The sequence below is a fragment of the Streptomyces sp. NRRL F-4489 genome (genome assembly GCF_001509485.1).
Classification (GTDB): domain Bacteria; phylum Actinomycetota; class Actinomycetes; order Streptomycetales; family Streptomycetaceae; genus Streptomyces.
The window spans coordinates 1-55,224 of sequence record NZ_LLZI01000221.1 but is presented as its reverse complement, the minus strand read 5'-3'; the positions used below and the strand labels follow the sequence as shown (position 1 = coordinate 55,224).

Sequence of the window (55,224 nt, the reverse complement as noted above, 5' to 3'; positions counted from 1 at the left end):
GGCGACCGCGTCGGCGAAGGCGTCGCCGAGGGCGCGGGCGGCGGCGTCCGGGCGGCCGAGCATGGGGCTGCCCCGGAAGGCGTCGAACGTGCCGAAGAGGAAGGGGAGTTCGGCGCAGTGGCAGGCGCCGAGGGGGTTGTCCGCGCCGGGCGCCGCGTAGTCGAACTCGTAGACGTACGCGGGGTGGCCGGCGGTGGCGTGGCGGTCGGCGATCTCCAGGGCGCCGGCGCGGAACTGCTCGTCGGTCTGGACGGCGATGACGATCCGGCCCGGAGTGGCGTCCGGGAGGCGGTCGGCGTAGCGCGCGTAGAGCCGCTCGGCCTCGCCGTCGCCGGGCGCCTGCCGGGCGAGGAGGTCCACGGCGCCGTCCCGGGTGAGGGACCGGATCGCCGGGTCGAGCCCCAGGAACGCGGTCATCTCGTCGCGGGTGGTGCCGATGAGCAGCGGTTTTCCGTCCAGGGCGCCCGCGGCGAGCGCGTCCGGAAAGGCCAGGGCGGTGCCGGCGCCGCCGAGGACGGGGTACATCGGCGGGGCGACACCGCCGGCGAGCTGGCGTGCCAACGTGCCGTAGGCGTCGATGAGTTGGCCGGCGGGCAGGGCGCGCAGGGCCGCGCCGGGGTCGGTGTGGTCCTCCGGTACGCCGAGGAGGCCGAGGTAGGCGCGGGCGTGCTCGGTGGCGCGCGCGGGGTCCTGCGGCGGCAGGCTCCAGGGACCGCTCTGCAGCAGGACGCGGTGGACGAGTCCGGCGGTCGCCGGGTCGGTGGCCAGGGCCAGGGCGGAGAAGGCGCCGGCGGACTGGCCGCCGACCGTGACGGTGCCCGGGTCGCCGCCGAACGCGGCGATGTTGTCCCGCACCCAGCGCAGCGCGGCGGCCTGGTCCCGGCAGCCGAGGTTGTCGGCGCCGATCTCCGGGAGGTGGAGATAACCGAGCGGTCCCAGGCGGTAGTTGGCGGTGACCACGACGAGATCGCCGCGGGCGGCGAGCCGGCCGCCGTCGTACCAGTCCCAGCCGCCGGAGCCGCTGCTGAAGCCGCCGCCGTGGAACCACACCAGGACCGGGCGGGGCCGGCCGTCCTCGCGGGCCGCCGCCGGGGCCCAGACGTTCAGCGTCAGGCAGCCGTCCTCGTCCCAGTCGGGGGTGCGGGTGCCCATGACGGCTTCGAGCCGGGACGGCGCCTGGGGCGCGGCGGGGCCGGCCTGCACCGCCTCCCGTATGCCCGGCCAGGGCGGGCAGGGCCGCGGCGGGGCGAAGCGGAGGGCGCCGACCGGGGACGCGGCATAGGGGATCCCGCGGTACGCCGCCGCCTCCCCTTCGAGCCGGCCCCGGACCCGGCCCGAGTCCGTCGCCACGACCTGGTCGCCGTGCTGCCCCATCTGCCCGCCGTCCTCGCTGGTCATCCGCCCTGCCCGCCTTCCGTGGCTCGCCTTCGCGGCGCGCCGTTCGCACCCATATGTCGCCTCTGGTGCTGCCGTTGTTCCTCGTTCCGTTCTATCCCGGCGGACACGATCAGGGCCAGCGGGACGGCGGGCGGGGCGTGGTGCGGGGTGGGCGGTGCCCCTCCGGGCCGGGCGGAGGGGCACCGCGCCACCGGGCGGTCAGCCGCCCAGGTACTCCTCGATCAGGTCGGCGCCGCGCACGGCACCGCCGCTCGACCGGACCACCTCGCGCATCCGGTCGAGGTTGGCGCGCACCTCGGCGCCGGAGGCGACCCGGTCGACCGCGGCGCGCAGCGACTCGGCGGTGAGGGTACGGGCGTCCAGCCGCTCGCCGAGGCCCAGCTCCCGCGCCCGCTCGGCGTTGGCGGCCTGTTCGGGCATCTGCGGGACGGCGACCAGGCCGACGCCGTAGTACAGCGCCTCCATCGTGGAGTTCATGCCGGTGTGCGAGACGAAGGCGGCGGCCCGCCGGAGCACGGCCGGCTGCGGGAAGCGGGAGCGGATGTCGAAGCACTCCGGGATCGGCCCGAGGGCGTCCGGGTCGACCCCGCCCACGGTCATCGCCACGTGGTACGCCCCGTCGCCGAAGGCTTCGAGGCAGGTGCGGTAGAACTCCGGCCGGTCGTTGAACACCGTCCCCAGCGAGATGAACAGCACCGGCTTGTCCGCGTCCGGCGGCGACCACTCCTCGTCCGCGCGGCTGCCGACCGAGGGCCCGATGAAGTGGTACCGCTCGTCGAACGTGTCACCGGCCGGCTGGAACTCCCGGGGTATGAAGACCAGATTGAGCTTCTCGGTGACGTCCATCTGCGCCGGGTCGAGCTCGACGCCGAACTCCGCCGCGAACTCCGCGCAGTCGGGGCCGAGCGCCTTCGCGAAGACGTTCTCGCCGCCGGGGCCGTGCGTGAACTCGGCGAACAGCGAGAAGTGCTCGTTCCCGGCGAAGTGCGGGAGGCACTGCACGGCCGGGATGCCCAGCTGCTCGGCGACGACCCGGGCCGACCAGTTCATCGCGTCGTAGCAGACCGCGTCCACCCGCTCGGTGGCGCAGTGGTCGCGCAGCACCGGGTAGGCGGCGCGCATACCGGCGAAGACATGGCGCAGGAAGGTGCCGAAGACCTCGGGTCCGAATTCGGTGGGCGGATCGATCGGCGCGATCGGCGGGAGTTCCACCCAGCGGGCGCCGGCCCGGGTGACGGCCTCGGCGTGTTCCGCGCTGGTGGCGTAGTCCACGCGGTGGCCGCGCCGGATGAGTTCTTCGACCAGCGGCAGCGTGGGGTTGACGTGCCCGTGGCCGAAGAGGGCTACGAATAACAGGTGTTTCGCCATGCGAAAATCCTACCGATCGCGGTTTTCGCCCGGGTCCCGGGCCCTGCCGCCCGCACAACCGCCGCCCGCCGGCGCCCCGTTCAGCCCTCGGTCGGCAGCCGGCGTACGAGATTGCGCGCCAAGTGGCGTGCGGCGTACGAGCCTTCGCCGCTGCCGGCGGCCAGCAGCCGCAGCAGTTCGACCGCCGCCCGGGCCTCGCGCAGCGTCAGCAGCGGCAGCCGCTCCTCGTCCAGATCCACCACACCGTCCACCAGGCTCAGCAGCCGGTCGTTCATGTCGCCCATGGCCGGGTTAACGGTCATTCACCTGCGCGGTTACGCAACCGGGGCGGGCGCGGCCGGGCCCGGCTCAGCGCAGGCCCAGGCACGGCAGCCAGGCGCGGTCGCCGCCGGTGGCGGTGAGCACCGCGCTCAGAGTGCCGGCCGCGCCGCCGAGCAGGGCCATCCGCTCCGCGCCGAGCGCCCGGATCTCCGCCCGCCCGCGGTCAAGATGGCCGAGGAGCCGGGCCCGCAGTACCCCGGCCGCCGGCAGCCCGGCGTGGCGGAACAGCGCGTCGGCGACGGCCAGCACGCCGGCGGCGCCGTGGCACAGGCCCAGGCGGTCGCCGGGGTGGTCGCCGAAGAGGTGGAACTCCTCGTGGTAGCCGGCGGCCAGACCGGCGAAGGCGTCGATGGCGAACTCGCGCGCCGCCGCGTCCGGTTGGGCGTCCGCCGCCTCCCACAGCGCCCAGCTGACGCCCGGGGCGCCGTAGCACCACGCCTGGCGGCGGCGGGCCCCCTCCGGCGGGGCGGCGGCCGGTCCCGCGCCGTCCCAGGAGCGGATGGAGCGGGCGTCGGTGAACGACTGGCGCCGCAGCCAGCCGCTCGCCCGCCCCAGCGCGGCGGCCACCTCCGGGCCACCGCGGTCCTCCCCGTGGCGGACGGCCGTGGCGAGCGCGGTCAGCAGGCCCGCGACGCCGTGGCCCATACCGGTGTTGACGCGCCCGTGCAGCCAGCCGAGGTGCGGGTGGCCGAGGTAGTGCGCCCGCAGGCCGCCGAGGTCGGGGGCTGCGCACAGGGCGGCCAGGGGGCGGGCGAGCCGGGTGAGGGCGCGGGCCCGCGACGGGCCGGGGGCACCGGGGCCGCCGGGCCTGTCCGGGTCGCCGAGGCGGTCGGGCGCGGCGGTGCTCAGGGCGAGGAGGGTGCCGGCCGGGCCGAGGATCAGGTCGTAGTCGCGGAAGGTCACCGCTCCGGGGACGGTCCGCGCGGTGCCGGCCAGGGTGCGGTCGAGGAGCCGGCCGGCCAGGCGGTCGGCGACCCGGTGCAGCTGCGGGTGGAGGGCGGCGGCGTGGCGCAGCCCGACGAGGGTCCCGGCCAGCCCGCCGTCGTAGAGGCCGGGGTGGCCCGGGCCGCGGCCGGCGGAGCGGGCCCACCGGGCGGTGGCGCGGGCCGCGGTGGCCGTGGCGGCCGGGTCGCCGCACTCCGCCACCAGGCGCGCGAGTACCGGAATACCCGGGTCCGAGGGGTGGCCGGCGGCCGGGTCCGGGGCCCGGGCGGTGCCGGTCCGCTCCGTCCACCGGTCGAGCAGCTCCACCGCGTCCTCGACGGCGTGCGCCCGTAGGCGGGTCTCCCGGTCGCTGCCGGTTGCCTGGCGCATGGTGTCCGGTTCTCCTTCCGCACGGGGAGCCGCCCGGCGCGGGGCCGGGCGGCTCGTCGGTCACTCAGTGGCACCGGTGGTCCGGTCCCGCAACCGCGTCAGCGGTTGACTCAGAGGCAGACGACCGCGGTGTTACAGATGATCACCGTGCAGACGCCGGAGCAGGCTTCGGTGTACGCCTCGGCGCTGGGCAGCTCGGACTCGGTGATCCGGGCGTCCAGGTCGTCGATGAGGGTGTCGAGTTCGGTCAGTTCGATCGTGGGCATGGTTGCCCTCCTTCTCTCGGTGTGCGGATCCGCCCCGGCGGGTGCCCGTCGCCGCGGGCGTCCGGGGTGGTCTGTGGGTCCGCCGCGGGTGGCGGCGGGCCGAGCCAGTCGCGCAGGGCCGCGGCGGCGCGGGCGGCCAGCTCCGCCGGCCGGGCGGCGCAGGGGACCCTGAGCTGGAGCTGCGCGGCGACCGCGGCGCCGTGGTGGAGGGCGTCCCGCACCGGCGAGCGGCCGGGCCCGGGCAGCGCCTCCTCGGCGATCAGCGGTCCGTCCGCCGCCGCCTCGCGCAGCCGTTCCAGCGTCCGCAGCGCGGGCAGCGCCGCCAGGTCGACGGGTACGGGCTTGGCGCCGGGCGCCGCGCGGACGAAGCAGAAGCGGGGCAGCCGGCGGGTGCGCCGCAGCACGGCCAGCGCGGTGACCTTGTCGGCCTCCGGGGCGCCGGGCGCCCACAGCTCGTCCGCCGCGATACGCCACTGCGCGGGGCTGACGACGAGTTCCCCGCCGACCGACAGCCGCGGTACCCGCCGGGCATCGGGGAACGCCCCGATGAGCCCGCCCAGTTGGACGACGTGCCGGGTGGCGGGGTGGGCGGCCGCCATCAGCAGCCGGGTGAGCCGGTCGTAGGGCGGGGCGGCGGTGCGGGTGGCGTGGTGGACGGGAAGGACGCGGACCCCGTCGGCCTCCGCGACAATCCGGGGGCCTTCGGTGCGCAGGGTGATCCGGTGGAGGGGGAGATGGCGGACGCTTCCGGGGTGGGCGGGGTCTGCGGGGTCCAGGGCGTCTCCGGGGTCCGGGGTGTCCCCGGGGTCCGGGGTTTCCTCAGGGCGCGCGGTGTCCCCGCCTCCCGCTCCCCCGGCACCCGAACTCCCGTAGTACAGCGCGGTGTTGGGGTCACCTGCGCACCACCGGGTGAGGACCGGGCGGCGGACGGCGTTGGCGGCGCGGGCGTCCAGCGGCGGGACCAGCACCTCGACGAAGCGGACGCCGACGGCCCGTTCGACGGCGGCGAGGAAGGCGCGGTAGGCGGCGGGGTTGGGGTAGCCCGGGTCCGCGCCCCGGCCCGCGCCCCGGTCTCCACCCCGGCTTTCGCGCGGTGTGCCGGGCGGGAGGGCGCGCCGGGCGCCCAGGGCCTCGGCGAAGCGGGCGTCGAGGACGCCGGCCGGGGAGACCGTCTCCAGGACGGCGACCGGCCCGTGCGGATCGCCGAGCGGGCGCAGCAGGCAGTCCGCGGGCCAGGCGGTGAGGAGTTCGGGGGCGGCGGCCGGGGCGCCCAGCGCGTCCAGCAGGGCGTCGTCCAGGTCGAGATGGTCCGCGTCGAGGCGGTCGGCGAGGTGGGCGAGGAGCCGGGCGTAGCCGGAGCCGGGCGTCCGGGCCGGGTGCCAGCCCTCGTACCGGGGGCGCGCGTTCCGGTCGTCCGCCGCGTTCCGGTCGTCCGGCCCGCTTCCGGCGTCCGGCCCGGTCCCGCCGTCCGGCCCGGCAGCGGGCGGCAGCGCCGTCATCAGATCGGCCACCGACCGCGGCTCGGGCCCGAGGTCCGCCAGGTCGGGGTGCGGCGGCCGGCCGGCCGCGGCGTCCGCCGGTTCGCGGTCGGCGGCGCCCAGGGCGGCCAGGCGGCCCGCGAGCCGCAGCCCCCGGGTGACGCGCTCCAGCGCGGCGGAACCGGGGCCGGTGCCCGGCACGCTGTCCAGGAGGCGGTACGAGTCGGTGAACCAGGTGGCGTCCTGGTCGGGTGCCGCCCGCTGGGCCGCCCGGCCGGGCGCGGGCTGCGGGGCGAGCGCCGGGGATATGCCGGGCGGGACGTCCGGGGTGCGGATCCGTCCGGCGGCCGCCCAGTCCAGGTGGCGCTGCCTGGGTGCGGCGCAGACCTGGAGCACGCCGAGCCGCAGCAGGTGCAGCAGGAAGCCGCGGAGCGCGGCGGCGGCCCGCCGGCGGCCGTCCGCGGTGGTGTGCCCGGGGGAACGCAGCCGGGCGGTGAGCTGCCGTTCGATCTCGGCGAGCGGGCGGGGGCCGGTGGCGAGGAGGGCCAGTACCGCGTCGAGGACGGGGGTGCGGCGCAGTTCGATCCGGCGCAGCCGGGCGCCGCCGGCCCCGGTGTCGACGACCGCGCAGCGCAGCACGCCCCCGGGCGCCGGCAGGTGCAGCGGGGTGAGCGCCAACGGGGTGGCGGGCCCCGCGGTGTCCGGGCCGAGGGTCCGCAGCCGGTCCCAGAGGAGGTGGACGTTCTCCATGGTGCTGAGGGCCAGCGGGCCGGCCTCGGCCCCCGGGACGAGCAGCCGGCCGCCCCCGGCGCGGTCCTGGTGCGGCGGGCCGAGGGGGACGGCGGCGAGCTGGCCGAGCCAGTCGCGCGGGGTGGTCTTGGCCGCGGCCCGGGCGGCCACCCGCCAGACGTAACCGGTGTATTTGCGCAGCCGCTTGCCGTGCCAGGGCTCGCCGGCCGCGGCCCGCCGGGCGAAGTCGGCGACGATGCGGGGCGCGGCGCCGGCGAGGTGGTTCCACAGCACCGGGTCGGTGTGCAGCAGGCCGAGCGCCAGCCGGCCGACCCGTTCGTGTTCGGCGGCGACCGCGGTGGCGAAGTCCTCCCGGACGGCGGCCAGGGTCGCGGCCCGCGCGGCCAGGTCGGCGAGGTCGTCCGCGAGCGCCGGGGAGAGGGCGGCCACGGTGGCCAGGACGGCGGTGTCCCCCGGGCCGGGGGCGGAACCGGCGTGCAGCCGGCGGCGGAGGGCGAGCACCGGGCCGCGCGCCGCGTCGGCCAGCGCCGGATCGGGGACGAGGTCGGTGCCGAGCCGATCGCCCAACGCCGCGGCGCGCACGGCCAGTTGGCGGGTCTCCTCCGCCAGGCCGGCGGCCCGGGCGAACAGCGGGCCGTTGCCGGCCGACGCCCACACCGCGCCCGGCAGCCCCGCGATCCGCAGCAGCGCGCTCGCCCCCAGCGCGCCGCCCGCGGCCCGGCCCGCGTCCGGCTCCCCCGCGCGGCCGCTCATCGCGCGCCCCCGTCGCCGCCGGTACACCCGTCACCGGTCCCGCCACCGCCCGTGGGCCCGTCGCCCGTACACCCGCCGCCCGCGCCACGGCCCGTACAGCGCTCCCCGTCCCCGTCCGCCGCGAGCGCGTCCGTCAGCAGGCACTGCCGGGCGAACGACATCCGGGCGCGGTTCCAGTGGAAGACCACCGCGTAGGCGGCGGCGCGGCGCGGGCCGGTGGTGGCGGCGCCCGCCTCGAAGTAGCCGGCGCGCCACCGCCGGGCGGCCTCGCCGACCGCCGCGGCCCGCGCGGCGAGGGCGTCCCGACGCTCCTCGGGGAACGCGGCGAGCATGCCGTCCGCGGGCCGCCCCCAGAACTCCCGGATGCCCGCGGCGGCCCGCTCCCAGGCCGCCCGCCCGCCGGCCCCGCCCCCGTCCCGGGCCGCGGCCGCGACCCGCCGGCCGGTGTGCTCCCGTACCGCCTCCCAGACGCCGCGGTGCTCCCACCCGACCACCCCGAGCCCCGCGAACATCTCCCGCAGCGTCAGCAGCGACAGCCGCCAGGCCGCGGCCTCGCCCTCCGGGGCGGGACACCGGCTGTAGTGGTCCAGCCAGACCAGCGAATCGGCCGTGAAGAGGCGGTGCACGAAAGGCATCGACGCGGCGCCGCCGAAGAGGTACCGCTCGGCCTCGTACACCGCGCTCCGCGGCGCTTCCCGCCAGCCTCCGCAGGCCGCCAGCCGGCGCGCCGCTTCCGCGCGCAGCGCCTCGCGCGCGGCCTCCTCCGGGGCCTCGAACCGCACCCGCAGACCGGGTTCCTTGTGCATGAAGAAGAAATTGCGCGCCAGTCCGGCATCGAGGATTTCCCGGGCCGCGGAATACAGCCGGGCGTGCGCCCGGAGCGGATTCTCCGGCGCCGGTGCGAGATTGAACTGCACCCAGGCCGCGTCCGCCCCCCGGTCCCGTACGGCGGCCAGTCCGGCGGCCAGGAAAGCCGCGCGGGCACTCGGGAGTTCGGCCGGGTCGGCGCATACGGGAAGGGTGTCGATTTCCAGGGCGCCCGCATGGCGGAGGCAATCCGCGAGCAGGTCGGCGACCATCAGCATCTGCTTTCCTCCGGCGCCGCGCACCGCATCCCCGCCGGCAAGCGGAGGCACGGGACGGAACCCTCTCGCTGCTCAACTCGCTTACGGACAGCCGATTCCCGGGATACGTCCCGACAAAGACATAATCCACATTGTTCATATGATGAACAGTTGTGCGCCGTGGGTATGCGGGGTTGCCGCCGGCGGTCCGCACCTGCCGCCGCTCCACCCGCACGCCCGCCCCGGCGCGGACCCGCGGCCTCCGACCCCCCAACTTCCGTCCGGCTACGGACAGTTGACCAATCGCCTGGTTTCCCTTCCGGGCCCGCCGGGCGGGCGGCATACTGCCACCAGAGCAACTCCCTCAACTCCTCACCACAGAGGACGGGAAAGATCACGGGGGTGCACCGACGTGTCCGTGCCCGAACAGCCCACCAGCTCCCCACCGGATACCGGACGGCGCTTCCGGCGCGCGGCCTCCGCGGACGAGGCGCGGCCGCGCAGCGCCCGGAGCGAGGCGACCCGGCTGCTGTGCGCGGGCGTGTACTTCGACGCGCAGTTCCGCACGGGCGTCATCCAGGAGCTGGTCGAGCACGCGGAGCGGCCGATCGCGCCCTCGCAGGGCTTCGACGCGCTGCCGGTGCTGGCCCACGCGCTGCGGGCCCGCCGCCGGGAGGCCGAGACCGGGCTGATCCTGCTGGCCATCTGGGCGGTGTTCATCGTGCTCGGGATGGCCGGCGTCGGCTCCGTGACCCCGCTGCCGTTCCCCTGGTGGCTGGCGTACGGGGTGGTCTGCGCGGTGTCGTGGTTCGCGCGCGGCACCCGGAGTTCGCCGTTCGCCCTCGGGCGCTCGGTGCTCAAGGAGGCCACCCGCGGCCGGCTCAAGGCGGTGCTGCCGGTCCTGCCGTTCGTGGCGGCGGTGTTCTACTGGGGTGCCGTGCTCTACACGCTCTTCCTCGGCGTCCCCGCCTGGGCGGCGGTGGTCTTCCCGCTCCTGATGGTGGTGCCGGTGTGGGCGCACCGGATGCACGTGGTGGGTGTGATGCGCCATCAGCTCAGCCGCGAGGCGTTCGCGACGGCGCGCCAGCCGGAGCTGCCGGCCGCCGGCCCGTATCCGCGCATCGGCGCCGCGATCGCCCGTGAGCAGCATGCGCCGCTGGTCATCTACGACCCGTTCCGGCCGTTCGTCGGCGCCGGTGAGCCGTACAAGCCGTGGTCGGTGGCGATGGAGCTGAAGCGGAAGGACTGGTCGGCGGACGACGCGGAGGCCGGCGCCGAGGGCCCGCCGCGGCCGAAGGTGCCGTTCGGCAAGCGGGAGAGCGCGCCGGCGCCGCTGACCGGCCGCGAGGTGGTCGAGCTGATCAAGCCCCGCCTGGAGGCGCTGCGCACCTCGGCCGCCGCCACCAGCCGGGACCGGCTGCGCTCGCTGGAGGTCGATGAGCTGGTCTACCTCCCGGTGGGGCTGCCGCGGGACGACGTGGACTACTCCGACGAGGTCGTCCAGGAGCATCTCGAACGGGCCGTCGGCGAGGGCGCCGAGGCCCGCCGGCACTTCCTGCGGGTGCGGGTCGGCGCCTGGGACGAGCAGGTCGCGATCTGCCTGCTGGTCCGGATCCACACCCAGGGCGGGATGCTGGTGCTGGAGGTCGTCCCGCACGTCCTGACGCCGGTGCGGCCGGAGTTCAAGTCGGTGGACGTGCTCGCGGCGCAGGAGTGGGACGACCGGCCGCGGGACGCCATCCGCGCGCTGCTGACCAGCCCGTCGGCGGGGGTCGCGGCCGGGATCTCGCTGTGCCGGACGGCGGTGTCGGTCTTCCGCACCTGGCTGGCGATGCCGGAATACGCGCTGCCGGACGCGCCGATGCGGTCGGTGCGGCAGCTGGGGAGCGTGAAGGAACTCTCGCTCTTCCAGGAGATGGACCTGACCCGGTACGTGAAGACCCTTCAGGACCGGATCGCCAACGGCGTGCAGGAGGCCCTGCACAGCAAGGGCTACGAGACCGGCGTGTTCGATCAGTACATCATCAACGTCGGTGAGGGCGGCGTGTTCATCGGCGGGATGAGCGGGGGCGCGGTCGCGGCCGGCGAGCGCGCCTCGGCCAAGCACCTGGACGGCAAGAAAGAGACGGGGGGCGGTCGCGGATGACCACCGGGGAACGGGAACGCGACGAGGGCTGCCCGCCGCCGGACGCGGAGCGGCGGGGCGGCGGGGGCAGCGGCGGCGGGATCAGTATCGGCGTGCTGACCGGCGGCGCGGTGGCGGCCGGGGAGCGGGCCGTCGCCGAGGACCGCTCGCGGCGGGACGGGCGGACGGCCGCGCCCCCGCCGCCGGCGGCCGGTGCCGTAGGCGCTGCCGTGCCGCCGCCCGGCGCCGGCGGGATCGCCATCGGCGCGATGGCCGGCGGCGCGGTGGCCGCGGGCGCGGACGCCAGGGCCGTGGACGCCTCGGCCCCGGAAGCGCTCGACGCGCCGCCGGAGCTCCGCGCGGCCCTGGCGACCCTGCGCGGCCAGCTGCCGCTGCTGAACGACTCCGAGGAGACCGCGGAGATCGACGCGCGGCTCGCCGATGCCGAGGAGGAGATCGAGGCGACCGGCCAGGTCCGGCGGGACCGGCTCCAGTGGCTGCGCGACCGCCTCGACCTGGGGGCGACGGCCGTGGCGGGGCTGGCCTCGGCGACCGCGGTCGTCCAGCAGATCACGCAACTCCTCAGCGGCCAGGGCTAGGAGGTGGTCGGTGTGTCCCAGTGGGACGAGGACGCGCAGGACTGGATCGGGCCGGCGCGGCCGCCGGGGCCGCCCCGGGACGTCCGGTCCCGCCGCTTGCTGGTCGCCGCGGTCGCGCTGACCGTGCTGCTCGCGCTGGCCGTGGCCGGGGTGTGGGAGCTGGCCCAGGACACGCTCGGCGGCGGGGACGACATCGTGCCGCCCACCTGGCCGACCCCGACGGACAGCTGGTCCACGCCCTCCGACAGCTGGTCCACGCCGTCGGATTCGTGGTCGACGCCGACGTACTCCTGGTCGACGCCCACCTATTCCTGGCCGACGCCGGCCTACAGCTACACCTGGTCGTTCCCCACCGGGTAGCGGGCCGCGCGCCCCGGCGCGCGCCGTGCCCGGACAGGTATGCGACGCGCTCCCGTGACGGTGAATTCCCCGGCGCGCCGCCGGTTCCGGGCCGCGGCCGGGGAAGCATCGCCTCACTCGCACGGTCCGGAGAGCCGGACCACCGCGACCGGGAGGTAGGCCATGACACACCTGTCCCAGATCCGCCGGGGCGCCGCCGCAGTGGCGAGCGCGGCACTGCTCTGCGGGGTCCTCGGCGCCGGCCCGGCCGCCGCCGCGGCCCCGCCCCCGGGCGCCCACGGAACGTACCAGGGCCGGGTGATCGCCAAGACCGGTCTCGTGCTGCGCTCCGGCCCCGGCACCGGCTACCGCGCGGTCGGCTCGCTGCCGTACGGCACGGTCGTCACCCTCGTCTGCAAGGTCAACGGGCAGAACGTGGGCGGCAATCCGCGCTGGTACAAGCTCGACGCGGGACGGCCCGCCTGGGGCGCGGCCCGCTATATCACCACCCTGGGGGAGGCGCCCGCCTGGTGCCGGGGCGACCGGCGCTGAGGCTCCGGCCGTCCGGCGGCTCAGCCCTCCTGTCCTGTGGCGCGCTCGGAGCGTACGGGCGGGGGCTGGGCCGCCATCAGCGTGCGCCAGGTCAGCTCGTCGGCCTCGCCGGTGGCCGGCAGGCGGTGGTCCCGCTGGAAGGTGCGCAGCGCGTGGCCGGTCGCCGCGGTGAACCGCCCGGTGATGTCGGTGGGGTGGCCGGCGTTGGTGAGCAGATTCTGCACGGCGCGCACCGCCGGCCCGTACGCGGTCGCGTCGACCCGGGTGACCAGCAGCGGCCAGGTGAGCGGCCCGACCTTGCCGTCCGCGAGCAGGCCCCGGGAGGTCTGGAACGCCTTGACGGCGGCGACCGTCTCGCGGCCGTAGATCCCGTCCGGCTCGACGTCGTAGCCGTGCGCGGCGAGGAGGTACTGCACGGTCCAGGCCCGCCAGTAGCGGTCGCCTTCCTGGACGAGCTTCCAGCGCGGTTCCGCGGCCGCGGCGGCCGGGGTGTCCGGGCCGATGCGGTCGGCGGACGGGGAGAGCGCCCACCACACCACCATGCCGGCCACCAGACAGGCCGCGGAGGACAGCAGCAGGGCGGCAACGGGTCGGCGCCGCCGGGTAGTCGGGGGTGTAGCGGCGGCCGCTCGTACCTCTGTCGGCGCGCGTCCTGACGCGGCCCGCTCCCTGAGCCCCGGCCCAGGCCCCGACCCGGCGCGCGCCGCCTCGCCGCGCGCCGCTTCGTACAGGGCGCGGGCCCGGGCCAGTTCGCCGGCGGGGGCCCGTAGCCGGGTGTGCAGGCGCTCGATCACCGGCCAGGGGGCGGTGGACGGGTGCCGCGGGTTGAGGTAGCGCGACAACGTGGCCTGGTCGACGCCGAGCTGGCCGGCCAGGGCCTGCTGGGTGGGCTTGGCGCGCCCGTCGCGCGCGGAGTTCTCCCACCAGCTTCTGAGCAGTTCCGCGAGCGCCGCTGCCGGCGGCTGCCCGCCGCTGTCCGCACCTGTCGCCGCCGCCATCCCCACTTGGCTCGCCCTTCCGCATCACCGCAGGTCACAGCCGTGCATATGCGTGGTGCATGAAGTGCATCGGCCCGTGTGCGGCAGATAGTAGTGAGCGCCGGCGGGGGTGCGGCAGGGTGACAGGGCGGCGGCGCGAGCGCCCCGCGACCTCCGATTCCCCCCCTCCCCCGGCGCCGGGCCGCTCCGGCGTGCGCGAACGCGCCCGGACCGGGTCCGGGAGGGGGTGCGTCACTCACATGAAGGGACGTCATCCACCATGTCAACATCACCCTTTCGAGTGCGGCTGGCCGTTGCCACCGCGGTCCTGTCGGCCGTGCTCGGCTCCCTGGGCGGGGTCGCGCCCGCCGCGCAGGCGGCGCCGCCGTCCGCGTACCGGGTGACCGGCGTGGACACCAGCCACCACAACCACGGCCGGCGCGAGGCACAGGCGATCGACTGGGCGCGGGTCGCGCGGTCCCACAGCTTCGCCTTCCTCAAGGCCACGCAGGGGACCCGCTTCACCGACCCGTGGTTCCGGCGGGATTACGCGGCCGCCGCCCGGACCTCGCTGGTGCGGGCCCCGTACCACTTCTTCGACCCGCGGAGCACCGGCGACGGCGCCGCGCAGGCCCGGCACTTCATCGCCGCCGCCCGCGCGGCCGGGTACCGCGGCGACCGTCCCGGCGAGCTGCCGGCCGTCCTGGACGTCGAGAAGGTGCGGCGGAACGGCCGGGAGGTGTGCCCGCAACTGCTGCGGACCGAGCAGTTGCGGATCTTCCTGCGGACCGTCCGGACGGCGTTCCGTACCGCGCCGATCGTCTACACCAACGCGCCGTTCGTCCGGGAGTGCATGGGCGGCAAGGGCGGGGTGTTCGCCGGCAGCCGGCTGTGGCTGGCCCGTTACGGCAGCGGGACGAAGGAGCCGGCGCCGGTGCCCGGGGCGGGCCGGTGGACCTTCTGGCAGTACACCCGGGCCGGCCGCACCCCCGGGGTCCCCGGCACGGTCGACCGCGACGTCTTCCGCGGCACCCTGGCCCAGCTCCGGGCGCTGGCGCACCGCCGCTGACGGCCGTAGGCACCGGAGAGCGGGAGTCCGGCCGGTGCCGGGCTCCCGCTGGGGTGCGGTACGGGGGTCAGCCGGAGAGCAGGCGGTTGAAGAAGGCGCGGTAGTGCCGGAGGGCGACGCGCAGGCGTTCGGTGTCCGCGTCCTCGCCCTGCTTCCACTGCTCTTCCAGGCTCTGCTTGTGCTGGGTGAAGGTGCCGGAGAGGGCTTGCATCAGATCCGAGACCAGCTCGTCGGCGGCCCGGACGGCGTCCCTCGGCTCATCGACGAATCTGCCCTGGATGGCGTGCCAGCGGTCGCGGAACGACGCCTGGTCCTCGCTGGAGAGCAGGGCCGGCATCGCCTCCTCGCCGTTGCCCTCGCCCTTGCCGCCCTGGTCTCCCTGGTCACCCTGGTCGCCCTGGGTGTCTTCCGGGGAGTCGGGCTGGACGGGGCTTTCGGTGGGGGTGCTCTCTCCGGGGAGGGTGGGGGCGTCCGCGTCCGGGCCGGCTCCCGGGGGGCTCACGTCCGAGGTGGGCAGGCCGGCCGTCTCGGGGGGCGGGTCCAGTGCCGGGTCGTGTTGCATGGTTCCTCCAACCGCGGGGGGTGCGCGCCGGGCGGGCGTCCGGACGTGCGGGGTTGGGTGTGAGGCGGCTGGGCGGCGGGACGCGCCCGGCCGCCGTCAGGCGTGGGCGCGGCGGGACTGGCCGCCGTTGGAGAGCAGCTCCTCGAAGAGCGCGCGGTAGTGCACCATCGCGCCGCGCAACTGCTCGGTGGTGGCCCGGTGCTGGGTGCTGAGGCCGTCGATCTCGTGGGCCGCCCGGTAGTGTTCGAGGGTGCGGCCGTGCTCGACCGAGAGGTCCTTCATCCGCTGCTCGTAGTTCTCCGTCGGATAGCCGCGTTCGTGCATCAGCGAGGTGACGAGCTTGTCGGCGTCGTGCACCGCCTCTTCGGGCCGGTCGACGAATTCCTGCTGCACCCCTGCCCAGTCCCGGGTGTAACGCTCGCGACTGCTGCTCGGCAGGGGTTTGATCTCCAGGTCGTCATGGCGCTTTTCGCGCGCTCTCAGTTCTCGCTCGCCGGCCAGGCGGCTGTCGGAGGAGGCGACGGTGCGGTCGTACTCCGGCCCGAAGCGCTTCTGGAGGCGGCGGCGCCGTGCGACGAACGAGACTGCCGTTGCGATCAGAGCGATCACCACCACGGCGGGGATGATGATCGCCAGAAGGATCCCTGTCGACATGAGTCGATCTCTCCTTGCAGTGCATCCCCGGGGTTTCAGTTTAGGGCGGTTTGCGGCGGGTCTCGAACGGAGGAAGCGGCGGGCGGCGGGAACGGGAAGCGGCCTCCGCTTCGGGCTCGCGGGGCGCGGCTCAGAGGACGTGCCGCTCACACAGCGCGCCGCTCACAGGGCGCGCCGCTCACAGGGCGTGCTTCAGGTGGGGCTCCAGGAGGTGCTGCCAGCCCTTGCGGGCCTGGTCCCACTCGTCCCGGCAGCCCTCGGCGCGGTCCTCGGTGAGCCGCCGGCCGTCGCCGGCGAGGTCCTGGTGCCGGTCGGGGTGCGCGCCGTAGACATAACAGGCGTAGTTCGCGGCGCGCTGTCCGTCGAGGCTGTGCTCGTCGAGGAGATCGTCCGGGTCGAACGGGGTCTCCTCGGCGGCCAGCGCGTAGTCCGAGGCGGCGGCCAGCGCCTTGGTCTCACCGGCCGGGCCCTGGCCGATCAGCATGACCGCGGCGAACTGGTCCGCCACGTCCTCCTCGCGGCCGGTGAAGGGCAGCCCGAGCCGGGCGATCAGGGCGTGGGCGCTCTCGTGGTAGGCGGTCTCCTCCAGGACGGCGGCGGTGTGCGCGTCGCCGTCCCGGCCGGTGTGCGCGGCGCGGTCGCGTATCTCGTCGACGTGCTCGGCGCAGAAGTCGATGGCGCCGGTCTCCGGGTCGTAGGCCGGTTCGGCGCTACCGCAGGCGCGGACGACGAACGGGACGCGGCGCTCCACCCGCACCGCGGCGTTGAGCCGGTCCGCCGCGGTCTCCAGGACGCGGTGGGCGCGCAGGTACGCGGTGGCCCGTTCGGCGTTGCCGCCGGTGCGGTACTGGACGGTGAAGCCGCCGGGCTTGCCGGTGCCGCCGCCCTTGCCGGAGGGGGCCGGCGGTCCGGCCGGGTCCTGGCCGCCCGAGCAGCCGGCCACCGCTGCCGCCAGGGCCAGTGCCAGCACCGCGCGCGTCCCGTTCCCTGCCCGGCGGGCCATGTCTGCTCCTTCCGCCGCGCCGGCCGGCGCGGGTGTCGTCCAGGGAGGGAAGAGGGGGTTCCGGCTCCGGAGGTTCCACCCGGGTCAGGCACACGGGCCGCGCGTGTCCGTCCCCGTGCGGCCGGGCTCACCCGGGAAGGATGCGGGCATGCACGCCGTTCTGCACGCCGTTCTGCACGCCCTGGCGCTCACCGGCGCCATGGCCTGGGAGATCACCTGGGCGCTGGTCCTGGGCTTCGCGCTGTCCGCGGTCGTCCAGGCGGTGGTCCGCAGATCCACGGTCGTCGCGCTGCTCGGCGACGACCGGCCCCGCACCCTCGCGCTCGCCGCCGGGCTGGGCGCGGCCTCGTCCTCCTGCTCGTACGCCGCGGTGGCGCTGGCCCGTTCGCTGTTCCGCAAGGGGGCGGACTTCACCGCGGCGATGGCGTTCGAGATCGCCTCGACCAACCTGGTGATCGAACTTGGCGTGATCCTGGCGCTGTTGATGGGGTGGCAGTTCACGCTCGCCGAGTTCGCCGGCGGCCCGGTGATGATCGCGGTGCTGGCGGTGCTGCTGCGGCTGCTGTTGAACGACGCGCTGCTGCGCCGGGCCCGGGCGCAGGCCGAACGCGGGCTGGCCGGCGGGATGGAGGGGCATGCCGCGATGGACATGTCCGTGCGGCGCCAGGGCCCGTTCGTCCGCCGGCTGTTCTCCGGCGAGGGGCTGACGGCCACCGCGCACGTCTTCGTCATGGAGTGGGCGGCGATCCTGCGGGACCTGGTGGCCGGGCTGCTGATCGCCGGGGCGATCGCGGCGTGGGTGCCGGACGCCTTCTGGCGGTCGTTCTTCTTCGAGGGGCATCCGCTCGCCGCGAAGCTGTGGGGGCCGGTCGTCGGACCGCTGGTGGCGATGGCGTCGTTCGTCTGCTCGGTCGGCAATGTGCCGCTCGCGGTGGTGCTGTGGAAGGGCGGGATCAGCTTCGGCGGGGTCGTCGCCTTCATCTTCGCCGATCTGCTGATCCTGCCCATCCTCAACATCTACCGGAAGTACTACGGCGCCCGGACCGCGCTGCTGCTGCTCGGCGCCTTCTACGCCGCGATCGTCGCGGCCGGTTACGCGGTCGAGTTCGCCTTCGGCGCGCTGGGGCTCGTACCGGACCAGGCCCGGGCGCGGCTACCGGAGGAGGGCGTGCACGCCGACTACACGACCTGGCTGAACGCCGCGTTCCTCGTCCTGGCCGCCGCCCTGCTGGTGCGGTTCTTCCGCACCGGCGGACGGGAGATGCTGCGGATGATGGGCGGCGGGCCGGAGGGCGGTGATGCGGGCGGCGGTCATCCGGAGGGCGGTGATGCGGGCAACTGCCGCCCGGAGCCCGGCCGTTCACCCGGTGTCAGTCGTCGTCGTGGCCGTGATCGTGTTCGTGACCGTGATCGTCCCGGTCGTCGTGGTCGACCGAGTGGCTGAGCACCTTTCCGTCCGCCATGCTGACGTCCACCTCGTGCTCGACGCCGCCGGCGGTGTGGATCTCCACCTCCCACACCCGGGTGCCGTGGTCGTGGTCCTGCTCCACGGAGACGACCCGGCCGCCGGATACGACCGTGCGCGCGGCGTCCACGGCGCGCTGCCGGCCGATGTCCGCCGGGCCGGCGGCGGACGATCCGGCGCGGGCGTCCGTTCCGCCGTCCGTTCCGCCGTCCGTCGCGCCGGTGACGGCGACGGCGGTCGCGGTGCCGCCCGCGGCGAGCACGGCCGCGGCGGCGCCGGCCGCCAGCCAGCGCCGGCGGCCGGTGAACGCGCGGCGGATACGGGAAGTGGCCATGGGAACCTCCTGGTCGCGGTGGGCCGCCCCCGCCCGGTCGGCGGACGTGGTGCGGCGCGGTACGTCCCCCACCGTGCCGTCCCGAAGCTGAAGCGGACCTGAAACTCCCTGAAGAGCCCTTCAGGAACGGTCTGGCAGGCTGACGCCATGCGCTTGTTGATCGTGGAGGACGAAAAACGCCTCGCCACCACCCTGGCCAAGGGGCTGGCGGCCGAGGGCTTCGCCGTGGACGTGGCCCACGACGGCCGGGAGGGCCTGCACCGGGCCACCACCCAGGGCTACGACCTGCTCATCCTGGACATCATGCTGCCCGGGATGAACGGCTACCGCCTCTGCGCCACCCTGCGCGCCGCCGGGGACGAGACCCCGATCCTGATGCTGACCGCCAAGGACGGCGAGTACGACGAGGCCGAGGGCCTGGACACCGGCGCCGACGACTATCTGACCAAGCCGTTCTCGTACGTGGTGCTGCTGGCCCGCGTCCGGGCGCTGCTGCGCCGCCGGACCCGCGGCGGCAGCCCCGTCGTGCGGCTCGGCGACCTCACCCTGGACCCGAACGGCCACCGCTGCGCGCGCGGCGAGGAGGACATCGCGCTCACCGCGAAGGAGTTCGCGGTCCTGGAGTACCTGGCGTCCCGGCCCGGCGAAGTCGTCTCCAAGGCGGAAATACTGGAGCACGTCTGGGACTTCGCCTACGACGGCGACCCGAACATCATCGAGGTCTACATCAGCGCCCTGCGGCGGAAGATCGACGCGCCGTTCGGCCGCCGCTCGATCACCACCGTGCGCGGCGCCGGCTACCGGCTGGCGGCCGACCATGGCTGATCCGGCGGCCCCGACCGCGGCCGGCCCCGAGGCCACCGGCACCGGCACCGGCACCGGCACCGGCGAACGCCCGCCCCGCTGGCGGGGATCCGTGCGGACCCGGACCACCCTCGCGTCCACGCTGGTGGTGGCGCTGGCCCTGGTCGCCGCGGGCGCCGCGGTGCTCGCCGTGCTCCAGCGGAACCTCGTCGAGAGCGCCGGCCTCCAGGCCGAGGTGGCCGCCCGCGAGGTCGCCACCCAGGTCGCCGTCGGCACCCCCTTCGACCACCTCGAACTCCCCGACGAGGACGACCGGCCGGTGCAGGTCGTCGCCGCCGACGGCACCGTACTGGCCGCCGGCGACCACCTCCGCCACGCACCGCCGATGGCCCGCTTCGCCCGCGCCCCGCACCGTCCCGAGGACACCGACGACGACCGGGACGACGACGATGACGACGACCACGCCCCGGCGCGCGGATCGGCGGCCGCCGACGCCTCGTTCCGCACCCTCCCCCTGACGCTGCACGACGACCACCACGCCGCCGGCCAGGAGTTCCGGGTCGCCGCGCTGCTCGCCACCGCCCCGTCCGGCCGGACCGTCACCGTCTACGCCGGCGCCTCGCTGGACACCGAACGCCAGGCGGTGGGCGGCGTACGCGACGCGATGCTGCTCGGCCTGGCGCCGCTGCTGCTGGTGGTGGCCGGTGTGACCTGGCTGGTGACGCGCCGTGCGCTGCGCCCGGTGGAGGCCATCCGGGCCGAACTCGCCGAGATCATGGGCGGCGACCTGTCCCGGCGGGTGCCGCAGCCGGCCTCCCGCGACGAGGTGGCCCGGCTGGCCCGGACCACCAACGCCACGCTCGCCGCGCTGGAGAAGTCCGTGGAACGGCAGCGGCAGTTCGTCGCCGACGCCTCCCACGAACTGCGCAGTCCGATCGCCAGTCTCCGCACCCAGCTGGAGGTCGCGCGGGCCCATCCGGACCTGCTGGAACTCGACGGCCTGATCGAGGACACCGTCCGGCTGGAGCGCGTCGCCTCCGACCTGCTGCTGCTGGCCCGCCTGGACGCCGGCGAACGGCCCCGCGCCGAACGCCTGGACCTGGCCGAACTCGTCCGCGACGAACTCGCCCACCGGACCGGCGACCGCCTGCCGGTCACCGCCGCGCTGCCCGACGCGCCGGTGCCGGTCAGCGCCAGCCGCACCCAGCTCGCCCGCGTGCTGGGCAACCTCCTCGACAACGCGCAGCGGCACGCCGGTTCGGCGGTCCGCGTCGCGGTACGCCATGGTGACGGCGGCACGGTGGCGCTGGACGTCACCGACGACGGCCCGGGGGTGCCGCCGGCGGACCGGGAGCGGATCTTCACCCGCTTCATCCGCCTGGACGACGCGCGCACCCGTGACGAGGGCGGGGCCGGGCTGGGGCTGGCCATCGTCCGGGACGTGGTGCACCGGCACGGCGGCCGGATCGCGGTCGGCGACGCGGACGGCGGCGGCGCGCGCTTCACGGTGACCCTGCCGGCGGCATCGGCATCGGCATCGGTCCCGCGGAAGCCCTGATACCTGGCCCCTGGCCCCTGATTCCTGATCCGGACGGACTGCGCCCCCGGCCGGCCTCCCCACCGCGCACCCTCGTCACCCGATATCTCACGAATACGAGGTTCTCTCATGATCACTGCGACTACCACTGCGGCTACCACTGCGACTGCGGCTACCACTCCCGCTTCCGCCGCGCTCAACCACCGCCAGGCCCACGCCCCGGCCGAACTCCCTTCCCCCCGCGCGCTGTTCATCGCCTGCTCCGACTCCCGGGTCGTCCCGACGCTGCTGACCGGCACCGAGCCGGGAGAGCTGCACGAACTCCGTACCGCCGGGCACGTCATACCGCGCTACCGCCCGGACGCCGCGTGCGCGATCGCCGCCACGCTCGAATTCGCCCTGGGCACGCTGGAGGTACCGGACATCGTGCTGTGCGGCCACACCCACTGCGCCGCCCTCCAGGACGATCCGCCCGCCACCGAACTCCCGCTGGCCCGCACCTGGTTCACCCGGCCCGCGCACCACCCCGGCCGGGAGCACACCGCCCGGCGCCCCGGCTCCGGCCTGCCCCGCACCCCGGAGCAGCGCCATCTGCTGGCCCAGCTGCACCATCTGCGCGGCTACCCGTGCGTGACCCGGCGGCTGGCCACCCGCCGGCTGCGGCTGCACGTCTGGCAGTACAACGACCGCACCGCCGAGACGCTCGTCTGGGACGCCACCGCCCGCGCCTTCCGGCCGCTCTGACCGGCGGCCCGTCCGGCGCGGCGCACCCGCGCATCCGGCGGGCACGCCGACGGTGCCCGCCGATCACCGGCCGGTGGCTCAGGAAGCGGCGGCCCGGCCCCGGATCTGCATACCGGGGCGGCGGCGGTGGACGGTGAGGTAGGCCATCCCGTCCCCGCCCGCGTTCAGGCTCCGGGTGGAGCCGCGCGGCAGCCACACCAGGCTGCCCTCGGCGAGCGGCTGCCGCTCCCCCGCCGACTCCGCGGTCCCGCCGCCGGCCACCACGTAGAGGAGGACGTCGAGGTCCGGCTCGCGGTGGGTGTCGATCCGGCCGCCGGGCGGGAGCCGGACCAGGTTGGCGTCGAGCTGGCGGCCGGACTCGGCCAGCCGCCACAGCGCGCCCGCCGGCGCGGAATCGGCGGCGGCGAGCCGCTGGGCGTCGCAGAGCAGCCGCGGCACCGGCTCCCCGGCGGGTCCAGGACCGGGGCCAGATTCGGGACCGGGTCCAGGTCCGGCTTCGGGTTCGGGTCCGCCGGTGGGCGGGACGTCAGGCATCTGTGGTCACCCTCCGATGCGTATCCGTGATGGCGCGACTACGGGCACGAGGGGCGCGGCGGCCGCAGTGACCGTCGCCACCCTCCCCTGAATGCGAACCCTACATGCGCATTTGCTACCGTCGTTTTCGTGCGGTTGACGAAGTTCACTGACCTGGCGCTGCGAGCCGTGATGCGCCTGGCCGTCGCGGAGCGCGGCGCGCCCCTGACCACCCGCGAGGTGGCCGAGGCGATGGACGTGCCGTACACCCACATGGCGAAGGCGATCAGCCGGCTCCAGCACCTCGGCGTGGTCGAGGCCCGGCGGGGGCGCGGCGGCGGTCTGGCCCTGACCACCCTGGGCCACCAGGCGTCGGTCGGCTGGCTGGTGCGTGAGCTGGAGGGCGAGGACGAGGTGGTGGCCTGCGAGGGCGACACCCCGTGCCCGCTGCGCGCGGCCTGCCGGCTGCGCGGGGCGCTGCGCGACGCGCAGGAGGCGTTCTACGCCACGCTCGACCCGCTGACCGTCTCCGACGTGGTGGCCGCCCCCACCGGCCCCGTCCTGGTCGGCCTGACCAGCCGGCCCGCCGGCTGACCCAGCCGCCGGCCCCTGCCCGACTCCCGTCAGCATCCCTCCGGGACTCCCCCGAGGGTGCCTGGCCGAGCCGTAAAAACAAATACGAAGATCATTTACCAAATATAGAGGAGGTCGTGGTGCTCTCCGAGCAGTCCACCCCCGTCATCCGCGCAACCCTCCCCGCCGTGGGCGCCGCCATCGAGGACGTCACGGCGCTCTTCTACACCAAGCTGTTCGACGCGCACCCCGAACTGCTCCGCGACCTCTTCAACCGCGGCAACCAGGCCAACGGCGAGCAGAAGCAGGCCCTGGCGGGCTCGATCGCGGCCTTTGCCGGCCTGCTGCTGGAGCACCCCGACAGACGGCCCGACGCGATGCTCCAGCGGATCGCGCACAAGCACGCCTCGCTCGGCGTCACCGCCGACCAGTACAAGATCGTCAACGAGCACCTGTTCGCGGCCATCGCCGAGGTCCTCGGCGACGCCGTGACCCCCGAGGTCGCGGCCGCCTGGGACGAGGTGTACTGGCTGATGGCCAACGCCCTGATAGCCATCGAGGCCCGGCTCTACGAGGAGGCCGGCGCGGTGCCGGGCGACACCTGGCGGCGGATGGAGATCGTCGAGCGGCGCGCGGAGACCGCCGAGGTGCTCTCCCTCACCCTGCGCCCGGCCGACGGCGGCCCCGCCCCCGCCTTCCGCCCCGGCCAGTACGTCAGCGTCCAGGTCGAGCTGCCCGACGGCGCCCGGCAGATCCGCCAGTACAGCCTCTCCGCCGCCCCCGGCCGCCCCGACTGGCGGATCACCGTCAAGCGGGTCCGCGAGGAGCACCGCCCGGACGGCGAGGTCTCGAACCACCTGCACGACCACGCCCGCACCGGCGACCTCCTCACCGTCTCCGCCCCGTTCGGCGACCTGACCCTGATGGACGGCACCGGCCCGCTGCTGCTGGCCTCCGCCGGTATCGGCAGCACCCCGATGCTCGCCATGCTCAACCACCTGGCCGCCACCGGCTCGTCCCGGCCGGTCACCGTCGTCCACGCCGACCGCTCGCCGGCCGACCACGCGCACCGCGACGAGCTCCACGAGCTGGCCGGCGCGCTCCCGGGCGCGGATCTGCACCTGTGGTACGAGGACGCGGCCGAGCAGCCGGCCCCCGCCACCGGGACCGTCCGCACCGGCCGCGCCGACGTGGGCGCGCTCACGCTGCCGGCCGGCGTCACCGCGTACCTGTGCGGCCCGGTGCCGTTCATGCGGGCCGTCCGTGGCGATCTGCTGCGCCAGGGCGTCCCGGCGCACGCCATCCACTACGAGGTCTTCGGCCCGGACCTCTGGCACGGCCAGTCCTGACCGGACACCGGCCCACGGACCACCGGCCTACGGGCCACCGCGGCGGGCCGGCCGCCTGACGCCGCCGACCCGCCGCACCCCAGAACGACAGCACCGCACGCCCACCCCGGGACGCCCGCCCCCGGACCGCCCACCCCCTGGACACCGGACCGCACGTCAGCCAGACCGGAGCACCTGGCCCGGCCGACCCGCAGCGAAAGGACCCTCCGCATGCACGCCCTGGCCTCCGCTCACTCCCCCTCGGCCGCCGTCGCGGTCGCGGTCACCTTCCTCTGGCTCGGCATGGTGCTGGCGATCTCCTTCCTGGAGGCGCCGCTGAAGTTCCGCGCCCCCGGCGTTACCGTCCGCATCGGCCTGGGCATCGGCCGCCTGGTCTTCCGGGCCCTCAACGCGGTCGAGGCGGTGCTCGCCGCGGCCGTCGCCGTCGCGGTCGCCCTGACCACGGCACCCGGCGCGGCGGTCATCGCGCTGACGGCCGCCGCCGCGGCCCTCCTGGCCCTCCAGCTGGCCGTGATCCGCCCGTTCCTCAACCGCCGCACCCGCCGCGTCCTCGCCGGCGAAACCCTCCCCCGCTCTAACTCCCACCTCTTCTACGTCGCCGCCGAACTCGCCAAGACCGGCGTCCTGCTCGCCCTGGGCATCACCCTCCTGACGGCCTGAGCCGGCACCGCCCTGCGGGGCTGACGACCCGTCAGCCCCGCTCTGCGACCAGCGCGCGCTCCCAGTGCTGGGTGTCGGCGTACTCCCGCATGCTGACGATGGCGCCGTCGCGGACCGTGAAGATCGCGGTGTTCTTCTGCCGGTAGGGCCGGCCGGTGCGGCCGGTGCCCCAGGAGTCCCACTCGACGGACACCTGCTCGCCCTCGCCGAAGATGTTGGTGACCCGCGCGCCGATCTCGCGCTCCGGGTCGAGGTGGGCGAAGGCGGTGGCCAGGAAGCCGTTGATGACCTGGTCCCGGCCCTGCCAGGTGCCGGAGATCGGCAGGTCCCCGGCGTACCAGCAACTGCCGTCCTCGGCCCAGGAGTCGCGGATCACGTCCTGGTCGCCGGCGACCAGCGCGTCGAAGTAGCGCAGCACCACCTCCTTGGGGGCGCCGGCGGCCGGGCTGTTCTCGGCGGTGTCGGTCGCGGTCTCGGTCTCGGTCGCGGTACTGGTCATGGTGGCCTCCGTGGTCTTCCCCGGTGTGGGGTCTTCCGTTGCGGCGGTTCGTCCGCCTGGGCATGAGGACAGTCAAGCCGCGGGCCGCCGCCGCACCAAGGCGCAAGCGGCGTCAGCAGTCATCACCGATGGCGATCAATCCCGGCCTCCGGGGCGCGGCCCGAGCCCGCGCCCCCGCCCCGGCCGGATGGCCGGTCGCCGCCGGTGTCCGCCGGGCCCGCCCGAAGATCACGTACGCTGCCGGACAGACGTACGGGATGTTTGGGGAGCAGCAGGTCATGTCCGAAACGCAAGCGCACGCGCCGGCCGCGGAAGAACCCCGCGGGCCGCAGCTCCGCGAACCGGACCGGATGCGGAGCCTGCTCGACGCGGTGATGAGCCTGGGGCGGGGGCTCGAACTCCCGCAGGTGCTCCGGGGCATCGTGGAGGCGGCGGTCACCCTCACCGACGCGGAGTACGGGGCGCTCGGCGTGGTCGGCGGCGGGGGGCTGTCGCAGTTCCTGCCGGTGGGCATGGACGAGGAGCTGATCGCCTCGATCGGCCGGACGCCGTGCGGCCGCGGCATCCTCGGCGAGCTGATCCGCAACCCCGCGCCGCTCCGCCTCACCGATCTGGCCGACCACCCGCACAGCGCCGGTTTTCCGGCCAACCATCCGCCGATGCGCACCTTCCTCGGGGTGCCGGTCCGGGTCCGCGACGAGGTGTTCGGCAATCTCTACCTCACCGAGAAGCGCGGCGGCGGCGCGTTCGACGCGGACGACGAGGCGGTGGTGGCCACCTTGTCCATCGCGGCGGGGGTGGCCATCGACAACGCCCGCATGTACCACGAGAGCCGCCGCCGCGAGCGGTGGCTGGAGGCGCTCGGCGAGATCACCCGCAGTCTGCTGTCGGGCACGGAGGCGGACGAGGTGCTGCGGCTGATCGCCCGGCGGGCGATGGAGGTGGCCGGCGCGGACTGCGCGGCGGTCCTGCTGCCGGCGGCCGGTTCGGCGGAGCAGCTGTCGGTGGCGGTGGCCTGCGGTACGGGCGCGAGCCGGATCGCCGGACTGCGGGTGCCGGTGGACGGTTCGCTGCCCGGGATGGCGGTGCGCGGCGGGCAGCCGGTGGTCACCGACGATCTGCGCGCCGACCCCCGGGCGTATCCGCTCGGTACGGACCGTACGGACGGTCCCGGGGCGGCGGACGACTCCAACTCCGGGGCCGGGGCCGGGTCCGGTTCCGGCGAGGAGGTCTACGGGCCGGCGGTCGCCGTTCCGCTCCAGGTGGACACCGGGTGCGGAGCGCTGCGGCTGTGCCGGCTGGCGGACCGGCCGCCGTTCGACGACACCGAGGTCCGCTTGATATCCGGCTTCGCCGATCAGGCGGTGATCGCGCTGGAACTCGCCCGCCGGCGCGCCGAGTCGGAGGAGCTGACGGTCCTGCACGACCGCGACCGGATCGCCCGGGACCTGCACGATCTGGCCATTCAGCGGCTGTTCGCCACCGGCATCACCCTGCAGAGCGCGACCCGGCTGATCGACCGGCCGGAGGCGGCCGAACGGGTCGGGCGCGCGGTCGGCGATCTGGACACCACCATCAAGATCATCCGGTCCACCATCTTCGGGCTGCGCACCACCGGGGACGGCGCACCGGACCGCGGACTGCGCCGCGACCTCACCGACACCGTGAGCCGCGCGGCCGGACCGCTCGGCTTCGCCCCGGCGCTGCGGATCGACGGCCCGGTGGACGCCGCGGTCCCGGAGGAGGTGGCCCAGCACCTGGTGGCGGTGGCCGCCGAGGCGCTGAGCAACGCCGCCCGGCACGCCCGCGCCCGCCGCGTGGACGTCGCGGTCGCGGCGACCGCCGGCGAGGTGGCGCTGACGGTGACGGACGACGGGGTGGGCCTGCCGGCCGGCGGTTCCGGGCACATCGGCGGACTGGCCAACATGCGGGCGCGGGCGGAGATGCTCGGCGGCCGCTTCGAGGCCGGCACGCCGGAGGGCGGCGGCACCCGCCTGGTGTGGCGGGTGCCCCTGCCCGGCTGACCCCGAGCCGCCGGCCGTATGTCATCGAGGACCGCTCAGTCCCGCCCCTCCCGCAGCCGCTCCGCCACCATCGCCGCCTGGACCCGGCGCCCCACCCCCAGCTTGGCCAGGATGGCGGAGACCCGGTTCTTCACCGTCTTCTCGGCGAGGAACAGCCGGTCCGCGATCTGACGGTTCGTCAAACCTTCGGTGATCAGGTCCAGTACCTCCCGCTCGCGCGGCGAGAGCCGGTCCAGGACCGAGGCGGCGGACTCCTCGGCCGGCTCCCGGGCCGGGCCGCGCAGCCGGGCCATCACCCGGGCCGCCGTGCGCGGGTCCAGCATCGACTCCCCCGCCGCGACCGTCCGCACCGCGCGCACCAGCGCCGAGCCGTCGATCTGCTTGAGCACATAGCCGGCCGCCCCCGCCATGATGGCGTCGAACAGCGCCTCGTCGTCATCGAACGAGGTCAGCATCAGGCAGGCCAGCTCCGGCATCCGGGCCCGCAGTTCCCGGCAGACCTCGATGCCCTCCTGGTCACTGCCCGACCCGTCGCCGCCCAGCCGCACGTCGAGGACGGCCACCTGGGGCCGGACGGCCGGGACCCGGGCGAGGGCCTGCCGGGCGTCCCCCGCCTCCCCCACCACCTCGATGTCGTCCTCCGCCTCCAGGAGATCCCGTACGCCGCGGCGCACCACCTCGTGGTCGTCCAGGATGAAGACCCGCAGCGGTGCGGCGGGGGCCGGGGTGGCAGGGTGCTGGTTCATTCACGCTCGCTTGGTCGTTCGTCCGCTTGGTCGTTCGCCGCTTCCCGCCGGGGCGCCGGGCGGGCCGGTGCGGGGCCGGCAGCAGGGCCCCGACCCCGAGGTTCGCCCGGTCCGCCGGGCCCGCGCAAGGGCCAAACGGCCCCCGGAGCAGGGTCCTTCGGCCGTCACGGCCCGTTGTGATACTGGCGCCCTCCGTCAGGACCCCGTTCAGAAGGTGGACACCATGCACCAGTCCCGCCGGTCCCCGCGACCCCTGCCCGGCGGCCGGCCCGTCCCGCCCGCCCGCGACACCGTCGGCGACGAGTACCACGCCCTGCTCGCCCGGCACGACGCGATGCGGCTGCGGCGGCGCATCCTCGGCCAGGGCCGGTCCCCGGCCCCGGATTTAACGCCCGCCTACGACGGCGCCGCCGACCAGCGCCTGATCACCCAGTACCTGGACCTGGTCACCCCGTTCGGCGAGCTGATCGCGCACCTCTACGACGAGATGTTCGCCCGCCGGCCGTCGCTGCGGTCGCTGTTCCCGGCGTCCATGGAGTTCCAGCGGGCCCATCTGGCCCGGGCGTTCTGGTACCTGATCGAGAATCTGCACCGGACCGACGAGGTCGCCGCGTACTTCCGGCAGCTCGGCCACGACCACCGCAAGCTGGGGGTGCGGCCGGCGCACTACGAGGCGTTCGAGACCGCGCTGCGGGCGGCGCTGCGGCGCTCGGCCGGGCCTCGCTGGGCGGAGGCCGTGGAGGAGGCGTGGGTGCGGATGCTGCGGTTCGCCGTCGCGTCGATGGTGGCGGGCGCCGAGGCGGCGCTGGCCGAACCGCCGTGCTGGCGCGGCACGGTGACGGCCCATGAGCGGCGCCGCCCGGACCTCGCGGTGCTGCGGGTCCGGGTGCACGAGCCGTATCCGTACCGGGCCGGGCAGTACGCGGCGGTGGAGTCGCCGCTGATGCCGCAGGCGTGGCGGCACTACTCCCTGGCGTGCGCGCCGCGGGCCGACGGCGAGCTGGAGTTCCACATCCGGCAAACGGGGCCCGGCGGGGTCAGCGAGGCACTGGTCAGCCGCACCGAGCCGGGCGACATCCTGCGGCTGGGCCCGGCGCACGGCACCATGGCGCTCGGCCCGGAGGACCACGCCGGCGAGGTGCTGATGGTGGCCGGCGGCACGGGCTGGGCGCCGGTCAAGGCGCTGCTGGAGGAGTGGGCCGGCCGCCGGCGCGGGGCGGGCGGGCTGCCGGTGCGCCCGGCCGGCCGGGTCCACCTCTTCGTCGGCGCGCGCAGCCGCGCCGAGCTGTACGACGCCGGGGCGCTGGCCCAACTCGCGGCGCGGAACCGGTGGTTGCGGGTGGTGCGGGTGCTGGACGAGGAGGCCGCCCGGGGCGCCGGGCGCTCACCGGGCGAGTACGGCCCGCTGGCCGAGGCGGTGGCCCGGGACGGGTCCTGGGCCGGTGCGCTGGCCTTCGTCAGCGGTCCGGCGGCCATGGTCGGCGCCACCGTCGCCCGGCTGACCGCGGCCGGGCTGCCGGCCGGCCGGATCCGCCACGACCCGCTCCCGGACGCGCTGCCCGCGGCGGCGGCGCGCGCCACGGCGTACGCGGCGGACGCGGGGAGCGCGGGCGGCGTGGACGACGCGGCGATGACGGGGGCAGCCCGCTGACGTAACGGGCCGCCGCCCTGCCGGCGTCCCCGGGGCGGGGCGCCGGCGGGGTCGAACGGCCCCTGGCGCGACCGACCCCCAGGGCGTTGACTGGGCGTGGCCGCCGCGCAGCGCGGCCGCCGCCGACGCACCGAGGAGACAGGGAGCCGCCGTGCACGACCTTCCGGCCCGGCACACCACCACCGCCGCCGACCCCTGCCTGGCGGACTGGGCCGACCGCGCGGCCTCCCGCCGCAGCAGCGCGCTGGACCGCGCCGAGGCGCTGCGGCTGCTCGGCAGCGTCTCGCTGGGCCGGATCGTCTTCACCCAGGACGCGCTGCCGGCCATCCGCCCGGTGAACCACCTCCTGCACCACGGCGCGGTGATCCTGCGGACCCACGAGGGCGCGGTGCTGGCGGCGCTGGCCCGGCAGGCGGCGGACGAGGGCGTGGTGGTCGCCTACGAGGCGGACGCCATCGACCCGGCCACCCACTGCGGCTGGAGCGTGGTGGTGACCGGCTACTGCCGCCTGGTGACGGACCCGGACGACCGGGCGCACTACCAGGCGCTGCTGCACCCCTGGACCGACCACCGGATGGAACACGTCCTGCGGATCCGCCCGGATCTGGTCACCGGCGTCCGGCTGTCCGCCAACTGACGCGCGGCGCACCCCTTTCACGAACGCCTCTCAAGCACCCCGTACGAACACCCCCTTCACGCACCCCGTTCACGGGCACCGCCCGGCGCCGTCCCCCCGGGGCGCGCCGGCCCGCAGCCCGTCCATCACCAGGTCCAGCAGGCGCTCGGCGCGGGCGCGTCCGCCGGCCTGCGGATCGAGCTGCCACAGGCCGGCGATGGCCAGCAGGAAGTCGTCGGCGGTGACGCCGGGGCGGATGGTGCCGGCCTCCTCGTTCGCGGTGAGCAGGAGGGTGACGGCGGCGGTGAGCGGGCCGCGGCTCAGGGCGGCGAAGGTGCCGTGCGGGGCGGTGGCCTGGCGCAGGGCGGCGGCCAGGCCCGCTTTGGTCATGGCGTAGCGGGCGAGGTGGTCCATCCAGGCGCGCAGGGCCCGGTCGGGCGGCCGGGTGGCCAGGAGGCGGTCGGCGGCGTCGCGGAGCTGCTGGACCTCGTGGCGGTAGACCTCCAGGACGAGGGCCTCGCGGTTGGGGAAGTTGCGGTAGAAGGTGCCCTGTCCGACACCGGCCTTCCGGGCGATCGCGCTGAGCGGGGCGTCGGCGGAGCGGGTCAGCTCGGCCAGCGCGACCGCCAGGATGCGGTCGCGGTTCCGCCGGGCGTCCGAGCGCCGGGGCGTGTCCTCAGGGCGGTGCACGCTTCTCCTCCCGGGAATGGCCGGTGAGTTGGGCTTGTTGCGGTGGAGCGGCCGCGCGGACAAACCCCCTTGCTAACCGGACAACTGTCCGTTAGGTTTCCACGGTAGCGGACAGCTGTCCGCTTCGTGACCACCATAGCGGCAGCCGAGCGGGGGGATCCGGCCGGCCCGGAAGCCCGGCGGCCACCGGGACCGGTCTCCCGCCCGCCGTACCCACCGCATCCGCCCGCCCGTAGCACCCCCGCGCGCGGACCTCACGGTTCCGCCCCGCCCCCACACCGCGTACGAACGTGAAAGAAGGCTGATCATGGCCCCATCGACGGCCGGTGCCATCACCTTGGCCATCAACGGCGAGAAGCACACGCTGCCCGTCGACAACCGCACCACCCTGCTGGACGCGCTGCGCGAGCGGCTCGGCCTGACCGGCACCAAGAAGGGCTGCGACCAGGGCCAGTGCGGTGCCTGCACGGTCCTGCTCGACGGCCGCCGGGTGGTCTCCTGCCTCCAGCTCGCGGTGGCCGCCGAGGGGCGCGAGGTCACCACCATCGAGGGCGTGGCGGACGGCGACGAACTCCACCCGGTGCAGCAGGCGTTCCTGGAGCTCGACGGCTTCCAGTGCGGCTACTGCACGCCGGGCCAGATCTGTTCGGCCATCGCCGCGATCGAGGAGCACGCGGCGGGCTGGCCGAGCGCGGCGACCGCCGACGTCCGGCCGGAAGCGGGCGTTCCGCCGCTGACCGCCGAGGAGATCCGGGAGCGGATGAGCGGCAATCTTTGCCGCTGCGGCGCGTATGTGTCGATCGTGCAGGCGGTCGCGCGGGCGGCCGGGGAGCGGCCCACCGGCCCGGTGGAGCTGCCCGGTGCGGCGGCGGTGGCGGATGTGGAGGGTGTGGCATGAGGGAGTTCGACTACCGGCGGGCGGCCGACGTACCGGGCGCGCTGGCGCTGCTCGGCGCCGGAGCCGAGGAGGCCCGCTATCTCGGCGGCGGCACCAACCTCGTCGATCTGATGAAGACCGGCGTGGAGCGGCCCGCGCTGCTGGTCGACGTCCGCGAACTGCCGCTGGACGGGATCGAGACCACCGACGACGGCGGGCTGCGGATCGGGGCGACGGTCACCAACAGCGACCTGGCCGCGCACCCCGAGGTCCGGCGCCGCTATCCGGCGCTGGCCCAGGCCGTGCTGGCCGGCGCCTCCGGGCAGCTGCGCAACATGGCCACGGTCGGCGGCAACCTCCTCCAGCGGACCCGCTGCGCCTACTTCACCGATGTGACCAAGCCGTGCAACAAGCGCGCCCCCGGGAGCGGTTGCCCGGCGGTGGCGGGCGAGCACCGCAACCACGCGATCCTGGGCGCCAGTACGCACTGCGTGGCCGTGCACCCCTCGGACATGGGCGTGGCGCTGGCCGCGTTCGACGCCGTGGTGCACTACGAGACGGCCGACGGCCCGGGCAGCCTGCCGCTGGCGGAGTTCTACCTCCCGGTGGGCGACACCCCGCACCGCGAGACCGCGCTGCCGGCCGGCGCGCTGATCACCGGCGTCACCCTGCCGCCGGCCCCGGTCGCCGCCGCCTCCCGCTACCGCAAGGTCCGCGAGCGCGCCTCGTTCGCCTTCGCGATCGGCTCGGTCGCGGCCGCGCTGGAGGTCCGGGACGGCGCGGTGCACGATGTCCGACTGGCGTTCGGGGCGGTCGCGTCCCGGCCGTGGCGGGCCCGGGCGGCGGAGCGGGCGCTGCTCGGCGGCCCGGCGACCGCCGAGGCGTTCGCCGCCGCCGCGGACGCCGAACTCGCCGCCGCCGAGCCGCTGCCCGGCAACGGATACAAGGTGACGCTGATCCGGAATCTCGTCGTCGCCGTGCTGACCGAGCTGGCCGAGGAGCGCCGGCGGAACGAGGAGGCCACCCGATGACCACCACGACGACCGAGACCGTCCCGGTCACCGGCGCGGTGGGCACCGCGCACACCCGCATCGAGGGCCGCGACAAGGTCACCGGCGCGGCCCGCTACGCCGCCGAGGTGCCCCTTGCGGGCCTGGCGCACGGCTGGCTGGTGGGCTCCACCATCGCCCGCGGCCGGATCCGCTCCCTCGACCCCGCTCCCGTCCTGGCGATGCCCGGCGTCCTGGCCGTCCTGCACCACGGCAACGCCCAGGCACTGGAGTCGGATTACGCCAGCCCCATGGGCAAGCCCGATCCGGCGCTCCAGCTGTTCCAGCACGACCGCGTGCCGTACGCCGGCTGGCCGGTGGCGCTGGTCGTCGCCGAGACCTCCGAGCAGGCCCGGGAGGCCGCCGAGGCGCTGGTGGTCGAGTACGACGAGGAGCCGCACGACGTGGCGTTCGCGGCCGGGCGCCCGGAGGCGTACGTCCCGGCCGGCCCCGCGCACTCCCCCTCGGAGGCCGGGAAGGGCGACCTGGCGGCCGGGCTCGCCGCGTCCGCGGTCGTGGTGGACGAGGAGTACACCACGCCCGAGGAGCACCACCACCCCATGGAGCCGCACGCGGCGACCGCCTACTGGGCCGCCGGCCGGCTGGAGATCATCGACGGCAATCAGGGCAGCATCTACGTCGCGCAGGAGCTGGCGCGGCTGTTCGCGCTGGACCCGTCCACGGTCCGGGTGCGGTCGGAGCACGTCGGCGGCGGCTTCGGCTCCAAGGGGGCCCGTCCGCCGCAGGTCGCCGCGGCGATGGCGGCGACGGTCCTGCAGCGCCCGGTCCGGGTCGTGCTGACGCGTCGTCAGATGTTTTCGCTGACCGGCTACCGCAGCCCCACGATCCAGCGGGTGCGGCTCGGCGCCGACCCCGACGGGCGGCTGCGGGCGGTGGATCACGAGGGGCTGAACCAGACCTCGACGGTGCACGAGTTCGTCGAGCGGAGCGCCGATGTGCCCCGCGCGATGTACGAGACCGAGGCGCTGCACTCCGTCAGCCGGGTGATCCGGCTCGACGTCCCCACCCCGACGTGGATGCGCGCCCCGGGTGAGGCGCCGGGTTCGTTCGCCCTGGAGTGCGCGCTGGACGAGCTCGCCGCGCGGTGCGGGCTCGACCCGATCGCCCTGCGGGTCCGCAACGAGCCCGAGGTGGGCCCGCTGTCCGGGCTGCCCTACAGCAGCCGGCGGCTGCTGGAGTGCTTCGAGGAGGGCGCCCGCCGCTTCGGCTGGGCCGGCCGCGATCCGCGCCCCGGGGTGCGGCGCGAGGGCCGCTGGCTGCTCGGCACCGGCACCGCGGCCGCCTCGTTCCCCACCCTGGCCGGACCGTCCACGGCGGCGGTGACGGCGGAGGCGGACGGCGACTACACGGTCCGGATCACCGCGGCCGACATCGGCACCGGGGCGCGCACCGCGCTGACCCTGGTCGCCGCGGACGAGCTGGGCGTCGCGCCGGACCGCGTACGGGTCCGGATCGGCGACAGCGACTTCGGGCAGGCGATGCTGGCCGGCGGTTCGGCGGGCACCCGGTCCTGGGCGTGGGCGGTCACGCTCGCGGCCCGGTCACTGCGGGAGCAGCTGGCCCTGGGCGGCAGCATCCCCCCGGAGGGCATCACCGTCCGCTCGGACACCGCGGAGGCCCTGGCCGCGCTGCCGCGCCGGGAGCGGCACGCCTTCGGCGCGCAGTTCGCCGAGGTCGCGGTGGATGTGGCCACCGGCGAGGTGCGGGTCCGGCGGATGCTGGGCATCTTCGCCGCCGGACGGATCGTCAACCCCCTCACCGCGCGCAGCCAGCTGGTCGGCGGCATGATCTGGGGGCTGTCCATGGCGCTGCACGAGGAGGCGGTCCGGGACGAGCGCTGGGGCAGCCATGTCGGCGCGGACCTCGCCGGCTACCACGTCGCCGCCAACGCCGACGTCCCGGTGGTCGAGGCGGACTGGGTGGACGACCCGGACGAGCAGGACCCGGTCGGCATCAAGGGCATCGGCGAGGTCGGCATCGTGGGCGCCGCGGCGGCCATCGCCAACGCGGTCTGGCACGCCACCGGCGTCCGCCACCGCCACCTGCCGATCCGCCCGGACCGGGTCCTGACGGCGGGCGCCGGCGACCTGGGCTGATCCGGCCGGCGCCGGCGGCCGGGGCGCCACGCTCCCGGCCGCCGGCGCCGCTCGTTCACTCCTGGCGTTCGATGACCTCCGCGAGCCGCCCCAGCTGCCGGGCCAGTTGGGCCCGCTCCTCGGGGCTGAAGGCTTCGAAACCGCGGGCCTGGGCCGCGCGCCGCTGGTTCCGCAGCCGGGTGAGCCGGTCGCGCCCGTCCTCGGTGAGCCGCACCAGGACCCGGCGCTCGTCCTCCGGCGAGCGCCGCCGGGCCACCGTCCCCTTGGCGTCGAGCTGCTGGAGCATCCGGGTGGCGGTGGGCACGCTCACCCCGGCGGCCGCGGCGAGCCGCCCCACCGGCAGCTCCGCGCCCCCGGCCAGCGGATCGAGCAGGGCGAGCTGGGCCAGCGACAGGCCGCCCTCCTCGGCGGCGCGGCCGCGCGCCTTGCGCATCGCCAGGAACAGCGCGTCGGCGGCCTGCGCCAGCGCCTCCACCCCGTCCGGCACGGCCGGGCCGGGCCCCTCCTCGGGGGCGGCGGGGCGGGCGGTGTCCTGGCTACCGGTCGGCATACCTGCTAGCTTACCGGCCTATTCGTTAGCAAGCTAACGACCGGAGGCTGACCCCATGACGACGACTCCCGCCCGTATCGACGTCCACCAGCACGCCCTGCCGCCCGCCTACCTCCGCACCTTGGAGGACCGCGGTCTGGACTCCGGCGGCTGGCCGCTGCCCGTCTGGGACGCGTCCCGCGCCCTGGCGATGATGGACGACCAGGGCATCGCCACCGGCGTGCTGTCCGTCAGCGCGCCCGGCGTCCACCTCGGCGACGGCACCGGGGCGCGCGCCCTGGCCCGTACGGTCAACGAAGCGGTCGCCGAGCTGGTCAAGGACCGGCCCGACCGCTTCGGCCAGTTCGCGAGCCTGCCGCTGCCGGACGTCGACGCGGCGGTGGCCGAGGCGGTGCACGCCCTGGACGAACTGGGCGCCGACGGTGTGGTGTTGATGGCCAGCGCCCAGGGCCGCTACCTGGGCGACCCGGCTTACGAACCGCTGTGGGAGGTGCTGGACGCCCGCGCCGCGGTCGTCTTCGTCCACCCCAACGAGCCGCCGGTGCCGAGGCTGCCGGGCCTGCCCGCCCCGGTGCTGGACTTCACCTTCGACACCACCAGGACCGCGGTCCACATGACCGTCAACGGCGTCCTGCGCCGCCACCCCCGCATGACGGTGATCCTCGCGCACGCCGGTGGCTATCTCCCCTACGTCGCCCACCGGGTGGCCGTCACCGCCCCGCAGGTCCGCCCGGACCTCACCTCCGACGCGCTCCTGGCCGACCTGCGGCGCTTCCACTTCGACACCGCCCTGTCCGGCAGCCCCACCGCCCTGCCGTCCCTGCTGGCCTTCGCCGCCCCCGGCCACGTCCACTTCGGCAGCGACTGGCCCTTCGCGCCCACCGAGGCCGGCGCGTACTTCACCGGCCACCTGGACGCCTACGACGGCTGGGAGCCCGGCGCCCTGGAAGCCGTCAACCGCACCGGCGCGGAGGCCCTCTTCCCCCGCCTCGCCGGCGCGTAGGCGGTGCCGCCGCGTCCCGTCAGGCGACCTTGGTGCACAGGATGCTGCGGCCGTCGTAGACGTTCCAGGAGTAGGTGTAGGGGCGGCCCTGGTCGGGCGGGCAGGCGCGGCTGCCGGCCGACGCCGGCAGGACCGCGCTGACCTGCATGATGAAGCGGAACTCAGCGGGCACCCTGGCCGCCCCGCAGTTCCACAGCGTCAGCAGGTCGGCGCCGGCCGGCTGCCCGTTCCGCTCCCGGGCGAGGAAGCACTGACCGATCCGGAACTGCCGCTCCACGCACAGTCCGACCGGCGAGAGGTCCGCGGCCGTGTGCCACCAGCCGGTGCTGCCCGGCCCGGCCGGGCAGGTCCCGGAGTGCCGCACCGAACGCACCCGCAGATAGGCGTTGGCCGCCTGGCAGTCCACCCGGGCCGGGGGCGTCCGGCTCCACTTCCCGTACCCGTCGGCGTACGCGTCCAGGCAGTCGCCGGCCCGCACGGCCGAGAACGCCAGGTCCGCCGCGCTGGGCGTCCGGGGCGCGAAGGGCGTCGGCGACGGCGAGTAGCGGGGAAGGGAGGGCCGGGTGGGGGTGCGGGAGGTGGTGGCGCCGCCGCCGGCCGCGGAACCGCCCGAGAGCGAACCGGAACCGCCCCCGCTGTACGGGCTGCTGCCAATGCGGCCGCTCGGCGTCCCGTTGGCGGTGTCCGCTGCGCCGCTGTGCTCCCAGGGCTTCCAGACGAACAGCACGACGGCGAGGAGCGCGAGAACGGCCCAGAACGAGCCCCCGGAGGAGGTGGACGGCGGCGGCGCGGGCTCGGGCGTCGGCGGGGGTTTCGGCTTCGGGGGCGGCGGCTTCGGCTGCGCGGGCTTCGGTTTCGGAGTCTCCGGTTTCCGGGTTTTCGGCTTCGGCTCCTTCGGTTTCGGGGACGGCGGCTTGGCCCGGCCGGGACCGGCGCCGCGGGGTGCCGTGTAGGCGCGGGTGGGCCGGGGCGGCGGCACCGGCCGGGTCCGCAGATCGATCGTGCGGGCCGCCGCCCGGCCCTCCGCCCGCAGCGCCCGGCCCTGCGCCTCGTACGCCGCGATCAGGGCCGTCCAGCGCGCCGGCAACCGGCCGCCGCCCCGCCACGCGCCGGCCGGACCCAGCTCGGCGCGGACCCGCCGCAGCACCTCGGCGGGCGCCGGCCGGTCGCGCGGATCGGCGGCCAGGCACGGGCGGATCAGCCCGTCCAGCCCGGCCGGCAGCCCGGTGAGGTCCAGTGCGCCGCGCTGGACGAGGGTCAGCAGCCGGATGGTGTCGGAGGTCTCCGGATAGGGCGGGCGGCCGACGGCGGTGTGGAAGAGCGTCGCGCCGAGCGAGTAGACGTCGGAGGCCGCGGTGGACGGTTCGGCGCGGGCCTGCTCCGGCGAGGTGAAGGCGATGGTGCCCAGCGTCAGCTGAGTGCGCGTCATATCGCTGGCGTGCGATATGCCGAAGTCGATGACGCGCGGTCCGTCGTGCGGCAGCAGGACGTTCTGGGGTTTGACGTCCCGGTGGACGATGCCCGCGGCGTGCAGGGCCACCAGGGCCTCGGCGACCCCGGCCGCGATCCGGTACACCGCCGTGCGGCCCACCGTGCCCGCCCTGGCGACGAGTTCGGCCAGTGAGGGCGCCGGGATGTACTCGATGGCCATCCAGGGGCGCTCGGCGTGCGGGTCGGCGTCCAGGACCCGGGCGGTGCGGGCGCTGCCGATCCGCCGGGCCAGCGTCACCTCGCGGGCGAACCGCCGGCGGTCGGTCTCACCTATGGCGCCCTCGGCGAGCAGCGTCTTGACGGCGGCCAGCCCGCCGTCCTCCGCGGACCGCGCCACGTAGACGCGGCCCATCCCGCCCGAGGCGAGGCGGCCCAGCAGCTCGTAGCCGCCGAGCCGCACCGGATCGTCGCCGCCGAGCGGTCTGATGCCCGTACCCGTCATGTCCCGTCGTCCTCCCCCGTGCTCCGCCGCCGGGGCCCCGCGACGGGCCCCGGCAGTCGGCCGACCCCGCAAACCCTGGCACGGCGGGGATCGTTGAGGAAGCCGTCCGGCAGGGGCACCGGACCGCACCGGGACGGTCAGCGCACGTGGACCGTCCGGGGCGCGGTGGTGATGTCCGCGTGCGGGTGGCCGCCGTGCGGGCCGTCCACCCCGTAGAGCACCCCGCGGAACTGCAGGGTCCCCGGGCGGGAGGTCTTGACCTTGGTGTCGACGGTGGCCTCGCTGCCGGTGATCTCCAGGATCCTGCCGCACTTGACGGTGTGCCAGGCGCCGCTGGTGCCGGTGCGCTGCTGGGCGCAGAACATGCCGTACTGGATGCCGTCGCTGTCGCCCGCGCCCTTGAGGTGAACGGTCGCGCCGTGCTTCACGGTGCCGGGCGAGGCGCTGAAGGTGGCGCTGCCCTTGGCGAACGCCGGGGTGGCGGCCAGGAGGGCGGCGGCCAGCCCGATCGCCCCCACCGCCGCGACCCGGGCGCCGCGCCGGCGCCGGCCGGCCGCCCCCGCGTCCGCCGCCATCACTGTTGTCGCTGTTGTCGCTGTCATGGTGTCCTCCCCTTCACCGGGCCGGGCCCGGTGTCCTCTGTCACCCGGCTAGAGGGGATTCGGGGCCGGGGCGTTCCCGGCATCCGGGAAACCCCGTCCGGAATCCGGGACTCCACGGACGGCCAGTGCCCGCGGTGGGGGCCGGGGGCGATCGCGGGTATGAGTGGCGGTACGCGCGGGCACCGGACCCGGTGCGCGCGGAAGGGAGCCGGTGTGGTGGAGCGGACGACGTGCTGTGTGGTGGGCGGCGGGCCCGCCGGGATGGTGCTGGGGCTGCTGCTGGCGCGGGCGGGGGTGGCGGTGACGGTCCTGGAGAAGCACGGGGATTTCCTGCGGGACTTCCGCGGCGACACCGTGCATCCATCGACGCTGGCGCTCCTGGACGAGCTGGGGCTGGGCGAGCGGTTCGCCCGGCTGCCGCAGCGGCGGGTGACGACCGTTCAGCTGCCGCTCGGACCCGGCGGCGCGCTGGCCACGGTGGGCGATCTGACCGCGCTGAGCGGTCCGTTCAACTACGTGGCGATGGTGCCGCAGTGGGATCTGCTGGACCTGTTGGCGGACGAGGCCCGGCGGGAGCCGTCGTTCACGCTCCGGATGAGCACCGAGGCGACGTCGTTCCTGGTGGAGCGGGGGCGGGTGACGGGTGTGCGGTACCGCACCGCCGGCGGGCGGACCGGTGAGCTGCGGGCGGCGCTGACGGTGGCCTGCGACGGCCGGGGCTCGCTCGCCCGGGCGCTGCCGGAGCTGGGGCTGCGGGCGTTCCCCTGCCCGATGGACGCCTGGTGGTTCCGGCTGCCGCGCCGCGACGGCGATCCGCACGGGCTGGTGGGCGGCGTCGGGGACCGGCTGCTCGCCGCGCTGATCGACCGCGGGGACTACTGGCAGTGCGCCGCGCTGATCCCCAAGGGGACGGACGCCGCGCGGCGCGCTTCCGGGCTGCCGGCGTTCCGGGCCGGCTACGCGGCGGCCGCGCCCTGGCTCGGGGACCGGGTGGACGCGCTGGCGTCCTGGGACGAGGTGCGGCTGCTGGACGTCCGGCTGGACCGGCTGCGGCGCTGGCACCGTCCGGGGCTGCTGTGCATCGGGGACGCGGCGCACGCGATGTCGCCGGTGTTCGGGATCGGCATCAACCTCGCGGTGCAGGACGCGGTGGCCGCGGCCCGCCATCTGGTGGAGCCGCTGCGCGCGGGCCGGGTGGGGCTGGCGGATGTGCGGGCGGTGCAGCGCCGCCGGTGGCCGACCGCGGCGCTCACGCAGGGGCTCCAGCGGGCCGCCCACGCCCGGGTGATCGAGCCGGTGCTGGCCGGGCGGCCGCCGCTGGGCGATCCGCGGCGCGCCCAGTGGGTGGCGGACCGGCTCACCGCCTCCCGGTGGCTGAACCGCGTCCCGGCGTACTTCCTGGCGTACGGCGCGCTGCGCGAACGGCCGCCGGCCGCGTCGGTCCGCTGAGCCGCGGCGCCCGGCCGGAGCGGTCCCGGCGGCCGGGCGGCGGGCGGGCGGGGCAGCCGCGGACGGCCCGGCGGTCAGTCCTCCGTCACCTCCGCCAGCCGGAACGGCCCGGCGGCCCCGGGGGCGTACATGACGGGCAGGGAGCGGCCGAGGGGGACGACGACGACCGGTTCGTCGCGGTATTCGCGCAGGAAGTGCTCCAGCGGCTCCCAGATCATGCTCCGGTACCCGGCCTCGGTCCGCTGGTGCTCGAAGGACAGGGTCAGCGCGGACTCCCCCACGGTGACGCTCACCGCGTGCACCTCGAGCCAGTCCCCGCCGATCCACGCTTCGAGTCGTACGTTTGACATGCGGCAAGAGTGCCCGGTGCGGCCCCGACCTGGCAATCAGCCGTCGGCGGGGCGGTGCACCGGGCTCCCTCGCGGGGCGGTGCACCGGCTCCCGTCAGACGGCGGTCAGCGGGTCACAGGGACGGCCGCTGGCTTCCCACCCGGTAGCTCTCGGCCACCTCGGCGGCCTCGGCGACGGGCCCCGGCGGAGCGTCGGGCGCGGATTTCGACGCGGATTCCGAGGCGGCCTGGGTCTTGGAATTCCGGCGCATCTCCTGAAGTCCCTTTTGGATTCCATTCCGCAGCCATTTCCCGAGCGGCCGTTCCACCAGCCGGTGGACGGCGTAGGAAAGCAGCAGCATGAAGACGACGATACCGGGCAGGAGGACGAGCGCCGGGACCTTGTGGCGGAGCAGGTCGATGAGCGTGAATCCGATGTACATGTGCAGGAGGTACAGCGGATACGTCAGCGAGCCGGCGGTCAGCAGCCAGCGCCACCGCACCTTGTCGAATACGCCGAGGGCGATGGCCGCCATGATGGCGAAGGCCAGGATGACGCCCACCCGGGCGGGCCAGCCGTGCGCCATGGCGGCCTTGGCGCCGACATTCATCACCAGGCGCCCGCGCACATAGTGCTGGGCCAGCAGGAATTCCACCGCGACAATGGCCCAGAGCAGCAGCGTGGGCTTGAAGCGGTGCATGAGATAAAAGGCGATTCCGGCGATGAAATACGGCGAGTAGGGGGCGATGGCCCAGACGGAGAGGAAGTTGCTGTCGGCCTTGAGCGCGACGACCCCGGCCACCGTCCACAGCCCGCAGAAGAGCACGCACCGGCGGTAGGTGACCCCGCGGTACACCACCAGGGCGAAGAGCAGGTAGAACTTCAGCTCGACGAAGAGCGACCAGTAGACGTCGTCGAGGTCGGAAACCCCCACGCCCTGCTGGAGCATGGTGAGGTTGGTCAGCACCGTTTCGAGGTTGTCCGCGCTGCGGACCTTCGGCCAGAGCGTCAGAACGGCCGCGGTCAGCAGGACTCCGACCCAGTAGGCGGGATAGAGCCGGGAGACCCGGGATTTGACGAAGTCGCCGAGCGAGCGTCCCCAGGCGCTCATGCAGATGACGAACCCGCTGATCAGGAAGAAGACTTCGACGCCCAGCCAGCCGAATTGGGAGAGGTGGTAGAGCGTCGGCGAGAACGTGTGCGGATCATTGCCCCAGCCATCACGGAGGGTGATGTAGTGGTAGGCGAGGACCATCAGCGCGGCGAGCAGGCGGAGACCGTCGAGGACATAGAGTCTGGATTGCCCGTGCCCCTTCCCTGGTGCGGCCAGAGTTCCAGGCACAGCGAAGGGCATCCCGTGGTTCCTCACAGTTCGTAGGGCAGCGTTCCCCTCCATCCCATCTCATACGCGGGACGGGGAAGGCAAGTTCGGATGAAATGATCGCAAAGAATTGTTCCATAGCAGGCATCGGGGGTTGCGTACCTCACGTTCCGGGCGCCGGCATCATCCGATGCCGGATGCCGCGGGCGATTCCGGGTCAATACGGATACGTGTCACCGGCATCCGCTGCCCCGTGCGCCATCGGAAGCCCCTGATGAAACCCCAACCGGAAGTTCCACTTCCGCCCCTGCGCACCCCGCCCGCCCGGCCGTTTTCCTGTTGTCCGATCATCCGCAACGTTCCCGGTGCCCGGCGGTCCCATGCTGCGCCATAAGGGTTCGCCGGCGACCGCGCGATAAACACCACCGGATATTCCGCGCCATCCGCGCGAAATCCCCACCCCGGCCGCCACCGCTTTCCCCCGCCCTCGCGCATCCCGCCGCCCTCACTCCCCGTACACACCCCTCCGGCCCAGCAGCGCCCGCGCCGCCCGCCGGGGACGAGTAGGACGTAAGGAGACGAATCCTCCGGAGGAATGGGGCGGAATGCAGATCGTGGTCGACCTCAACCGGTGCCAGGGGTACGCGCAGTGCGTGTTCCTCGCGCCCCGGGTGTTCGAGCTGCACGGCGAGGAGGCACTGCTCTACGCTCCGGCGCCCCCGGACGGCGAGGCCGAGCGGGTGCGCCGCGCGGCGGCCGCCTGCCCGGTGCAGGCCATCGTCGTCGGCGAGCAGGCGGGTCCGGGCGGCGGACGGGCCGGGGCGGCGACCGGGGCGGAGGCGGGCGCCGATGTCCGGTGAGCTGACGCGGGGCCGGATCGTCATCGTCGGCGCGTCCCTGGCCGGTCTGCGGGCGGCCGAGACGCTGCGGGCGGAGGGCTTCACCGGGGAGCTGACGGTGGTCGGGGACGAGCCGCATCCGCCCTACGACCGCCCGCCGCTGTCGAAGCAGGTGCTGCTGGGCCGGGTGCCGGCGGCGGACACCGGCCTGCCGGCCCGCCGCCCGGTGGACGCGCACTGGAAGCTGGGGGTGCGGGCCAGCGGCGTCGATCCGGACGCCAAGGAGGTGCTGCTGGCCGACGGTGAGCGGCTGCCGTTCGACCGGCTGCTGATCGCCACCGGGACCCGGGCGCGGCCCTGGCCGAACCCCGAAGAGGCCCGGCTGGACGGTGTGCTGACGGTCCGCACCATGGACGACGCGGCGCGGCTCGCCGAGCGGCTGGACGCCGGGCCGCGCCGGGTCCTGGTGATCGGCGCGGGCTTCACCGGTTCGGAGATCGCCTCGGCCTGCCGGGAGCGCGGGCTGCCGGTGACGGTCGCCGAGCGCGGTCCGGCGCCGCTGGTCGGGGCGCTGGGCGGGACGCTCGGCGCGTTCGCCGCGCGGCTGCAGCGCGCGCACGGGGTCGATCTGCGCTGCGGGGTGACGGTCACCACGCTGCTCGGCAGCGGCGGGCGGCTGACCGGCGCGGAGTTCTCCGACGGCAGCCGGATCGAGGCGGATGTCGCGGTGGTCGCGCTGGGCGCGGTCCGCAACACCGAGTGGCTGGCGGATTCCGGACTGGCCGCCGGTCCGCGCGGGCTGGCCTGCGACGCCGGGTGCCGGGCGTTCACCATGTACGGGATCGTCACGGACGATGTGTTCGTGGCCGGGGACGTGGCCCGTTTCCCGCATCCGCTGTTCGAGTACCAGATGCTGTCGCTGGAGCACTGGGGGAACGCGGTGGCGCAAGCCGAGGTGGCGGCGCACAACATGGTCAGCCCCGGGCCGCGGCGCCGTCCCCATCTGGCGGTCCCGGCGTTCTGGTCCAGCCAGTTCGGGCTGAACATCAAATCGGTCGGGGTGCCGACCTTCTCCGACCAGGTGACCATCGCGCAGGGGTCGGTGGAGGAAGGCCGCCTGGTGGTCGTCTACGGCTACCGCGGCCGGATCACCGCCGCGGTCAGCGTCAACCGCGCCAAGTGGCTGGAGCACTACCAGCGGCTGATCGAGACCGCGGCGCCGTTCCCGCCCCCGCCGGGCGCCGCGGACCGGCCGGAGGCCCCGCGGGTCGTACCGTCCGACGTGCCGGACCCGAAGGTCCTCTCGCACGGCCCGACCGTCGCCCTGACCGGCCATCTGCCGGACCGCCGGCTGTCCTTGGTGCGGCCGGCCGGCTGACCGCGCCCAGCCCCGCCCCCGCCCCGCTACCGACGCCCTGTGACGAGGAGAGCCCGCGCATGTCCACCGAGACCCTGCTGGAGCGGATCAACGACTACGCCCACCGCGCCGACCCCTACCCGCTCTACGCCGAACTGCGCGAGCACGGGGTGGCGCGCCAGAACGACGGCAGCTACCTGGTCGGCACGTACCACGAGATCGCCGCGCTGCTGCACGATCCGCGGATCAGCTCGGACGTGCGCCACCGCACCGATCCGGACCAGGCGCGGGCCGGGGCGACCGGTCTGCCGCCGTCGTTCATCGGCGTCGACGACCCGGAGCACGACCGGTTGCGCCGGCTGGCGATGCGCCCCTTCGGCCCGCCGCACTCCCCCGGCCGCATCAACGCGCTGCACGGCGACATCGTGGAGATCGCCGGTGAGCTGATCGACGGCTTCCGGGGCCGGGACCGGATCGACCTGGTGGACGACTTCGCCTATCCGCTGCCGGTGACGGTGATCTGCCGGCTGCTGGGCGTCCCCCGGGAGGACATGCCCGAGCTGCGCGGCTGGACGGACGCCATCATCGCCTCCCTGGACCGCTCCCCCGGCGAGGAACCGGGCGGCCGCCAGGAGGCGGGCACGGCGGCGCGGCTGGCGATGGCCCAGTACCTCGGCGCTCTGGCCGACCGGCGGCGGGCCGACCCGGCGGACGACATGATCTCCGAGCTGGTCCACGACGACGGGCCCGAAGGGCGGCTGGCCCAGCCGGAGTTGATGACCACGCTGACCCTGCTGATGATCGCCGGGCACGAGACGACGGTCAATCTCATCACCAACGGCATGCTGACACTGCTGCGGCAGCCGGACGCGCTGGAGCGGCTGCGCCGGGAGCCGGAGCTGATGCCGTCCGCGGTGGAGGAGCTGCTGCGCTACGAACCGCCGGTGCAGATGCTGCCGCAGCGCACCCCGCTGACCGATATCGAGGTCGGCGGGGTGACCGTCCCGGAGGGGGCGCCGCTGTATCTGATGCTGGCGTCCGGCAACCGCGATCCGCTGCGCTTCGAGGAACCGGACCGCTTCGATCCGGCCCGGCGGGACAACGAGCACTTCGGGTTCGGCAGCGGGGTGCACAGCTGCTTCGGCGCGCCGCTGGCCCGGGTGGAGGCGCAGGTGGCGCTGGCCGAGCTGCTGCGCCGCCTGGAGACTCCGCGCCTGGTGGCGGACCCGCCCCCGTACCGGCACAGCCCCATTCTCCGCGGCCCCCGGCACCTGCTGATCGAGGGCACGGCCCTGGCAGACGCAGGCACCTGACACCCGGCACCGGACCCTGACGCCTGACACTCCATCAGGCCATGCCGCCGACAGTCCCCTCGCCGGAGCAGGCCGCACCGGTACGGCGGCGAAAACCGGGTGCCGCGATCACCCCCTTCCCGTAATGTGCGCAGCCATTGAGTGGCACTTACTTGGGAGGGGTCAATGCTTCCGGATCTCGTCAGGACATGGGTGGCCGGCTGGGTGGTCTCGCGGCAGCGTCCGCCGGCGGCCGAGCGCCCCTGGGGCCTCTACGTGGACGTGGGCCTGCCCGACCAGGTGGGCCGGCATGTGCTGCCCGCCCCGGACGAGCACACGGTGCGCGCGGCCGCCGCGACCGTGACCGCCCCGTACACCTGGCTGAAGCTGCCGGTGGACGCCGAGACGGCCGAGCCGTGGATGCCGGCGGGCTGGACGGTGGACAAGGAGGAGACCGGCCATCTGATGGCCGCGGACCTGCGCCCCACCCGCCCAGTGGTACCGGACGGCTACCGCGCGACCGTCGAGACCGAGGGCGGCGTCACCTACGTCCAGGTCCGCGACGCGTCCGGCGCGCCCGCCGCGAAGGGGCAGCTGGCGCTCGTGGGCGCGGCGGCGGTGGTGGACAGGGTGGTGACCGAGGAGGGGCACCGCCGCCGCGGCCTGGGCGCCTTCGTGATGCGGACGCTGGCCGATCACGCGGTCTCCCACGGCGCGGCGACCGGCGTCCTGGGCGCGACCGACGCGGGCCGGGCACTCTACGAAACGCTCGGCTGGCAACGCCACGCCGGCCTCGCGGCCTGCGTCTACCGGCCGTAGGTCCCGCCGTCCGACTGTGGCCGGGGTCACGTCCCGCCGCCGCTTGACCTTCACATCAATGTGAACGTTTGACGATGCGGAGCACCGGATCCCCGGACCACAGCGGACACGAGGTGAGTTCCATGGACAACCAGCTCTACGACTACAGCCCGATCACCGAACGGGACCCGATCCAGTGGCCGGGCGGTGCCCGGATCGCCTTCTACGTCGGGCTGAACGTCGAGCACTACCAGGTCGACCGCCCGTCGACGAGCATCTTCCCCGGCACCGCCGGGCTCGCGCCGGACCCGCTGAACTACGGCTGGCGCGACTACGGCCCCCGGGTGGGCATCTGGCGGCTGATCGAGAGCCTGGACCGGCACGGGATGCGCGCCAGCGTGATGCTCAACTCCGACGTCGGCGAGCGCTACCCGCAGATCATCGAGGCCGGCCGGGCCCGGGACTGGGCCTGGATCGCGCACGGCAAGAACAACTCGCTCTTCCAGGCGGACATGGCACCCGACGAGGAGCGCGCCTATCTGGCCGACGTGGTCGGCACCATCGAGCGGACCACCGGCCACCGCCCGCGCGGCTGGCTCGGACCGGCCCTCACCGAGACCTTCCGCACCCCCGAACTCCTCTCCGAACTCGGTCTGGACTACGTCCTGGACTGGTCCAACGACGATCAGCCCTACCGCCTCAACGTGCCGGGCATGCTCAGCGTTCCGTATTCCATCGAGGTCAACGACATCAGCCTGTTCGTCGGCAAGAGCCTCAGCGGCCCGGATTTCGTACGGATCGTCAAGGATCAGCTGGAGCAGCTGTACGCGGACGCGGCGGACAGCGGGCGGGTGATGTCGCTGGTGCTGCACCCGTTCGTCATCAACCAGCCGTTCCGCCACAAGTACCTGGACCAGGCGCTGGAGCACATCGCCGGCCACCCGGGCGTATGGCTGACGACCAGTGACGAGATCGCGGCCCACTACGCCCGGACCACCGCCGGGAAGGCGGCCTGACGGGTCCGCCCGGCGCGCGCGGGCGCCGGGCCGGCCGGGCACGACCGAGTGCCCGGGGCACTGCGGACGCACCACGGGCGCACCACAGGCGCGCGCCACCCCAACGCCACGCCCCACCGCCTCCACCGTCACCCATCGCGTCCGATTGATTACATTTGTCCCCATGTATCAGTCGGAGGACAGCGAGAAGGCGCCGGCGGCGGGCACGGCCGCGGTACTGACCGGCCTGGGGTCCTGGCTGCCGCCCCAGGAGGTCACCAACGACGAGCTCTGCGCCCATCTGGACACCTCGGACACCTGGATCCGCGAGCGGATCGGCATCTCCGTGCGGCGCCGGGCGGACCCCAAGACGGCCACCGGCGACCTGGCGGCCGAGGCCGGCGCCCGCGCGCTGCGGTCGGCCGGGGTGACCCGGGCGGACGCGGTCGTCCTGGCCACCACCACGCCGGATCATCCGTGCCCGGCCACCGCCCCGGACGTGGCGGCCCGGCTCGGCCTGGGCGGTGCCGCCGCGTTCGACATCGCCGCGGGCTGCTCGGGCTTCCTGTACGCGACCACGGTGGCCGCCGGTCTGATCCGTTCCGGGACGGCCCGGCGGGTCCTGGTCATCGGCGCCGAGACGATGTCGGCGGTGATCGACCCGGAGGACCGCTCGACCGCGCCCATCTTCGGGGACGGCGCGGGCGCGGCCGTCCTGGAGGCGGGCCGCCCCGGCCAGGCCGGCGCCCTGGGCGAGGTGGTGTGGGGCAGCGACGGCGAACGCTCCGATGCCATCGTCATCCCGGTGGGCGGCTCCCGGAACCGCGACAGCCGGGACTCCGCGCCCCGGAGCGAGCGCCACGTCCGCATGCGCGGCAACGAGGTGCTGCGCCACGCAGTGCGCCGGATGACGGCCGCCGCCACCGAGGCCGCGGCCGCGGCGGGCTGGGCACTCCAGGACGTCGACCGGCTGATCGTCCATCAGGCCAACGCCCGGATCAGCGCCGCGGTCTCCGACGCGCTGGGCATCCCGCCGGACCGGGTGCCGTCGAACATCGCGTCGGTGGGGAACACCGCCGCGGCCTCGGTGCCCCTGCTGCTGGCGGACGCCGCCGCCGAGGGGGCGCTCCGGCCCGGCCACCGGGTGCTGCTGGTCGCCTTCGGCAGCGGCCTCGCCTGGGCCGCGACAACGCTGGTGTGGCCGCCCGGTCTGCGCGCCGAACGCTGACGCCCGCGCCGCACGCCGCGCCGGGTCCCGCGCCCGGCCTTGAACCACCCCCGTCCCGTAAGGAGGGACCATGTTCGACCAGGTGAAGGAACTCCTCATCACGCGTGCCGGGCTGCCCGGCGGCCCGATCGTCCCGGAGGTGTCCCTGGCCAGGGCCGGTATCGACTCCATGGCCGTGACGGTGCTGTCGATGGCCCTGGAGGACGAACTGGGCGTGGAGATCGACGAGGACGAGCTGTCCGCGGCGCCGACCGTCGCCGCGCTCGCCGAGCTGATCGCCCGCCGCGCCGGCGCTCCCGCCGTCGCCGCGCCGTCCACCGCCTGACCGGGAGCGGCCGCCGTGGACACCATGGAAGCCGGCGCCCGCGGGGAAGCCGGCGAACGCCTGGTCCCGCTCTCCCTGCGGGACATGACCTACGCCTGCCGGGTCCTCACCCCCCGGCGCCGCACCGGCGGCGAGCCGCTCGTCCTGATCGGCGGCGCTCTCCAGGACATGTACTCCTGGCCGCGCCTGGAGCGCCGGCTCACCGCGCACACCACCGTGGTGCTGATGGACCTGCCGGGTACCGGGAACGCCGGCGATCTGGCCGCCGGCGCCGGTTTCGAGGTGCTCGCGGAGGCGGCCCGGTACGCCATCGACCGGCTCGCCCTGGGGCCGGTCAACGTCCTCGGCGCCTCCTACGGGGCGCCCATCGCCTACCGCCTGGCCCAGTCGTACCCGGACCGGGTCGCCCGGTTGCTGCTGGCCGGCGCCACCCCGCGGGTCGGCCCCCGGCTGACCGCGGTGGTCCGCCAGGGCCTGGCGCTGGTGGGCACCGCCGGCTCCCGCCCGGCCGCCGAACCGGAACGCCGCGCGTACGCCCGCAACGTCGTGGACATGCTGGTCAACAGCGCCACCCGGCAGGAGGTCGCCCAGGGGCCGGCGGTCGCCCGCCTCCTGGAGCGCCAGCTGCTGCGCACCTCGCAGAGCGCCGCCCTGCGCTACGCCGCCTGCCACGAACGCCTGCTGGACACCGACCTCTATCCGCCCGGGGGCATCTCCGGGGTCCCGGCCCTGGTCTTCACGGGCGAGCACGACTGCGCCAGTTCACCGGCGGAGAACGCGGCGGTCGCGGCCACCATCGACGGCTGCGCCTTCGCCCTGATCCGGGACGCCGACCACATGGCCCACCTGGAGCGCGACGCCGAATACGCGGACCTGGTCACCCGCTTCCTCCGGGACGAGTCGGTGCGGGGGCTGCCGTATTGCCGGTATCCGGGGGTGCGGCCGTAGGGGCGGCGGGGGCAGCGGGTGTGTCGGGCGCGGCTCATGCGCCTGGTGCAACGGGTGCTTAGGGGGCGCCGGGTGCTCCGGGTGCTCCGGGTGCTCCCGGGACGAGAAGGCCGGTGAGGGCGCGGCGGACCACCCGCTCGAAGCGGGTCGTGCCCGCCGGATCGGCCGGCTGCGCGCCGTCCCCGCCGCGGGCCGACGTGTGGCTGTCGCTGTGGCTGTGGCTGTGGCTGTGGCTGTGGCTGTGGCTGTCGGCCAACGCCCGTGCCAGGAGCGGGTGTCCGCCCCGTTCGGCCACCGCGCCCAGATACCGGGCCTGGGCCGCCTGACGGGCCGTCGGTGCGCGGCGGGCGCGCAGTTCCGCACCGGACAACATCACCACCAGCGCGTTCAGGACGGCCACCGCCTCCAGTTTGGCCGCGCCCGGCAGCCCGTCCAGCGGTTCCAGGGCGCGCAGCGCGTACTCCAGGTAGTCGAGCCCGCGCGGTCCCACCCGTAGGGCCTCGGGCGCCACCTCCAGCAGCCACGGGTGCCGCAGATGGACCTCCTGGGTGCGCACTGCCAGCGCGACCAGGTCGGCGACCGGATCACCCGTCAGCTCCACGCCCAGATCGATCTCACCGGTCGCCGCGTCCACCATGAGGTCCACCAGGTCATCGCGTCCGGCCACGTACCGGTAGAGGGACGCGGGCCCGGTGCCCAGTTCCCTGGCCACCTGGCGTACCGAGACCGCGGTCAGTCCGCCCGCGTCGGCGAGCCGGATCGCGGCCTCCGTGAGCTGCCCGCGGCTCCGCTCGGGCGCGGGCCCCCGCGCACCCCGTTCGGGCCGGTCCCACACCAGCACCTCGTCCGCCGCCGCCCCGCCGCGCTCCGCCACCCCGGCCACCGGACCTCACCCGTCCCTTCCGTCAGTCATCCCACTGGTGATAAGCATAGCCTCGTAACTGCGAACACCGATCGCGGTTAGGAACGTGACGACCGCACCCGCGCGCCGCCCGGACGCGCCGACCAGCCCACAGGAGGGACCATGACCACCCCACCCCCCTGGACCGCCACCACATGGGCGTCCAACGGCCCGGTCCGCATCGCCTTCGACCAGTTGGCGCCCGCCGAGGCGCCGGCGGCGCCGGAGCCGCTGCTGCTGGTGACCGGGCTGGGCGTATCGCGGCGCTGGTGGCCCACCGGGCTGGCCCGGGCGCTGGCCGCCCAGGGCTTCGCGGTCGCCCGCTACGACCAGCGCGACGCCGGGGAGTCCACGCACCTCCCGCCCACCTCCGCAAGCGGCCCCATCGCGGCCATCGTCCGCCGCCGCGGTGACGCCTACACCGCCGAGGACATGACCGACGACGCCATCGCCGTCCTGGACGCGCTGGGCTGGGAGTCGGCCCATCTCTTCGGCCAGTCGCTCGGCGGCGCGGTCGCCCAGCGGATCGCCCTGCGGCATCCGGGCCGGGTCCGCACCCTGACCAGCGTGTCGGCGGTGCCCGGCGACACCGGTGGGCCGGGCACCCTGCGCCACATCCGGCTGCGCACCCTCGCCCGGCTCGCCCGCACCCGGTATCCGCGGACGCCCGAAGGCCAAGTGGAGGCCGGGGTCGCGCTGGCCCGCCTGCTCCGCTCCCCCGGCTACCCGTTCGACGAGCGGGCCACCCGGGAGATGCTGACCGCCGCGCCGGACGCGGGCGTACTGGACGCCCGCGGCCAGAGCCGCCAGATCGGCGCCCAGTGGCACGGGCCGCCCATCAGCCGGATCGCGGTCCCCACGCTGGTCCTGCACGGCCTCGACGACCCCCTGGTCAAACCGTCCGCCGGCCGCACGGTCGCCGCCCGCATACCGGGCGCCCGCTTCGTCCCCCTCCCCGGGGTCGGCCACGACCTGCCGGAACCGGTATGGGGCGAGGTCGCCCACCACGTCCGCCACCTCGCCGACGGCCGTGCCGGAGAACCGCGGCCCGCTTGACGAGGCGGGGCCCTCGCCGCGCCGTTGGGGACGGGTCGGGAGGCGCGCGGGGCGTCCGGCCGGCCCACCGGCACAAGGAGGCTGCTCGACGGCGCCGGCTGCGCGAGACGGGGCGCACCCGCGCCAGCCCGCCTCCCACCCGCGCATCGATCTGCACCTTGCCGGCGCCACCGGGCGGGCAATCTCAGGGAGACGTGCTCTACTGCCGCAGCATCAGGCCCTCCCGCCGTTCAAAGGAGGCACAACCGTGCCGCAATTCAGGAAATTCTCCGCCAACTCCCCCACCGCCTCCCCCTCTTCCGCCTCGTCCGCCGCCTCGCCCCAGGGGGCCGACCGCGGCCGCGTGGTCAGTCGGCGGTGGGTGCTGGCCGGACTGGCCGCGGCCGCCCCGGTGGCGCTCGCTGCCTGCGGCGGCCACAAGCAGGCCGCGGCGACTCTCGGCCCGCACAGCCCCGCCGGCAGCGGCTCGGGCGACGCCGTCATCATGATCATCCGGCACGGCGAAAAGCCCGACAAGACGCATCCCGGCATCGACGAGCACGGGCACAAGGACCACAAATCGCTGACCCGGCGCGGCTGGGACCGGGCCAACGCACTGCCCTCCCTCTTCGACCCGCCGAAGGGGCATCCGCTCCCGTCCGGGCTCTCCCGCCCCCGGACGATCTTCGCGGCCACCGATCAGGGCCCGCACGCCGGCGCCCACCGCATGCGGCAGACCGTCACCCCGCTCGCCCAGCACATGGGCCTCACCCTCAACACCACGTACGCCGAGACCCAGGAAGCCGCGCTCGCCAAGGCCGCCCTCTCCGCCACCGGCCCCGTTCTGATCTGCTGGGAGCACAGCCGCATCCCAGACATCGTCACCGCCCTGGGCGCCTCCGGCACCGGCGTCCCCCACAAGTGGCCCAACCGCTTCGACCTGGTCTGGATCCTCACCCGCACCCACGGCACCTGGTCATTCCGCCAGGTCAACCAGCACCTCCTGCCCGGCGACGCCTGAGCAGGCCCGCCCGCACACCCACACCGCCGCCGGGACCGCCGCCACACGCGACACGCACCGAGTACCAGAGATCGACCCACCCCCGTCGATCAACCCACGGGTTGACACAATCTTTCAACCCACGCTCCGACGCCCCACGACTCCGCTCAGTGATGCACTGTTCTCGCAACGCACCACAGCCGAACGCATCACCACCGCAAGGGGGAGTCGACATGGCCGCCAAAATCTCGCACCTGCTCTTCGCGCGGATCCATCCGCGGATCAACGCCTACGCCGAGGCGCACGCTTCGCTCACACACCGCCGTGAGTTCCCGACCGGCGTCCAGCTGGCCGGGGAGCTGCGCTACCACGAGCACGCCCGCGCCCGGCAGCCGGAGGAGCCCCTACCGGCACCGGCGGACGCTCAACCTCCTATGGCGGCTGGCCGGAGTGGGTACGACCTCACCCGTGACACGCAATCACAGCCGCGGGCCCGCCCCTCACCCGAGAGCGCGGTCCAGGTTGAAGGCCGCGCTGATGAGCGCGAGGTGGGTGAACGCCTGGGGGAAGTTGCCGATCTGTTCGCCGGTACGGCCGATCTCCTCCGCGTAGAGGCCGAGATGGTTGGCGTAGGTGAGCATCTTCTCGAAGGCGAGACGCGCCTCGTCCACACGGCCGGCGCGGGAGAGCGCTTCGACGTACCAGAAGGAGCAGATCGAAAAGGTGCCTTCCTCGCCGCGCAGTCCGTCGGGGCTGCTCCTGGGGTCATAGCGGTAGACGAGGGAGTCGGAGACCAGTTCATCGCCGAGGACGTCCAGCGTGGAGAGCCATTTCGGGTCGGTCGGTGAGATGAACTTGGCCAGCGGCATCATCAGGACCGCGGCGTCCAGGACATCGGCGCCCTCGTGCTGGACGAATGCCTGGCGCGCGGGCGACCAGCCGCGCTGCATGATGCGCCGGTAGATGGCGTCGCGCGCCTGCGACCAGCGGGGCATATCGGCGGGCAGGCCGCGATGGCGGGCGATGCGCATGGCGCGTTCGATGGCGACCCAGCACATCAGCTGGGAGAAGAGGAAGTTCTGGATCTTCCCGCGGGTCTCCCAGATGCCCTCATCCGGCTGATCCCAGTTGTCGCACACCCAGCCGACCAGGCCGCAGACGGTGTCCCAGTGGTCGCTGGAGAGCGGCTGGCCCCATTTGTCGTAGAGGTAGAGGGAGTCGATGAGCGCACCGTAGATGTCGAGCTGGAGCTGATTGACGGCGCTGTTGCCGATGCGGACCGGCGCGGAGCCCAAGTGCCCTTCCAGGTGAAGGAGTTCGGTCTCGGGGAGGTCACTGCGGCCGTCGATGCCGTACATGATCTGCAGCGGGCCGCGGGCGCAGTTCTTCAGGCAGATCTTGGAGGAGAGGAAGTGGACGAATGACTCGGCCTCGTCGGTGAAGCCGAGGCGGAGAAGGGCGTAGATGCAGAAGGCGGCATCGCGGACCCAGGCGTAGCGGTAGTCCCAGTTGCGCTCGCCCCCGATCTGCTCGGGAAGGCTGGTGGTGGGGGCGGCGACGATGGCGCCGGTGGGCGCGTAGGTGAGGAGTTTGAGGGTGAGGGCGGAGCGGTGCACCATCTCGCGCCAGCGTCCGCGGTAGCGGGAGTGGGCGAGCCAGCCGCGCCAGTAGCGCACCGTGGCACCGAAGAGCTGTTCGGCCTCGTGGACGGCGCAGAAGCGGGGCTCGACGCCGTCGCCGATGCGGTCGAGGGCGAATACGGCGGCTTCACCCTCGGCGAGCGTGAAGGAGGAGCAGGCATCGGGGCCGTCCGTGCGGACGGGGACGCTGGAGGTCAGAGCGAGGGTGAGGTCCGGGGACTCGAAGACGGTGAGGCCCTGGTCGTGAGGGGTGACGGTATGTGATTGCCGGCCGTAGTCGAAGCGGGGCGCGATGCGCGCGGAGAAAGGAAGGGAGCCCCGTACGCAAAGCACACGGCGGATCAGCCGATGGCGGTCGGCTTCGCGGGAGTCGTCGACGATCGGCATGAAGTCCTGGACCTCGCCGACGCCGTTGTCGGCGAAGAAGCGGGTGATGAGGATGTTGGTGTCGGGGAAGTAGAACTGCTTGGTGCGGGCGGGGACGTCGGGGGCCAGTTCGAAGGCGCCGCCGTGGTCGGCGTCCAGGATCGCGGCGAAGACGCTGGGCGCGTCGAAGCGGGTGCAGCAGTACCAGTCGATGGTGCCGTTGGTGCCGACGAGCGCGGCGGTGCGCATATCGCCGATGAGACCGTGCTCGGCGATCGGGACGTAGCGGGGGGCGTCGGCCCTGCTGGGGCGCAGGCTCGCGGTGAGGGCGGCCGCGGGTCCCGTGGGCATCGTCATCGGACCTCCCCTGCGCTCGGGTGACGAGCAGGAGCAGTGGCTTCAGGCTACCTCCGGCCAGGCAACACCCGCCCGTCCGCCGATGCCACGGGGAGGAGCGGGGTGGGGTGGGGGG

At 74.9% G+C, this 55,224-nt stretch carries 53 protein-coding genes (1 of these 53 only partly in view); 29 read left to right on the top strand and 24 right to left on the bottom strand.

All coding sequences use genetic code 11. From position 1 onward, the window contains the following. The 7 genes from ADL22_RS16345 to ADL22_RS16320 all read right to left on the bottom strand — a co-directional run. Window positions 1-1,398, bottom strand: partial view of a carboxylesterase/lipase family protein gene (locus ADL22_RS16345; RefSeq protein WP_234430722.1) — the 5' portion only. It extends 111 nt beyond the left edge of the window; the window shows 1,398 of its 1,509 coding nt (coding positions 1-1,398); the start codon lies at window positions 1,396-1,398; the stop codon falls past the left edge of the window. A gap of 198 nt (window positions 1,399-1,596) precedes the next feature. After that, a complete protein-coding gene (locus tag ADL22_RS16340; RefSeq protein WP_066979281.1) occupies window positions 1,597-2,766 on the bottom strand; it encodes a macrolide family glycosyltransferase in 1,170 nt (389 codons plus the stop codon). An 80-nt stretch (window positions 2,767-2,846) separates the two neighbouring features. Further along, on the bottom strand, window positions 2,847-3,068 hold the full coding sequence (locus ADL22_RS16335; RefSeq protein WP_234430721.1) for a hypothetical protein: 222 nt from the start codon (window positions 3,066-3,068) through the stop codon (window positions 2,847-2,849). A gap of 46 nt (window positions 3,069-3,114) precedes the next feature. After that, window positions 3,115-4,401 (bottom strand): lanthionine synthetase LanC family protein, encoded by a 1,287-nt coding sequence (locus ADL22_RS36680; protein ID WP_066979278.1) that lies wholly within the window; start codon window positions 4,399-4,401, stop codon window positions 3,115-3,117. 110 nt (window positions 4,402-4,511) lie between these two features. Further along, window positions 4,512-4,667 carry a hypothetical protein gene (locus ADL22_RS35385; protein ID WP_159048675.1) on the bottom strand — a complete coding sequence of 52 codons (156 nt, stop codon included), beginning with the start codon at window positions 4,665-4,667 and terminating at the stop codon, window positions 4,512-4,514. Continuing rightward, on the bottom strand, window positions 4,649-7,648 hold the full coding sequence (locus tag ADL22_RS16325; protein WP_159048674.1) for a lantibiotic dehydratase: 3,000 nt from the start codon (window positions 7,646-7,648) through the stop codon (window positions 4,649-4,651). Before ADL22_RS16325 ends, ADL22_RS35385 begins: the two co-directional genes overlap by 19 nt. Beyond that, window positions 7,645-8,733 (bottom strand): thiopeptide-type bacteriocin biosynthesis protein, encoded by a 1,089-nt coding sequence (locus tag ADL22_RS16320; RefSeq protein ID WP_066979273.1) that lies wholly within the window; start codon window positions 8,731-8,733, stop codon window positions 7,645-7,647. The genes ADL22_RS16325 and ADL22_RS16320 overlap by 4 nt, the downstream gene beginning before the upstream one ends. 391 nt (window positions 8,734-9,124) lie before the next feature. Here ADL22_RS16320 and ADL22_RS16315 point away from each other — a divergent pair, with 391 nt between their 5' ends. Together ADL22_RS16315 and ADL22_RS16310 are read left to right on the top strand one after the other, a co-directional pair. Next, the gene (locus ADL22_RS16315) at window positions 9,125-10,858 is read left to right on the top strand and encodes a hypothetical protein (RefSeq protein ID WP_066979270.1); all 1,734 of its coding nucleotides are present in this window, start codon (window positions 9,125-9,127) and stop codon (window positions 10,856-10,858) included. Then, window positions 10,855-11,436, top strand: a complete 582-nt coding sequence (locus ADL22_RS16310; protein WP_079064171.1) for a hypothetical protein — start codon at window positions 10,855-10,857, stop codon at window positions 11,434-11,436. Before ADL22_RS16315 ends, ADL22_RS16310 begins: the two co-directional genes overlap by 4 nt. Here the strand turns inward: ADL22_RS16310 and ADL22_RS36990 are convergent. After that, entirely contained in the window at window positions 11,433-11,693 is a 261-nt protein-coding gene (locus ADL22_RS36990) for a hypothetical protein (RefSeq protein WP_420711569.1), read from the bottom strand. The two genes, ADL22_RS16310 and ADL22_RS36990, sit on opposite strands and share 4 nt — an antisense overlap. A 265-nt stretch (window positions 11,694-11,958) precedes the next feature. Between ADL22_RS36990 and ADL22_RS16300 the strand changes: the two genes are divergently transcribed. Then, window positions 11,959-12,327, top strand: coding sequence for an SH3 domain-containing protein (locus ADL22_RS16300; protein ID WP_066979264.1), 369 nt, complete (start codon window positions 11,959-11,961; stop codon window positions 12,325-12,327). A gap of 20 nt (window positions 12,328-12,347) precedes the next feature. On the opposite strand, the gene ADL22_RS16295 is transcribed toward ADL22_RS16300, so the two are convergent. Next, on the bottom strand, window positions 12,348-13,325 hold the full coding sequence (locus ADL22_RS16295) for a peptidoglycan-binding domain-containing protein (RefSeq protein WP_066979261.1): 978 nt from the start codon (window positions 13,323-13,325) through the stop codon (window positions 12,348-12,350). A gap of 259 nt (window positions 13,326-13,584) precedes the next feature. On the opposite strand from ADL22_RS16295, the gene ADL22_RS16290 reads away from it, so the two are divergent. After that, a complete protein-coding gene (locus ADL22_RS16290) occupies window positions 13,585-14,373 on the top strand; it encodes a glycoside hydrolase family 25 protein (RefSeq protein WP_199836310.1) in 789 nt (262 codons plus the stop codon). A gap of 67 nt (window positions 14,374-14,440) precedes the next feature. Here ADL22_RS16290 and ADL22_RS16285 read toward each other — a convergent pair whose 3' ends face one another. The 3 genes from ADL22_RS16285 to ADL22_RS16275 all read right to left on the bottom strand — a co-directional run bounded on the left by ADL22_RS16285 (window position 14,441) and on the right by ADL22_RS16275 (window position 16,592). Further along, a complete protein-coding gene (locus tag ADL22_RS16285) occupies window positions 14,441-14,935 on the bottom strand; it encodes a hypothetical protein (RefSeq protein ID WP_066979259.1) in 495 nt (164 codons plus the stop codon). 96 nt (window positions 14,936-15,031) lie between these two features. Next, window positions 15,032-15,589: a hypothetical protein gene (locus ADL22_RS16280; RefSeq protein WP_066979257.1), complete on the bottom strand. Its 558-nt coding sequence runs from the start codon at window positions 15,587-15,589 to the stop codon at window positions 15,032-15,034. A gap of 178 nt (window positions 15,590-15,767) precedes the next feature. Next, window positions 15,768-16,592: a DUF4344 domain-containing metallopeptidase gene (locus ADL22_RS16275; RefSeq protein WP_066979254.1), complete on the bottom strand. Its 825-nt coding sequence runs from the start codon at window positions 16,590-16,592 to the stop codon at window positions 15,768-15,770. A 160-nt stretch (window positions 16,593-16,752) separates the two neighbouring features. Between ADL22_RS16275 and ADL22_RS16270 the strand changes: the two genes are divergently transcribed. Next, window positions 16,753-18,036: a permease gene (locus ADL22_RS16270; protein WP_079064201.1), complete on the top strand. Its 1,284-nt coding sequence runs from the start codon at window positions 16,753-16,755 to the stop codon at window positions 18,034-18,036. Here the strand turns inward: ADL22_RS16270 and ADL22_RS16265 are convergent. Then, window positions 17,963-18,391: a PepSY domain-containing protein gene (locus ADL22_RS16265; RefSeq protein WP_066979251.1), complete on the bottom strand. Its 429-nt coding sequence runs from the start codon at window positions 18,389-18,391 to the stop codon at window positions 17,963-17,965. The two genes, ADL22_RS16270 and ADL22_RS16265, sit on opposite strands and share 74 nt — an antisense overlap. A 147-nt stretch (window positions 18,392-18,538) precedes the next feature. On the opposite strand from ADL22_RS16265, the gene ADL22_RS16260 reads away from it, so the two are divergent. The 3 genes from ADL22_RS16260 to ADL22_RS16250 all read left to right on the top strand — a co-directional run bounded on the left by ADL22_RS16260 (window position 18,539) and on the right by ADL22_RS16250 (window position 21,476). Next, the gene (locus tag ADL22_RS16260; protein WP_066979247.1) at window positions 18,539-19,216 is read left to right on the top strand and encodes a response regulator transcription factor; all 678 of its coding nucleotides are present in this window, start codon (window positions 18,539-18,541) and stop codon (window positions 19,214-19,216) included. Continuing rightward, complete coding sequence (locus tag ADL22_RS16255; protein WP_079064170.1) at window positions 19,209-20,753, top strand: sensor histidine kinase; 1,545 nt, start codon at window positions 19,209-19,211, stop codon at window positions 20,751-20,753. Before ADL22_RS16260 ends, ADL22_RS16255 begins: the two co-directional genes overlap by 8 nt. 108 nt (window positions 20,754-20,861) lie before the next feature. Beyond that, window positions 20,862-21,476 (top strand): carbonic anhydrase, encoded by a 615-nt coding sequence (locus tag ADL22_RS16250; RefSeq protein ID WP_066979244.1) that lies wholly within the window; start codon window positions 20,862-20,864, stop codon window positions 21,474-21,476. Between the two features lie 78 nt (window positions 21,477-21,554). On the opposite strand, the gene ADL22_RS16245 is transcribed toward ADL22_RS16250, so the two are convergent. Further along, window positions 21,555-22,010 (bottom strand): cupin domain-containing protein, encoded by a 456-nt coding sequence (locus ADL22_RS16245; protein WP_079064169.1) that lies wholly within the window; start codon window positions 22,008-22,010, stop codon window positions 21,555-21,557. A 129-nt stretch (window positions 22,011-22,139) separates the two neighbouring features. Between ADL22_RS16245 and nsrR the strand changes: the two genes are divergently transcribed. The 3 genes from nsrR to ADL22_RS16230 all read left to right on the top strand — a co-directional run bounded on the left by nsrR (window position 22,140) and on the right by ADL22_RS16230 (window position 24,571). Next, the gene (nsrR, locus tag ADL22_RS16240; protein ID WP_066979238.1) at window positions 22,140-22,583 is read left to right on the top strand and encodes a nitric oxide-sensing transcriptional repressor NsrR; all 444 of its coding nucleotides are present in this window, start codon (window positions 22,140-22,142) and stop codon (window positions 22,581-22,583) included. Between the two features lie 119 nt (window positions 22,584-22,702). Then, window positions 22,703-23,911 (top strand): globin domain-containing protein, encoded by a 1,209-nt coding sequence (locus ADL22_RS16235; RefSeq protein WP_066979235.1) that lies wholly within the window; start codon window positions 22,703-22,705, stop codon window positions 23,909-23,911. Between the two features lie 210 nt (window positions 23,912-24,121). Then, complete coding sequence (locus ADL22_RS16230; RefSeq protein WP_066979232.1) at window positions 24,122-24,571, top strand: hypothetical protein; 450 nt, start codon at window positions 24,122-24,124, stop codon at window positions 24,569-24,571. Between the two features lie 31 nt (window positions 24,572-24,602). Here the strand turns inward: ADL22_RS16230 and ADL22_RS16225 are convergent, their stop codons facing one another. After that, window positions 24,603-25,070, bottom strand: a complete 468-nt coding sequence (locus tag ADL22_RS16225; RefSeq protein ID WP_079064168.1) for a nuclear transport factor 2 family protein — start codon at window positions 25,068-25,070, stop codon at window positions 24,603-24,605. 350 nt (window positions 25,071-25,420) lie between these two features. Between ADL22_RS16225 and ADL22_RS16220 the strand changes: the two genes are divergently transcribed. Continuing rightward, window positions 25,421-27,094, top strand: a complete 1,674-nt coding sequence (locus ADL22_RS16220; protein WP_066979593.1) for a GAF domain-containing protein — start codon at window positions 25,421-25,423, stop codon at window positions 27,092-27,094. Window positions 27,095-27,129: 35 nt separating this feature from the next. Here the strand turns inward: ADL22_RS16220 and ADL22_RS16215 are convergent, their stop codons facing one another. Further along, complete coding sequence (locus ADL22_RS16215; RefSeq protein WP_066979229.1) at window positions 27,130-27,840, bottom strand: response regulator transcription factor; 711 nt, start codon at window positions 27,838-27,840, stop codon at window positions 27,130-27,132. A gap of 223 nt (window positions 27,841-28,063) precedes the next feature. Between ADL22_RS16215 and ADL22_RS16210 the strand changes: the two genes are divergently transcribed. Together ADL22_RS16210 and ADL22_RS16205 are read left to right on the top strand one after the other, a co-directional pair. Beyond that, window positions 28,064-29,491 carry a globin domain-containing protein gene (locus ADL22_RS16210; RefSeq protein ID WP_066979226.1) on the top strand — a complete coding sequence of 476 codons (1,428 nt, stop codon included), beginning with the start codon at window positions 28,064-28,066 and terminating at the stop codon, window positions 29,489-29,491. A gap of 151 nt (window positions 29,492-29,642) precedes the next feature. Continuing rightward, window positions 29,643-30,128, top strand: a complete 486-nt coding sequence (locus ADL22_RS16205; protein ID WP_079064167.1) for a pyridoxamine 5'-phosphate oxidase family protein — start codon at window positions 29,643-29,645, stop codon at window positions 30,126-30,128. 69 nt (window positions 30,129-30,197) lie between these two features. Here ADL22_RS16205 and ADL22_RS16200 read toward each other — a convergent pair whose 3' ends face one another. Beyond that, entirely contained in the window at window positions 30,198-30,797 is a 600-nt protein-coding gene (locus ADL22_RS16200) for a TetR/AcrR family transcriptional regulator (protein WP_066979223.1), read from the bottom strand. Window positions 30,798-31,104: 307 nt separating this feature from the next. On the opposite strand from ADL22_RS16200, the gene ADL22_RS16195 reads away from it, so the two are divergent. From ADL22_RS16195 to ADL22_RS16185, 3 genes are read left to right on the top strand one after another with little or no spacing between them, the layout of a single operon-like run. Next, window positions 31,105-31,695 carry a (2Fe-2S)-binding protein gene (locus ADL22_RS16195; RefSeq protein WP_066979220.1) on the top strand — a complete coding sequence of 197 codons (591 nt, stop codon included), beginning with the start codon at window positions 31,105-31,107 and terminating at the stop codon, window positions 31,693-31,695. Then, a complete protein-coding gene (locus ADL22_RS16190; RefSeq protein ID WP_066979217.1) occupies window positions 31,692-32,705 on the top strand; it encodes an FAD binding domain-containing protein in 1,014 nt (337 codons plus the stop codon). Before ADL22_RS16195 ends, ADL22_RS16190 begins: the two co-directional genes overlap by 4 nt. After that, entirely contained in the window at window positions 32,702-34,840 is a 2,139-nt protein-coding gene (locus tag ADL22_RS16185) for a xanthine dehydrogenase family protein molybdopterin-binding subunit (RefSeq protein WP_066979215.1), read from the top strand. Before ADL22_RS16190 ends, ADL22_RS16185 begins: the two co-directional genes overlap by 4 nt. A 55-nt stretch (window positions 34,841-34,895) precedes the next feature. Here ADL22_RS16185 and ADL22_RS16180 read toward each other — a convergent pair whose 3' ends face one another. Beyond that, the gene (locus ADL22_RS16180) at window positions 34,896-35,390 is read right to left on the bottom strand and encodes a MarR family winged helix-turn-helix transcriptional regulator (RefSeq protein WP_107116316.1); all 495 of its coding nucleotides are present in this window, start codon (window positions 35,388-35,390) and stop codon (window positions 34,896-34,898) included. Between the two features lie 55 nt (window positions 35,391-35,445). Here ADL22_RS16180 and ADL22_RS16175 point away from each other — a divergent pair, with 55 nt between their 5' ends. Next, a complete protein-coding gene (locus ADL22_RS16175) occupies window positions 35,446-36,393 on the top strand; it encodes an amidohydrolase family protein (RefSeq protein WP_066979212.1) in 948 nt (315 codons plus the stop codon). Between the two features lie 19 nt (window positions 36,394-36,412). Here ADL22_RS16175 and ADL22_RS36230 read toward each other — a convergent pair whose 3' ends face one another. Continuing rightward, entirely contained in the window at window positions 36,413-38,326 is a 1,914-nt protein-coding gene (locus tag ADL22_RS36230; RefSeq protein WP_066979209.1) for a serine/threonine-protein kinase, read from the bottom strand. Window positions 38,327-38,463: 137 nt separating this feature from the next. Beyond that, the gene (locus ADL22_RS16165) at window positions 38,464-38,928 is read right to left on the bottom strand and encodes a hypothetical protein (RefSeq protein ID WP_234430719.1); all 465 of its coding nucleotides are present in this window, start codon (window positions 38,926-38,928) and stop codon (window positions 38,464-38,466) included. A 216-nt stretch (window positions 38,929-39,144) separates the two neighbouring features. Here ADL22_RS16165 and ADL22_RS16160 point away from each other — a divergent pair, with 216 nt between their 5' ends. Then, a complete protein-coding gene (locus ADL22_RS16160) occupies window positions 39,145-40,377 on the top strand; it encodes an FAD-dependent oxidoreductase (RefSeq protein WP_066979584.1) in 1,233 nt (410 codons plus the stop codon). Window positions 40,378-40,451: 74 nt separating this feature from the next. Here the strand turns inward: ADL22_RS16160 and ADL22_RS16155 are convergent, their stop codons facing one another. Both ADL22_RS16155 and ADL22_RS16150 read right to left on the bottom strand, forming a co-directional pair. Continuing rightward, window positions 40,452-40,727: a hypothetical protein gene (locus tag ADL22_RS16155; protein WP_066979201.1), complete on the bottom strand. Its 276-nt coding sequence runs from the start codon at window positions 40,725-40,727 to the stop codon at window positions 40,452-40,454. A gap of 113 nt (window positions 40,728-40,840) precedes the next feature. Further along, window positions 40,841-42,061, bottom strand: coding sequence for an acyltransferase family protein (locus ADL22_RS16150; protein ID WP_079064166.1), 1,221 nt, complete (start codon window positions 42,059-42,061; stop codon window positions 40,841-40,843). A gap of 572 nt (window positions 42,062-42,633) precedes the next feature. Here ADL22_RS16150 and ADL22_RS16145 point away from each other — a divergent pair. From ADL22_RS16145 to ADL22_RS16110, 8 genes are all read left to right on the top strand, one after another. After that, complete coding sequence (locus tag ADL22_RS16145; protein WP_066979195.1) at window positions 42,634-42,888, top strand: ferredoxin; 255 nt, start codon at window positions 42,634-42,636, stop codon at window positions 42,886-42,888. After that, on the top strand, window positions 42,878-44,245 hold the full coding sequence (locus ADL22_RS16140) for an NAD(P)/FAD-dependent oxidoreductase (RefSeq protein WP_066979191.1): 1,368 nt from the start codon (window positions 42,878-42,880) through the stop codon (window positions 44,243-44,245). Before ADL22_RS16145 ends, ADL22_RS16140 begins: the two co-directional genes overlap by 11 nt. 59 nt (window positions 44,246-44,304) lie before the next feature. Next, on the top strand, window positions 44,305-45,537 hold the full coding sequence (locus ADL22_RS16135) for a cytochrome P450 (protein WP_066979188.1): 1,233 nt from the start codon (window positions 44,305-44,307) through the stop codon (window positions 45,535-45,537). 165 nt (window positions 45,538-45,702) lie between these two features. Further along, window positions 45,703-46,335 carry a GNAT family N-acetyltransferase gene (locus tag ADL22_RS16130; RefSeq protein ID WP_066979185.1) on the top strand — a complete coding sequence of 211 codons (633 nt, stop codon included), beginning with the start codon at window positions 45,703-45,705 and terminating at the stop codon, window positions 46,333-46,335. Between the two features lie 122 nt (window positions 46,336-46,457). Beyond that, on the top strand, window positions 46,458-47,330 hold the full coding sequence (locus tag ADL22_RS16125; protein WP_066979183.1) for a polysaccharide deacetylase family protein: 873 nt from the start codon (window positions 46,458-46,460) through the stop codon (window positions 47,328-47,330). A gap of 163 nt (window positions 47,331-47,493) precedes the next feature. Beyond that, complete coding sequence (locus tag ADL22_RS16120) at window positions 47,494-48,537, top strand: beta-ketoacyl-ACP synthase III (protein ID WP_066979181.1); 1,044 nt, start codon at window positions 47,494-47,496, stop codon at window positions 48,535-48,537. 70 nt (window positions 48,538-48,607) lie between these two features. Further along, window positions 48,608-48,862 (top strand): acyl carrier protein, encoded by a 255-nt coding sequence (locus ADL22_RS16115; protein WP_066979178.1) that lies wholly within the window; start codon window positions 48,608-48,610, stop codon window positions 48,860-48,862. 24 nt (window positions 48,863-48,886) lie between these two features. Further along, window positions 48,887-49,810, top strand: a complete 924-nt coding sequence (locus tag ADL22_RS16110; RefSeq protein ID WP_267890179.1) for an alpha/beta fold hydrolase — start codon at window positions 48,887-48,889, stop codon at window positions 49,808-49,810. A gap of 58 nt (window positions 49,811-49,868) precedes the next feature. Here ADL22_RS16110 and ADL22_RS16105 read toward each other — a convergent pair whose 3' ends face one another. Beyond that, entirely contained in the window at window positions 49,869-50,693 is an 825-nt protein-coding gene (locus tag ADL22_RS16105) for a TetR/AcrR family transcriptional regulator (RefSeq protein WP_234430718.1), read from the bottom strand. A 141-nt stretch (window positions 50,694-50,834) separates the two neighbouring features. Here ADL22_RS16105 and ADL22_RS16100 point away from each other — a divergent pair, with 141 nt between their 5' ends. Further along, window positions 50,835-51,767 carry an alpha/beta fold hydrolase gene (locus ADL22_RS16100; RefSeq protein ID WP_066979172.1) on the top strand — a complete coding sequence of 311 codons (933 nt, stop codon included), beginning with the start codon at window positions 50,835-50,837 and terminating at the stop codon, window positions 51,765-51,767. A 247-nt stretch (window positions 51,768-52,014) separates the two neighbouring features. Beyond that, entirely contained in the window at window positions 52,015-52,767 is a 753-nt protein-coding gene (locus ADL22_RS16095) for a hypothetical protein (RefSeq protein ID WP_079064165.1), read from the top strand. Window positions 52,768-53,246: 479 nt separating this feature from the next. On the opposite strand, the gene ADL22_RS16090 is transcribed toward ADL22_RS16095, so the two are convergent. Next, on the bottom strand, window positions 53,247-55,109 hold the full coding sequence (locus ADL22_RS16090) for a glycoside hydrolase family 15 protein (protein ID WP_066979170.1): 1,863 nt from the start codon (window positions 55,107-55,109) through the stop codon (window positions 53,247-53,249). Window positions 55,110-55,224 lie beyond the last annotated feature (115 nt).

Coding starts and splice junctions, on each gene's coding strand:
- ADL22_RS16135 (WP_066979188.1), top strand. CDS start 44,305: ATGTCCACCGAGACCCTGCTGGAGCGGATCAACGACTACGCCCACCGC.
- ADL22_RS16175 (WP_066979212.1), top strand. CDS start 35,446: ATGACGACGACTCCCGCCCGTATCGACGTCCACCAGCACGCCCTGCCG.
- ADL22_RS16165 (WP_234430719.1), bottom strand. CDS start 38,928: ATGACAGCGACAACAGCGACAACAGTGATGGCGGCGGACGCGGGGGCG.
- ADL22_RS16310 (WP_079064171.1), top strand. CDS start 10,855: ATGACCACCGGGGAACGGGAACGCGACGAGGGCTGCCCGCCGCCGGAC.
- ADL22_RS16155 (WP_066979201.1), bottom strand. CDS start 40,727: ATGTCAAACGTACGACTCGAAGCGTGGATCGGCGGGGACTGGCTCGAG.
- ADL22_RS16180 (WP_107116316.1), bottom strand. CDS start 35,390: ATGCCGACCGGTAGCCAGGACACCGCCCGCCCCGCCGCCCCCGAGGAG.
- ADL22_RS16255 (WP_079064170.1), top strand. CDS start 19,209: ATGGCTGATCCGGCGGCCCCGACCGCGGCCGGCCCCGAGGCCACCGGC.
- ADL22_RS16145 (WP_066979195.1), top strand. CDS start 42,634: ATGCAGATCGTGGTCGACCTCAACCGGTGCCAGGGGTACGCGCAGTGC.
- ADL22_RS16280 (WP_066979257.1), bottom strand. CDS start 15,589: ATGTCGACAGGGATCCTTCTGGCGATCATCATCCCCGCCGTGGTGGTG.
- ADL22_RS16295 (WP_066979261.1), bottom strand. CDS start 13,325: ATGGCGGCGGCGACAGGTGCGGACAGCGGCGGGCAGCCGCCGGCAGCG.
- ADL22_RS16195 (WP_066979220.1), top strand. CDS start 31,105: ATGGCCCCATCGACGGCCGGTGCCATCACCTTGGCCATCAACGGCGAG.
- ADL22_RS16100 (WP_066979172.1), top strand. CDS start 50,835: ATGACCACCCCACCCCCCTGGACCGCCACCACATGGGCGTCCAACGGC.
- ADL22_RS16115 (WP_066979178.1), top strand. CDS start 48,608: ATGTTCGACCAGGTGAAGGAACTCCTCATCACGCGTGCCGGGCTGCCC.
- ADL22_RS16110 (WP_267890179.1), top strand. CDS start 48,887: ATGGAAGCCGGCGCCCGCGGGGAAGCCGGCGAACGCCTGGTCCCGCTC.
- ADL22_RS16210 (WP_066979226.1), top strand. CDS start 28,064: ATGCACCAGTCCCGCCGGTCCCCGCGACCCCTGCCCGGCGGCCGGCCC.
- ADL22_RS16250 (WP_066979244.1), top strand. CDS start 20,862: ATGATCACTGCGACTACCACTGCGGCTACCACTGCGACTGCGGCTACC.
- ADL22_RS36680 (WP_066979278.1), bottom strand. CDS start 4,401: ATGCGCCAGGCAACCGGCAGCGACCGGGAGACCCGCCTACGGGCGCAC.
- ADL22_RS16340 (WP_066979281.1), bottom strand. CDS start 2,766: ATGGCGAAACACCTGTTATTCGTAGCCCTCTTCGGCCACGGGCACGTC.
- ADL22_RS16335 (WP_234430721.1), bottom strand. CDS start 3,068: ATGACCGTTAACCCGGCCATGGGCGACATGAACGACCGGCTGCTGAGC.
- ADL22_RS36230 (WP_066979209.1), bottom strand. CDS start 38,326: ATGACGGGTACGGGCATCAGACCGCTCGGCGGCGACGATCCGGTGCGG.
- ADL22_RS16230 (WP_066979232.1), top strand. CDS start 24,122: ATGCACGCCCTGGCCTCCGCTCACTCCCCCTCGGCCGCCGTCGCGGTC.
- ADL22_RS16320 (WP_066979273.1), bottom strand. CDS start 8,733: ATGCTGATGGTCGCCGACCTGCTCGCGGATTGCCTCCGCCATGCGGGC.
- ADL22_RS16290 (WP_199836310.1), top strand. CDS start 13,585: ATGTCAACATCACCCTTTCGAGTGCGGCTGGCCGTTGCCACCGCGGTC.
- ADL22_RS16260 (WP_066979247.1), top strand. CDS start 18,539: ATGCGCTTGTTGATCGTGGAGGACGAAAAACGCCTCGCCACCACCCTG.
- ADL22_RS16220 (WP_066979593.1), top strand. CDS start 25,421: ATGCGGAGCCTGCTCGACGCGGTGATGAGCCTGGGGCGGGGGCTCGAA.
- ADL22_RS16225 (WP_079064168.1), bottom strand. CDS start 25,070: ATGACCAGTACCGCGACCGAGACCGAGACCGCGACCGACACCGCCGAG.
- ADL22_RS16265 (WP_066979251.1), bottom strand. CDS start 18,391: ATGGCCACTTCCCGTATCCGCCGCGCGTTCACCGGCCGCCGGCGCTGG.
- ADL22_RS16275 (WP_066979254.1), bottom strand. CDS start 16,592: ATGGCCCGCCGGGCAGGGAACGGGACGCGCGCGGTGCTGGCACTGGCC.
- ADL22_RS16125 (WP_066979183.1), top strand. CDS start 46,458: ATGGACAACCAGCTCTACGACTACAGCCCGATCACCGAACGGGACCCG.
- ADL22_RS16325 (WP_159048674.1), bottom strand. CDS start 7,648: ATGAGCGGCCGCGCGGGGGAGCCGGACGCGGGCCGGGCCGCGGGCGGC.
- ADL22_RS16140 (WP_066979191.1), top strand. CDS start 42,878: ATGTCCGGTGAGCTGACGCGGGGCCGGATCGTCATCGTCGGCGCGTCC.
- ADL22_RS16150 (WP_079064166.1), bottom strand. CDS start 42,061: ATGCCCTTCGCTGTGCCTGGAACTCTGGCCGCACCAGGGAAGGGGCAC.
- ADL22_RS16090 (WP_066979170.1), bottom strand. CDS start 55,109: ATGACGATGCCCACGGGACCCGCGGCCGCCCTCACCGCGAGCCTGCGC.
- ADL22_RS16285 (WP_066979259.1), bottom strand. CDS start 14,935: ATGCAACACGACCCGGCACTGGACCCGCCCCCCGAGACGGCCGGCCTG.
- ADL22_RS16215 (WP_066979229.1), bottom strand. CDS start 27,840: ATGAACCAGCACCCTGCCACCCCGGCCCCCGCCGCACCGCTGCGGGTC.
- ADL22_RS16245 (WP_079064169.1), bottom strand. CDS start 22,010: ATGCCTGACGTCCCGCCCACCGGCGGACCCGAACCCGAAGCCGGACCT.
- ADL22_RS16185 (WP_066979215.1), top strand. CDS start 32,702: ATGACCACCACGACGACCGAGACCGTCCCGGTCACCGGCGCGGTGGGC.
- ADL22_RS16130 (WP_066979185.1), top strand. CDS start 45,703: ATGCTTCCGGATCTCGTCAGGACATGGGTGGCCGGCTGGGTGGTCTCG.
- ADL22_RS16120 (WP_066979181.1), top strand. CDS start 47,494: ATGTATCAGTCGGAGGACAGCGAGAAGGCGCCGGCGGCGGGCACGGCC.
- ADL22_RS16190 (WP_066979217.1), top strand. CDS start 31,692: ATGAGGGAGTTCGACTACCGGCGGGCGGCCGACGTACCGGGCGCGCTG.
- ADL22_RS16300 (WP_066979264.1), top strand. CDS start 11,959: ATGACACACCTGTCCCAGATCCGCCGGGGCGCCGCCGCAGTGGCGAGC.
- ADL22_RS35385 (WP_159048675.1), bottom strand. CDS start 4,667: ATGCCCACGATCGAACTGACCGAACTCGACACCCTCATCGACGACCTG.